This window comes from Cupriavidus phytohabitans, assembly GCF_000426345.1.
Lineage (GTDB): Bacteria > Pseudomonadota > Gammaproteobacteria > Burkholderiales > Burkholderiaceae > Cupriavidus.
Window position 1 is genome coordinate 56,052 of the sequence record NZ_AUFE01000018.1, and the last position, 54,575, is coordinate 110,626.

The window sequence follows — 54,575 nt, forward strand, 5'->3', positions numbered from 1 at the left end:
CGCTGATCGCGTGGAACCGGCTGATCGACCTGCTGGCCTACCATTTCCCCACGTTCCAGCGCTTTGCCGAAGCGAAGAAAATCCTGCTCGTGCGCAACGGCACCAGGCTGCGCGAAAACATGCGGCGCGAATCGATCACCGACGACGAGCTGGAAGCCAAATACCGTGAACAGGGAGTCGAGAAGCTCGAGGAGATCAAGTCGCTGTACCTGGAGGCGGATGGCAAGGTCAGCGTGATCAAGAAGAAGTAGATGCTGCTCCCTGCCCCGCTCGCGGAACAGGGAGCCAGCCTTAGTTCACCTGCCGGCTCATCCCCTCCCAGAACGGCTCGCGCAGCTTGCGCCGCAGCAGCTTGCCGGACGGATTGCGCGGCAGTGCGTCGACGAACTCGATGCTCTTCGGCACCTTGTAGCCGGCCAGCCGCTGGCGCGTCCACGCAATGATGCCGTCGCGGTCGGGCGACTGCCCCGGCTTGAGCACGACGATGGCCTTGACCGCCTCGCCCCACTTCTCGTCCGGCACGCCGATCACCGCCACGTCGGCCACCTGCGGGTGGCCGTAGATCGCGCTTTCGACCTCGGCCGGATAGACGTTCTCGCCACCGCTGATGATCATGTCCTTGACGCGGTCGTGGATGTACAGGTAGCCCTGCGCATCCATGTAGCCCGCGTCGCCGGTGCGCAGCCAGCCATCGGCGTCGATGGTGCGCGCGGTCTCCTCGGGCTGCTTCCAGTAGCCGGCCATGTTGTGCTGCGAGCGCACCACGATCTCGCCGACTTCATCCGGCCCGAGCGCGCGCCCTTCATAGTCCACTATCTTGATTTCCACGCCCGGCAGCGGCTTGCCTGCGGCACGCATGCGCGGCACCTCTTCGGTGGTGTGGTCCTCGGGCGGCAGTGCGACGATGGTGCCGGTGGTCTCTGTCATGCCGTACTGCTGCACGAAGCCGCAGCCGAACACCTCGATACCCTCGCGCAACAGCGCCGCCGGAATCGGCGCGGCACCGTACAGCAGGTACTTCAGCCGCGAGTAGTCCACCTGGCGCGCGCGCGGGTCGCGCAGCACGATCTGCATGGCCGCCGGCACCATGAACAGCTTGCTGACGCGCTCGTGCTCGATGAAATCCAGCACCGCGCGCGGGTCGAATTCGCGCGCGACCACGCCCTTGGCGCCCGAGAGCAGATTGCGCAGTCCCCAGCCCGAGCCGCCGATATGCGCCACCGGCATCGCCACCAGCGAGATATCGTCGGCAGTCCAGTGCGACCAGGGAATGCCTTCGCGCTCGCTGACCTCGGTGCCGATGGTCAGGTTGCGGTGCGTCAGCATCGCGCCCTTGGGCCGCCCGGTGGTGCCCGAGGTGTACAGCTGCAGCACCACATCATGCGGCGCCGGCCGGTGTGCCGGCGGGGTGGCCGGCTGCGCGTCGCGCCAGTCGGTGTAGCAAGGGGCATCGCCGCCGTCGGCGCACGGTTCCATCAGCACCACCTTGCGCACCATCGGCAACGCCGGCAGCAGCGACTTCGCCATCGCCGCCGATTCCGGCCCGACGAACAGCACCACCGCATCGCAATGGCCGACGATGAATTCGATCTCCGGCGGCGCCAGGCGCCAGCTGGCCGGCGTGGTGACGACGCCGGCCTTGGCCGCGCCGAGCAGCAGTTCGAAGTAGTGGTCGCTGTTCTTGCCGATATAGGCAATGCGGTCGCCCGCGTGGATACCCTCGGCCAGCAGCGCCTGCGCGACCCGGTCGGTATTGCGCTCGAAGCCGGCGTAGGTGGTCTGGCGGCCCTCGAACGCATACGCCACCGCGTCGGGCCGCAGCCCGGCGAAATGGCGCACGGCATCAGGCAGCGTGCTCAGGTAGCTGAAATCCATCCGCGTCTCCGTGTTGATTGGATCCAGGCCGCTTCGCTCAGCGCGGCGCCATCCGGATGGCGCCGTCCAGCCGCACGGATTCGCCGTTGAAATAGCCGTTGCGGCACATCTCGACGGCCAGCGAGGCGAACTCTTCCGGCTGGCCCAGGCGCTTGGGGAACGGCACCGAAGCAGCCAGCGCGGCCTTGACGTTCTCGGCGGCGCCCTGCAGCAGCGGCGTATTGAAGATGCCTGGCAGGATGGTATTGACGCGGATGCCCTCGCCCGCCAGGTCGCGCGCGATCGGCAGCGTCATGCCGACCACGCCGGCCTTGGACGCCGAGTACGCGGCCTGCCCCATCTGGCCATCCTGCGCCGCCACCGATGCGGTGTTGATGATCACGCCGCGCTCGCCGCCCGCGGTGTCCAGCGTCAGCATGCCTGCCGCCGAGCGCGCGATGCAGCGGAAGGTGCCGATCAGGTTGATCTGGACGATGCGCTCGAAGGCATCGGACGGGAAGAACTTGATCTGGTCCGGCGCCTCCTTGGAACGCGACGCGGTCTTGATGGCGTTGCCGGTGCCGGCGCAGTTGACCAGGATGCGCTCCTGGCCGATAGCGGCGCGCGCCTTGGCGAAGCCGGCTTCGACCTCGGCCTCGGAAGTCACGTTGACCTGGCAGAACACACCGCCCAGCTCGCGCGCCAGCGCTTCGCCCTTCTCGACGTTGAGGTCGAACAGCGCCACGCGCACGCCTTGCGCCGCCAGCGCCCGCGCCGTCGCCGCGCCCAGGCCCGAGGCGCCGCCCGTTACCACTGCCGATACCGATGCATTGAGTTCCATGCCGTCTTTCCTTTGTGCTTTGTGTCTTGTGTCTGGCCGGGCGGGCGACCGGCTCCGGTGCGCGCGCCCGTGCTCTGTCCGCGATCCGTGAAGGCCGGCGGGTGCGGAAATGCCCACGCCGGAGTGGGTTCGAGATTCGTGGATCGGCGCAAGCCACGCATCGTCCGAAGCGACGAATGGTGCGGCGGGGCCCGGCAGGCCGGATGCCGCGGTGCGGCACCCGGCACCGCCGATGCGCTACAGTGGCGCGATCGACGGTCATTTCCGCGCGCCCCCGCCAGCAACGTCACGCCGGACCGGACACGGACATCCAGCCATGTGCAAACCCGATCGCAACGCCCACTCCCGATCGATGTGGCCACGCCGGCTCGCACCATGTGCCAGCCTGACCGCGCATGTCGTGCCGCTTATGCCGGCGCCGCTTATGCCGGCGCTGCTGGTGCTGGCGCTGTGGTTTGCGCTGCTGGCGCCGGCCACGGCTGCAGGCCCGCTTGCCACGCTGCTGGCGCCAGCCAAGCCCGCGCCCGCGAGCGCGCCGGCGGCCCCGGCCAGCGTGCCGCTGGCGCAGTCGCTCGACCAGGTCATCGCCACGCTGCAGGACGACCGCGAGCGGCGCGCGCTGGTCGGCCAGCTGCAGGCCCTGCGGCGCGGCCTGGACGCTTCCGGCGCGGTGCCGGCGCCGGCGTCCGCCGCGGCGGCCGGCGCTTCGGCACCGGGGCTGATCGGCGCCGTGGCCGAGGTGCTCGACGAAGTCGACACGCACCTGCGCGAGGACCGCGGGCCGTGGCAATACTGGGGCTGGCGCTCGCGCTTTGCCGGCGACGAATGGCGCGCCGCGCTTACCCATCACGGCACCCGCCCGGCACTGGACTCGCTGCGCGAATTCGCGCTGGTGCTGGCGGTATGGGCCGCAAGCGGCTGGGGCCTGTGGGAGATCGGCCACCGCATCCGGCGCCGCCGCGCGCCGCCCCGTCCGCGTACCGAGCGCTCCAGGCTGCCCGAGGTGCCATCCTGGGTGGATGTCGGCATTTTCATGCTGCGCCATATCGGGCCCTGGGTGGTCGCCTTCGGCATCACGCTGCTGATGGCGACGCGCACCTTCACGCATTCGCCAGCCGCCCTGGCGGCGGTACTGGTCGCATACGCCATCGTGGCGGGTGCCATCGCCGCCGCGATGTGCCAGGTCATCTTCGTCCTGTTCCGCACCGCCCACCGCCAGCTTGCGGTGCGACAGCTACTGGCGCGCTCGCCGTGGTTGCTGTTCGCCATCGGCGCACTGGCGGCCCTGGGCGACAGCGCCACGGACAGCCGCGTCATCGCCGTGATCGGCACCAACCTCGCCGCGCTGGTGTCGACCACGGCAAATATCGCCGCGGCGCTGGGCATCGGCGTGTTCGCCCTTTGCTTCCGGCGCCAGATCGGCCAGCTGATCAGCCAGCGGCCGCTGGCCTTCCGCCAGTCGCACCCGGGCATGACCGACCTGCTGCGGCTGATCGGACAGGCCTGGCATTTGCCGGTGCTGGCGGTGGTGGTCACCTCGGTGATCGGCACGCTGCTCGCCGCCGGCCACGCCGATGTGTTCCTGCGCCGCACCGTCGCCTCGGTCGCACTGTTCGTCGCGGCGCTGCTGCTGACCATGGTCGCCAGGCGCTCGCCCAAGGCAACGTCGCAGCCGCCGCGCTTCCGCGACCGCCGCCGCTCGGCCTACGTGCAGCGCTTCGGCCGCTTCGGGATCGCGCTGGTGCGGGTGCTGGTCTGGATGGTCTTTGTCGCCATGGTGATGCGCGTGTGGGGCACGTCGCCGGTGCGGCTTGCGGAGTCGTCGGCGGCCGGCCGCCATATCACCGAGACGGTGTTCAGCGTGACCAGCACCGTGCTGCTCGCCTGGCTGGTCTGGCTGCTGATCGACACCGCCGTCACGCAGTCGCTGTCGCCGGCGCATGGACGCGGCGCTCAGCCCAGCCTGCGTGCCAAGACCATCCTGCCGCTGGTGCGCAATGCCTCGTTCATCGCCCTGCTGGTGATCGCAGTGATTGCCGTGCTGGCCAACCTGGGCGTCAACGTGACACCGCTGCTGGCGGGCGCGGGGGTGGTCGGGCTGGCGATCGGCTTCGGGGCGCAGAGCCTGGTGCAGGACCTGATCACGGGGCTGTTCATCGTGGTCGAGGATTCGATTGCCATTGGCGACTCGATCGAGCTGCCTGACCATGCCGGCGTGGTCGAAGGCATGACCATCCGCACGGTCAAGCTGCGCGACGGCCGCGGTGCGCTGCATACGCTGCCGTACAGCCAGATCAAGGCAGTCAAGAACCTGTCGCGCGGCTATGGCTATGCCGTGTTCAGCATCGGCATCAGCTACCACAGCGACCTCGACCGGGCGCTCGAGCTGATCCGCACCACCGGCACGGAAATCGCGCGCGATCACCGCTACGCACGCAACCTGATGTCGGGGCTGGACATCCTCGGGCTGGACCGCTTCGACCCCAGCGGGCCAGTCGTGATGGCACAGTTCAAGACCCGGCCGCTGACGCAGTCGGAAATCACGCGCGCGTTCAATGCACGTCTGAAACGTAACTTCGACGCCAACGGCATCCACATGGCTTCGCCCAGCCTGACCATCCAGGTCGATGGCAAGGGGTTGCAGCTGGCGGGCGACGAGCAAGGGAACCCGGCGGCACCATAGCAGCCGGGTTCTTCACCCCCGTTCGCAGAAACGGGTACGGAGTACGGCAACCCCGATTGTCCGTATTGCCATCGGGGTCTTTATGCCCCAAGAATTTCGGACACATGTGGCGTCTGTGAAACGCCCGGGACTAATTCCGTGCTGAAAATTTGACGTTCTCGTCACGTGCATTGCCATACGCCCGCCATGTCGAGGCTGTGATTGCCCCGCGTTCGCTGCAAAGCAGCAATTGGCGCGGCCTCCAGCCATGCGCTACATCTGCAATCCGTGTTTTCCCTCCCGACACGGGGGACAAAACAAACAACATTGTTTGGCATGATTGCCTTAGCGCAGCCATGAGACATCGCGGGACAGCTGCAACAGCCGCATCAGCGCATGTACAGAACGCCAGAGCGGCACCGATAACACAAAAGGAAGTGGCCATTTGCCGTGGCACGAAGCAAGAGGCGTTTGCCACCGGGGGAAATGTGAACATGGGCGAACACCCGACTGTGGACGAGGATTTCCATCGTCTGGTCGACTCGATCTACGAGTCCGCGCTGGACGTTGCGGCAATGCCCGCGGCCCTGGACCTCTTTTCCCGGTACACCTCCACCGGCAGCCCGCGCTACCTGATCTGGGACAAGCTCGCCCGCCATGCGCGCCTGGGCGTCACGCCCCACGGCTGCTTCACCAACGGCGCCAGCGTTCCCGAATGGCTGCCCAGTCCGCTCGACCTGCCCCACGCCGACGCCCCCTGCTGCGCGCAGGCCGACACGCCTGACAGTGCCGGCTGCACGCCCATGCATGCCGCCTCGCACGATGGCGCCGTGGCCGCGAGTCCGGCGGCCACGCTGGCCTGCAGCGGACTCGAACAAGGCATCCGCCTGATCGAGAACGCCGAAGTCTGCGTGCTGATGAGCGGCACCAGCGCGGGCACCATCAGCGCCGGCCAGCGCGAGCGGCGCCTGGCCCACGTCATGCCGCATTGGGTACGCGCCGCGCGCATGCAACAACGCAATTTCGAGCTGAGCGGGCTGGCCAGCCTTGGCCTGGCCGGCCTCGATACCCTGGACTTTGGCGTGATGGTGCTGCAGGCCGATCTGCGCGTGCGCTACGCCAACAGCTGGGCCGAGGCGCTGGTTCAGGCTGACAGCCACCTCTCGCTGCAGGACGGCGTGCTGCGCGCCCACAGCGACACGCTGCAGGCAGTGCTGCGCAAGCTGCTCGACGGCGCGGTGCGCGGCCGCGGCGCCGAAGCCGCCTCGGGCTCCTGGATGCACATCACCTCCGGCGGGCAGCCGGTGCCGATCATCGTCACGCCGCTGGTTTCGCGCCAGCCGGTGGAAGGCCCGTGGCAATTGCCGGCCGCGATGATGCTGTTCGGCAATTCGGAATCGCGTTCGGTGCTCGACGCGGGCGTGCTGACCTCGCTGTTCGGGCTGTCGCGCAAGGAAAGCATCATCGCCATCCGGCTCGCGGCCGGCGAGACGCTGAATGAAATCGCCGAGCGCGAGTTCCTGTCGCCACATACAGTGCGCGTGCATATTCGCGATACGCTGCGCAAGACCGGCACGCATCGCCAGTCCGAGCTGGTGCGCCTGCTGCACCTGCTGCCGGGTGTCAATCTCGACCGCGGCGGCGTGACCTCGGCGGCCCGGCCGCGTGCGCCGCGATCGGGAACGGCCTGAAGCCCTGGCAGCGATCCCGGGCGCCCCGGGGCGGCGGCACCTCCATATCGAATCGGTATCGCTTCCCAATAAATCAATATTGGACTGGCGCTCGACGCGTGAACTACGCTGTGGCCCACCCTGAGCCATCCGGAATGCAAGGCAATCGCCGCCGCGTTCCGCCGGGGCTCGCGTGCCACAGCTACCGGACTTCACCGTGACCGCCTTGCTTTCCACCTTCGACCTGACGCCCCTGCCGCCGCACGCGCTCGCGTTCCGCGCCGAGGTACGCGCCTTTCTTGACGAGCACCTGCCCGCCCTTCCGCCGGAAACCCGCGCGCGCTCGTGGATGGGGTTCGATGCGGCGTTCAGCCGCGCACTGGCGGCGCGCGGCTGGGTCGGCATCACGCTGCCGGCGCAATTTGGCGGCGCCGGCCTCGATCCTTACTCACGCTTCGTGCTGGTGGAGGAGCTGCTGGCCCGGGGGGCGCCGGTGTCGGCGCACTGGATCGCCGACCGCCAGAGCGGCCCGCTGATCCTGCGCTACGGCAACGACGCGCAGAAAGCGCGCTACCTGCCCGCGATCTGCCGCGGTGAAGCGTTCTTCTGCATCGGCATGAGCGAGCCGAACTCCGGCTCCGACCTCGCCAGCGTGACGACACGCGCCATGCGTCAGCCTGATGGCACCTGGCGCCTGGGCGGCCGCAAGATCTGGACGACCAACGCCGACCGCTGCCATTTCATGATCGCGCTGGTGCGCACCTCCGGCACGCCGCAGGACCGCCAGTCGGGCCTGTCGCAGTTCATCGTCGACCTGCACGCGCCCGGCGTCTCGGTGCGGCCGATCCACGACCTGGCGGGCGACGCGCACTTCTCCGAGGTCACCTTCGACGACGTCGTGCTGGCCCAGGATGCGCTGGTTGGGCAGGAAGGCAGCGGCTGGGAGCAGGTCAACGCCGAACTCGCGTTCGAGCGCAGCGGCCCCGAGCGGCTGTACTCCAGCGTGGTGCTGCTCGACACCTGGCTTGATGCCATGCGCCGCCTGCCGCCGGCGCGGCGCGACACGGTGACCGCGGGCCGCCTCGCCGGGCACCTGGCGGTGCTGCGCGCGATGTCGCTGGCGGTGACCGCGCGCCTGGCGGCCGGTGAAAGCCCGGTGGTCGAGGCCGCGCTGGTCAAGGACCTGGGCACGACCTTCGAGCAATCGGTGCCGGCGCTGGTGGAAGCGGCGCTGGGCGACGAACCGGCACTGGCCGCCGACGGCGCGCTGTACCGCACGCTGGCCTACGTCACGCAGATCGCCCCGTCGTATTCGCTGCGCGGCGGCACGCGCGAGATCCTGCGCGGCATGATCGCGCGCGGCCTCGGCCTGCGCTGAAGCGCTGCCGCACCGTCCCGACGCCCTGCACCCCGACGAGACCCATCATGCATAACGCTTACTCCGACGCCCTCGACGCGCTGCTGCGCGATTGCTGCACGCCCGCCACGGTCCGCGCGCTGGAACGGCAGGCCGATCCCTGTCCTTTGTGGCAAACGCTGCGCGACAGCGGCTTTGCCGACTGCCTGCTGCCCGAGGCCGCCGGCGGCGCCGCGCTGCCGCTGCCTGAACTGGCGCCGGTGCTGTTCCTCACCGGCCGCCATGTCCTGCCGCTGCCGCTGGCGCAAACCATCTTCGCCCGCGCCGTGCTGCACGCGCATGGTATCGACCTGCCCGACGGACCCGTCGCCCTGGCGGGATTCGAGGAGGGCGCGCCCGCGGCGCTCGTCGCCGACGCGCGCCATGCCCAGTGGTTCCTGGTGCAGGACGGCGAGCGTTGCCTGCTGCTGCCTGCGGCCGACGCGCGCGCCGAGCCCACCGGCGCGCACGCCGACCTGACCCTGCGGCTGCCACGCCCGGACGCGGCCACGCCGGCTGCGTTCCGGCTGGCGCCGGGCACGCTGCGCTCCCTTGGCGCCTGCCTGCACGCGGTCCAGCTGGCCGGGGCGCTGTCGCGGGTGCTCGACCTGACGCTGCAGTACGCCAACGACCGCCAGCAGTTCGGCCGCGCCATCGGCAAGTTCCAGGCGATCCAGCACCAGGTCAGCGAGATGGCCGAGCACGTGGCGGCAGCGCGCGTGGCGGCGCAGCTCGCCTGCGACAGCAGCACCGGGCAGCCCGACCGCCTGCGCGCCGCGATCGGCAAGCTGCGCGCCAGCGATGCCGTCACGCCGGTGGCGGCCATCGCCCATGCGGTGCACGGCGCGATCGGGATCACGGAGGAATACGACCTGCAGCTCTACACGCGCCGGCTGCATGCCTGGCGCGTGGCGGACGGGTCGGAGCGCTGGTGGAGCCGCGTGCTGGGCGAGGCGGCGTTCGCCGACACGGACAGCCGCGCAGTCGAACTGGTGCGCGGATGGTGCGAGTGCGAGTAAAAGTGCAAGCGCGCGCGTTGCCTGAGTCAGGCAACGCGCGCGCTTGCTCGGCGGATGAGGCGCTCAGGCGGCCAGGCTCAGGCCGCCGTGCGGCTTGCGATGCCGGCGCTCCGGCTTGCACTCGTACTTGAGTTCGGTGCGCCCGTCTTCATAGGCCACTTCCAGCCGCACGGTAAAGCCCCACAGCCGCGTCAGGTGCCGCACCACTTCGTCGAAGTTGTGCGCCAGCGGCCGGCGGTCATTCTGCAGGTGGCGCAGCGTCAGTGAGCGGTCGCCGCCGATATCGACATTGGTGACCTGGATATTGGGCTCCATGGTCGACAGGTCATACTGCGCCGCCATCAGCTGGCGGATCGCGCGATAGCCCTCGTCGTCGTGGATGGCGGTGACGCGCAGCTTGCCCTCGCGGTCGTCGTCAAGCACCGAGAAAAGCTTCAGTTCGCGGATCACGCGCGGCGACAGGAACTGCAGCAGGAAGCTCTCGTCCTTGAAGTTGCGCATCGCAAAGTCCAGCGTCGTGCGCCAGTCGCTGCCCGCAATCTCCGGCGCCCAGCGGTAGTCCTCGTCGGTCGGGTTCTCGCACATGCGGCGCAGGTCCTGGAAGATCAGGAAGCCCACCGTGTATGGATTCAGCCCGCTGTAGTAGGGGCTGTGGTACGGCGGCTGGTAAATCACGTTGGTATGGGCCTGCAGCAGCTCCATCATGAACGCGTCGTTGACCAGCTTTTCTTCGTAGAGCTGGTGGATGATGGTGTAGTGCCAGAACGTTGCCCACCCTTCGTTCATCACCTTGGTCTGGCGCTGCGGGTAGAAGTACTGTGCGATCTTGCGCACGATGCGCACGATCTCGCGCTGCCACGGCGCCAGCTTGGGCGCGTTCTTCTCGATGAAGTACAGCAGGTTCTCCTGCGGCTCCGGCGGGAACGTCATTTCCGGCGTTTCGTCCTCGGCCGTCAGCGCATGCGGGCGGTGCTTGGGCAGCGTGCGCCACAGGTCGTTGACCTGCATCTGCAGGTAGTTCTCGCGATCGGCCTGGCGCGCCTTCTCTTCGGTGATGGAGAGCTTCTTGGGCCGCTTGTAGCGGTCCACGCCGTAGTTCTGCAAGGCGTGGCAGGAGTCGAGCAGCAACTCCACTTCCTGTTCGCCGTAGCGCTGCTCGCACTCGGCCACGTAGTTCTTGGCAAACAGCAGGTAATCGACGATGGCGTCCGCGTTGGTCCAGGTGCGGAACAGGTAGTTGCCCTTGAAGAAGGAATTGTGGCCGTAGCAGGCATGCGCGATCGTCAGCGCCTGCATCGGCATGGTGTTCTCCTCCATCAGGTAGGCGATGCAGGGATTGGAGTTGATGACGATCTCGTAGGCCAGGCCCATGTGGCCGCGCTGGTAGCTGCGCTCCGACGCCAGGAAGTGCTTGCCGTAGGACCAGTGGTTGTAGCCCACCGGCAGGCCCGCCGACGCGTAGGCGTCCAGCATCTGCTCGGCCGTGATGATCTCGATCTGGTTGGGGTAGGTATCCAGCCCGAATTCGCCGGCGATGCGGGCGATCTCGCGGTCATACCGGTTGACCAGCTCGAAGGTCCATTCCGAACCCGTGGACAGATAAGCCATCTTTGCCCCTTGTTGCGGGCAAGGCCGCCGACCGCGCAGGCGCGCACTGGCGCGCCCGCGTGGTCCGCGTTGCCTTGCCACCAGACTTCACTGCGGCCTTCGCTGCCGGTTGCCGCGGCAGCAGGCCCCAACTAAGCCGCCCGCTTCTGGAACAGGTCGTGCAGCACCGGGTAGATCTCGTCCGCGCCGATGATGCGCTGCATCGCAAAGTGCTCGAACTGGCTCTTGACCGTCAGATACTCTTCCCAAAGGTTCTGCGGCTCCTCGGACGCCACTTCCACGTATGCATAGTACTGCACCAGCGGCAGGATCGACTCGCGCAGCAGGCGGCCGCACAGCTCGGAATCGCCGGCCCAGTTGTCGCCGTCGGAGGCCTGCGCGCAGTAGATGTTCCACTGGCTTGGCGGATAACGGTCATGGACCACTTCCACCATCAGCTTCAGCGCGCTCGACACCACGGTACCACCGGACTCGCGCGAGTGGAAGAAGTCTTCCTCTTCGACCTCCTTGGCCACCGTGTGATGCCGGATGAACACCACGTCGATACGCTCGTAGTTGCGCTTCAGGAACAGGTACAGGAGCATGAAGAAGCGCTTGGCCAGGTCCTTGCGGCTCTCGTCCATCGAGCCGGACACGTCCATCAGGCAGAACATCACCGCCTGGGCCTGCGGGCGCTTCTTGAGCACGCGGTTGTTGTAGCGCAGGTCGAGCTTCTCGATAAAAGGCACGCGGTCGATGCAGGCACGCAGGTGCCGCATCTTCTCCATCAGTTCAAGCGTGCCTTCGGCGTAGGGGCCGTCCTTGTCCAGCGCCTCGGCATACTCCAGCTCCAGGTCGCGCAGGCGCTTCTGGTAAGGGCTGGACAAGGCGATGCGCCGCCCGATCGAGCTGCGCATGGTGCGCAGGATCGACAGGTTGGACGGTGTGCCGTCGATGGAATAGCCGGCGCGCACCTTGCGCACTTCGGCGATCTTGGCCAGGTGGCGCTTGGCCAGGTCCGGCAGCGCCATGTCCTCGAAGAAGAAATTGAGGAAATCCTCGCGCGACAGCGTGAAGACGAAATCGTCCTCGCCTTCGCCGCTGTCGCTGGCCCGCGAACCGCTCCCGCCACCGCCCTGCTGCTGGCGGTCGAAGGAATCACCCTTGACGAACTTCTTGTTGCCAGGGTGAATCCACTCGCGCCGGCCGCCCGGGCCGTGGTGGAAGATCGGTTCGGTGATGTCCTTGACCGGAATGGACACCTGGCCGCTCTGCTCGATGTCCATGATCTTCCGGCCGGACACCGCCTTTGCCACCGCCTGCCGTATCTGTTCGCGGTAGCGCTTGATGAAGCGTTGCTGGTTGACGGCACTCTTGTTGCCGCCGTTCTCGCGCCGATCGATGACCGTAGCCATATGTTGCCCTCGTTGAGAGACTGCTTCCGCGGCGCCGTTACGATGATTTTCTTACGCGCAGATACCACTCCACCAAAAGTCTCACTTGCTTGGGCGTGTACCCCTTCTCGACCATGCGGTTGACGAAGTTCTCGTGCTTGTCCTGGTCTTCGCGAGAAGACTTGGCGTTGAACGAGATCACCGGCAGCAGATCCTCCGTGGTGGAGAACATGCGCTTTTCGATCACCATCCGCAGCTTTTCATAGCTGGTCCAGACCGGGTTCTTGCCCGCGTTGTTGGCCCGCGCCCGCAGCACGAAGTTGACGATCTCGTTGCGGAAGTCCTTCGGGTTCGAGATACCCGCCGGCTTCTCCACTTTCTCCAGCTCGTCGTTCAGCGCGTTGCGGTCGAGGATTTCGCCGGTGTTGGGATCGCGATATTCCTGGTCCTGGATCCACAGGTCGGCAAATACCACATAGCGGTCGAAGATGTTCTGGCCATATTCGGAGTACGACTCCAGGTAAGCGGTCTGGATCTCCTTGCCGATGAACTCCACGAACGGCGTGGTCAGGTACTCCTTGATGTACGAAAGCAGCTTGGCTTCCTGCTCCGGCGGGAACTGCTCGCGCTCGATCTGCTGCTCGAGCACGTATAGCAGGTGCACCGGGTTGGCCGCCACTTCGGTGTTGTCGAAGTTGAAGACCTTGGACAGGACCTTGAACGCGAAGCGCGTCGACAGCCCGTTCATGCCCTCGTCGATGCCGGCGTAGTCGCGGTATTCCTGGTACGACTTCGCTTTCGGGTCCACGTCCTTCAGGCTCTCGCCGTCATAGACGCGCATCTTCGAGAAGATGTTGGAATTCTCGGGCTCCTTGATGCGCGTGAGCACCGCGAACTGCGCCATCATCTTCAGCGTGTTCGGCGCGCACGGCGCCGCCGACAGCGAACTGCAGCGCAGCAGCTTGTCGTAGATCTTGACCTCGTCGGACACACGCAGCACGTACGGCACCTTGACGATGTAGATACGGTCCAGGAATGCCTCGTTGTTCTTGTCCGACTTGAAGGTGGTCCACTCCGCCTCGTTCGAGTGCGCCAGGATGATGCCGTCGAACGGGATCGCGCCGAAGCCTTCCGTGCCCTTGTAGTTGCCTTCCTGGGTCGCGGTCAGCAGCGGGTGCAGCACCTTGATCGGCGCCTTGAACATTTCGACGAACTCGAGCAGGCCGCGGTTGGCCAGGCACAGGCCGCCGGAATACGAGTACGCATCCGGATCGTCCTGCGGGAAGTCCTCGAGCTTGCGGATGTCCACCTTGCCCACCAGCGACGAGATGTCCTGGTTGTTCTCGTCGCCCGGCTCGGTCTTCGAGATCGCGATCTGGGACAGCACCGACGGGCGCAGCTTCACCACCTTGAACCTGGTGATGTCGCCGTTGAACTCGTGCAGGCGCTTGACTGCCCATGGCGAGGCAATCGTGTTCAGGTAGCGGATCGGGATACCGTAGTCCTCTTCCAGAATCTTGCCGTCTTCTTCCGGCGAGAACAGACCCAGGGGCGACTCGTGGATCGGCGAACCTTTCAGCGCGTAGATGGGGATCTGTTCCATCAACGCCTTGAGCTTCTCCGCGAGCGAGGACTTGCCGCCGCCGGGAGGCCCGAGCAGATACAGGATCTGCTTGCGTTCTTCCAGGCCCTGCGCGGCGTGCTTGAAGAACGAGACGATCTGCTCGATCGTGTCCTCCATGCCGTAGAAATCGCGGAAGGCCGGATAGATCCGGATGACCTTGTTGAAGAACAGCCGGGACAGCCTCGGATCGTGGTGGGTATCCACCAGTTCAGGCTGGCCGATCGCGGCGAGCATGCGTTCGGCAGCGGTCGCGTAGGCAGTGGGATCCTTCTTGCAGATCTCCAGGTACTCCTGGATGCTGTATTCCTCTTCCTTGCGGGCTTCGAAGCGCGTAGCGTAATGGCCGAAAATGTCCATACCTCACTCCCGTCAGAGTTCACATCCGAGGCGAAGGTAGTTCTACCCTTCAAGACTTCGCAATTTCCGCGGTTCGCCACCCCGGCTTGACGACCGGTGAATGTTGCGAAGACTTTACTTCATCATAGTCAAATAACGGCGATGGTGGAGTCCGAGTTGACGAATCTTGCATCGACGCAACGCTTGATTCCACGCTGCATTTATCGCCTGATTCCGCTGGTGGCGCTGTCAGCTTTTGGCTGATATTTCCACTCGGTGCCACACCCCGCGCGCGACGGGCCATTGACCATGCTTGTGACACACCTTACACCTTTCCGCAGATCCGTGCACAGCCGGTTTTGTAACCGGAAACACAAAAGCCGGCACAGGTGCCGGCCTTTATGTTGGTGGCAGAATCAGCTCGGACGCGCATCAGCATACGCACAGTGCTGATGCCAGCAAGCACTGCGCACGGCCATCAGAGCGTGCGTGCCACCAGCTCTTTCATGATCTCGTTGGAGCCGCCGTAGATCTTGCCGACGCGTGCGTTGGCGTACATGCGTGCGATCGGATATTCCAGCATGTAGCCGTAGCCGCCGTGCAACTGCAGGCACTCGTCGATGATCTCGCAATTCTTTTGCGTGCACCACCACTTGGCCATCGCGGCGGTCGCGGCATCCAGCGTACCCGCCATCAGGCGCATCATGCAGTCGTCGACGAAGGTGGCGGCGATGGTCGCCTCGGTCTTGCACTCGGCCAGGCGGAAGCGGGTGTTCTGCAGGTCGGCCAGCGCCTGGCCGAAGACCTTGCGCTCGCGCACATATTCGGTGGTGAGCTCGATCGCGCGCTGCATCGATGCGGTCGCGCCCAGCGCGATGATCATCCGCTCCTGCGGCAGCTGCTGCATCAGTTGGTAAAAACCCTGCCCTTCCTGCTCGCCGAGCAGGTTCTCGCACGGCACCAGCACGTCGTCGAAGAAAAGTTCGGCGGTGTCCTGGCCCTTCTGCCCGATCTTCTCCAGGATGCGGCCGCGGCGGAATCCCTCGAGGTCGCGCGTCTCGATCATGATCAGCGAGACGCCGCGCGAGCCGGCTTCCGGATCGGTCTTGGCGACCAGGCACACGAGGTCGGCGTGGTAACCGTTCGTAATAAACGTCTTTGCACCGTTTATGCGATAGCAATCTCCATTGGCGGTCTTTTCGCGCACCGCGCGGGTGCGTACCGATTTGAGGTCCGAGCCGGCGCCAGGTTCCGACATGGCGATGGCCGCGACCATCTCGCCGCTGGCCATCTGCGGCAGCCATTTCTTCTTCTGCGCTTCGGTGCCGTAGTTGAGCAGGTAATGTGCCACGATGCCGCTGTGCACGTTGTTGCCCAGGCTGGTGAAGATGGCGCGCGCCATCTCGCGCGTGATCACGGCTTCATGCGCGAAGTTGCCCCCGCCGCCGCCGTATTCTTCCGGGATGCTGGCACACAGCAGGCCGGCCTGGCCGGCGCGGCGCCACACTTCGCGGTCGATGTAGCCTTGCGCGGCCCAGCGCGCTTCGTTAGGCGCCAGCTCGCGCTCGATAAAGCGGCGTACGGTGTCCTGGAACATTTCCAGGTCTTCGGTCATCCAGGGAGTCTGGCGTGCGGCGGGCGCCGCATGTTGGTGTTGGGATGCCATAGGTGTGCGGATACGAGGGTAGACGGGTGATCGACAGTGGCAAGCGACGCCTGGCGTGGCCTGCCTGTATACGTAAACAATGGGTCGCCATGCTGCAAAGCAGCATGGCAGCGACGCTCAGCCAGGCCAGCGGTAGCGCAGCGGCTGCTTGGCCATGAAGCGGTCGGCCGCCTCGCGGCGGTAGCCGGTGGAGAAGGCGATGCCCTGTCCGTCCGCTTCCATCGCCAGCATGGTGTGCAGGTCCTGGTTGAGCGATGCGTTCAGCGCCTGCTTGGTCAGGCCCACCGCAACCGGCGAGGCCTCGGTGAAGGCGCGCGCCAGCGCCTGCGCGCGGCCGGCCAGGCTTTCCTCCGGCACGATTTCCATGACAATGCCAAGGTCTTGGGCGGCCTCGGCATCGAGTTCGCGCATCGAGAACATCAGCGCCTTGGCACGTTGCAGGCCGATCATCCGCGGCAAGGTGTAGAAAACACCACAATCGGGAATCAGGCCCATGCGCAGGAACGGCAGCCCGAAGCGCGCCCGCGGCGTGGCCAGGATGATGTCGGCGGTCAGCGCCAGGCTGAAGCCGGCACCGTAGGCCGCCCCGTTGACAGCGGCAATGACCGGCACGTCGAGCTGGATCAGGTCTTCCAGCCAGCCGTGCGCCTGCTGGAGCCGGCGGCGGCCTTGCGGCGCGTCGATCTCCACCTGCATCGAGCTGATGTCGCCGCCCGAGCAGAAGTCGGTGCCGGCGCCGGTCAGGATCATCGCGCGCACGCTCTCGTCGGCACGCACCTGGCGGATGGCTTCGCCGATTTCGCCGCGCATCGGGATCGACAGCGCGTTCTTGCGCTCGGGGTAGTTCAGGGTCAGGGTGGCGATGCCGTCTTCGATGGCAAAGCGGATGGTTTCCATGGATAGACTCCGGTATGCGATGCCGTGGCCGGCAGTGCCGCTCAGTCGAGCTGGATGTTGGCGTCGCGCACGATCTTTGCCCACTTGGGCATGTCGCCGCTGACCACCTCGGCCAGCTCCTGCGGGGTCGAGCCGACCGGCTGCAGGCCCATGCCGGCGAGCTTCTGCGAGACCTCGGGCAGTTTCACGATGCGTGCGGTCTCGGCCGCCAGCCTGGCGGTCACGTCCTTCGGCGCGCCGGCGGGCAGGAACAGCGCGAACCAGCCGTTGGGTTCAAACCCTTTCAGGCCCAGCTCGGCGAAGGTCGGCACATTGGGCAGCGCCTTGTAACGCTGGCTGCCGGTGATGCCGAGGATCCTGAACTTGTTGCTGCCCAGGTAGGGATTGGCCGAGGTCACGTCGACAAAGGCCGAATCCACCTGCCCGCCGAGCACGTCGCTCATCAGCGGCGCGGCGCCCTTGTACGGGATATGGGCCAGGTCGATGCCGGCCTGCTGGCGCAGCAGCTCGCCATGCAGGTGCGACGAGGTGCCGTTGCCGTAGGAGCCGTAGCTGAGCTTGCCGGACTTGGCCAGCGCCAGGAACTCTCGCATGTTGCTGGCCGGCACGCGGTTGGGCACGACGAACAGGTCCGAGGACTTGGCGATCAGCGACACCGGCGTGAAGTCCCTGGCCGCGTCGTACGGCATGCGCTTGTACAGGCTGGGCGACTGGATCATCGCGGTGATCGCCAGCAGCAGCGTGTAGCCGTCGGCCGGCGCCTTGGCGACGGTGTCGTTGCCGAGCATGCCGCTGGCACCGGGCTTGTTCTCCACCACCACCGGCTGGCCCAGGATCTCGGCCAGGCGCTGGCCGACCAGGCGGCCGACGGTATCGGTGCCGCCGCCGGCGGGATACGGCACGATCAGGCGGATCGGCTTGCTCGGATAGGGTTGCTGGGCGAAGGCCTGGCCGGGGGTGCCGAGGATGGCCGCACCGGCCAGGGTGCCGGCCTGCGCCAGCCAGTTGCGTCTGCTTTGCTGCATGCTGTGTCTCTCTGTTCCGTGTTTCGCTGCGCGCTCAGTCGCGCGGGGCTTCGGCCTGCATCTCGCGTTCCTGCAGGGCGCGCCACTGGATCTTGCCGGTGCCCGACTTGGGCAGCGCCTCGACGAACTCGACGATGCGCGGCACCTTGTAGGCGGCCAGCCGCTCACGGCACCAGGCCATGATGCGTTCGGGATCGGCCTCGGCAGTGCCGCGCGCCTCGGGGCGCAGCGCGATCACCGCCTTGACGGTCTCGCCGCGGCGCTCGTCGCGGGCGGCGATCACGCAGGCCTCGTGGATGGCCGGGTGGCCATACAGCAGGTTCTCCACCTCGGCGGGCCAGACCTTGAAGCCGGAGGCGTTGATCATGCGCTTGAGGCGGTCGCGCATGAAGAAGTAGCCCTCTTCGTCCATGAAGCCCAGGTCGCCGGTGCGCAGGAAGCGCTTGCCGTCGAGCTCGACGAACGAGGCCTCGTTGGCTTCGGGGTTGCGCCAGTAGCCCTGCATCACCTGGCCGCCATGCGCGACGATCTCGCCGGTCTGGCCTTGCGGCAGCTCTGCCAGCGTCTGCGGGTCGATCACGCGCGCGTCGACGCCGAAGGTGGCGATGCCCAGGCATTCGCGCTTGGGCTTGTGGCGCGGGTTGGACAGCAGGAACGAGGCGGTCTCGGTCATGCCATAGGCCTCGACGTAAGGCAGGCCGAAGCGCTCCTGCAACATGTTGGCGACCGCGTCGGGCATGGCGGCGCCGCCGCCGCCGAGGAAGGCCAGGCTCGACAGGTCGCGCTGCGCGATGCCGGGCTGGGAGAAGAAGTCCACCATCATGGCCGGCGGCGCGCCCCATACCGAGGCGCGGTAGCGCTCGATCAGGTCGGCGGCCAGCGCCCGGTCCCAGCGCGGCATCAGCACCACGGTGGCGCCGAGGTAGATCGGCGAATTCATGCAGTTCTGCATGCCGAGCAGGTGGAACATCGGCGCCACCGCCAGCACCACCGATTCGGGCGTGCTGCTGCGCCAGATCTGCGAGCCGACCGCGGCGGTCATCATGGTGCCGTGCGTATGCATGCAGCCCTTGGGGTTGCCGGTGGTGCCCGAGGTGTAGGCCAGCATGCACAGCGTGTCGAAGCCGGCCTGGTGCGGCAGCGCGCGATGCCCGGCCGCGCTGGCGGCATCCCATGCCACCGGCATCGCGCCGGATGGCGCCGCCCGCAGCACCGGCGCGGGCTCGCGCAGCCATGCCGGCACCGGCAGGCCGCCGTCGTCGCGCAGCATGCCGGCATAGTCGTGCACGATCACGTGGCGCAGGGCCGGGCCATGCAGCGGCGACAGGCACTGGTACAGCTCGCTGCCGGCGAAGGCGGCGACCGCGCCGCTGTCGGAGACCACGTGCGCCAGCTCGGCCTCCAGCCACATCGGGTTGGCCGGCACCACCACGCCTTCGGCGCGCAGGATCGCGTAGTAGGCCATGATGAACTGCGGGCAGTTCTGGCTGAACAGCAGCACACGGTCGCCGGGCTGGATGCCGCAGGCCTGCTGCAGGTAGCCGGCCATGCGCTCGATCTCGTCCTGCAGCTGCGCGTACGAGATCGAGGTGCCGAAGTACTGGATCGCGGTCTTGTCCGGATAGCGGCGCGCGGCGGCCTCGACGTTGTAGTACAGGCTGGTGCGCGGCGTGTGCAGCGTGGCGGGCAAGCCTGGCGGCCAGGCCGGCGACCGGGCCAGGGATTGGAACGGCAGGTTGGTACTTGTAGCAGGCTTCATTTGCAGCAGGTCAGCGGTTCAATTCGGAATATGGGAAATCAGTCCAGCCGGATGTTGTTGACGCGGATCACCTTGCCCCAGCGGGCGTAGTCGGTCCGCACGGTCTGCGCGAAGGCGTCGGGCGTGCTGCCGGTCAGCACGATCCCCATTTCGCCCATGCGCTTGCGCAGCTCGGGCTGGGCCAGCACGCGGTTGACCTCGGCGGCATACTTGTCGACCACCGCGCGCGGCGTCGCCGCCGGCAGGAACAGGCCGAACCAGCCCTGGCCGTCCATGCCGGCCACGCCGGCTTCACGGAAGGTCGGCACGTCCGGCAGTTGCGGCGAGCGCGCCGCGCCGGTCACGGCAAGCGCGCGCAGGCGGCCCGAGGCGTTGTGCGGCTTGGCCCCCATCACGGAAATAATGGCGGCCGGCACCTGGCCACCGAGCAGGTCGTTCAGCTCCGGCGCCTCGCCCTTGTACGAGACGTGCACCATGTCGAGCTTGGCCGACTCCTTGAAGATCTCGCCGTACAGGTGGCCGCTCGAGCCGGTGCCGTACGAGCCGTAGGAGAACTGCTTCGGCTTGGCGCGGACCAGCTCGATGAATTCCTTGATGTTGTTGGCAGGCACGGCGCTGTGCACGGCAAAGACCAGGTTGGTGGTGCCAAGCTCCGACACCGGCACGAAATCCTTGACCGGGTCGAACGGCGGCTTGGCGTAGAGGCTGGGCGCCTGCACCAGCGTGGTGATCGTCAGCAGCGCGGTATGGCCGTCGGCCTCGGCGCGGGCCACGGCTTCGGAGCCGATCATGCTGCTGGCGCCCGGGCGGTTCTCCACCACCACGGGGCGCTTCCAGGCCTTGCCCAGGCCGTCCGCCACCGCGCGCCCCAGCACGTCGGTGGCACCGCCGGCCGGGTATGGCACCACCAGCCGCACGGTCTTGTTCGGGAAGGCTGCCTCGGCCCAGGCCGTGCCCGAGGTCAGCAGCCCCACGCCCGCCGCCGCCAGCAATCCTGCCCCGAAGCGCCTCAATGCATCGCGAAGATCCGCACTACGACGATTTGCCTGCATCTGTTGTCTCCTTTGGTTTTTTTGCCGGGGCGGCTGGGGCCACTGGCCCCGGCTCACCCGGTACTGGCCGCCTTGGCGGGCCGGTTCTTGTATTAGCCGGAGAGTGCGCGATGCTGCGGTGCGTGGACAATGACCAGACGGGCCAAAATGATTGGCCGAATCGTTCAGGCAAAAGGCAGGCTTTGGCAAATCCCGATTGTGCGGTGCAGCCCGCGCTTGATAAGGTGGCGCAAAGACCGGAAATGCCCGCGCCGGCGCGTCACCTGACGAGGAGACCCATGCACACCGCTGTCCTGCCATCGCTGCGCCCGCCAGTACCGGGCAAGCTGCACATTGCCGGCGCCCTGACGCAGGGTCCGGTGCCCGCCAGCGCGCGCCTGCCCGGCTCGGCACAAGCCGGGGGAGCCGTGGCAGCCGTGACTGCGCAGGCCCCGGCACGCCACACGGTCGCCATCCAGCACGTGCACCGCATCCTTCAGGGTGCGCGCCGCCTCGGCCACGACGTCGACGCATTGCTGCGCCGCGCCGGCGTTTCGCCGGCACTGCTGGCCTCCCCCAGCGCGCGCGTGACCCAGGGGCAGTATGCGGCGCTGATCCGCACACTGCGCCGCGTCATGCGCGACGAGCTGTGGGGGCTGCTGGAGCGGCCGGTCCCGCCGGGCACGTTTGCCCAGACAGCCCGCGCCATGATCCATTGCGCCACGCTGGAAGACGCGATCCACGCGGCCATGCGCCTGTACCGGCTGCATCTCGATGCCTTTACACCGCGCCTGCATGTCAGCGCCGACGGCAGGGTTGCCTCGATCCGGCTGCAGCGGCGCGCGCCAACCTCCGCATGCCGCAGCTTCGCGGAATCGACCTTTGTGTTCCAGGGCTATGCGCTGGTGAGCTGGCTGGTGGCGCAGCATATCCCGCTGCTGCGCGTCGACCTGGCCAACGAACGCCCGCAGGGCTGCAGCGACACCGAACGCGTGTTCAAGACCGCCGTGCACTACGGCCAGCCGGTCACGGCGCTGCATTTCGATGCCGCCTGCCTGCGCCTGCCGGTGATGCAGGACGGCGACAGCCTGCGCGCCTTCCTGCAGGAAGCGCCGCGCAACCTGCTGATCCGCTACCGCGACAGCTGCTGCCTGGCCGAACGCATCCGCCAGCACCTGCGCTCGCACCTGAACGACGAACTGCCCTCGCTCGAGCAGATGGCGCGGATGCTGCGCCTGACGCCGCAGACGCTGCGCCGCCGGCTGCGCGACGAGGGCCGCGGCTACCAGAGCATCAAGGACAGCCTGCGCCGCGATGTCGCCATCGGCATGCTGGAGCACCCCGGCATGACGCTGCAGGAAGTGGCGCTGCGGCTCGGCTTCTCGGAGCCGAGCACATTCCACCGCGCGTTCAAGAAGTGGACCGGCGTGGCGCCGGGCGAGTACCGGTTGCGGGGGCTGCGCGGCGAGCTGGAGCCGGCCTGAGCCGCGCTATTCAAGCTGGATCTCGCCGTCGAATTTCGCCTTGAGCTTTGCCGCCGGCAGTTCCAGGGTCATCGTCACCGGAAAGCGTCCGGTGGCAGAGATGGCGCCGTCGGCGATGGCCTGGGCGATCGCCTGCTCGATCTCGCGCTGTGAACTGACGCCGACGACCTTGAGGAATTTGCGGATGCTGAGGTTGAAGGTTTCCTCATCCATGTGCTGTCTCCGGAAGCTGGGCGCGCGGTGCGCCCTGGAAACAGCCTAGGCGATGCGGGGGCTTTGTGCAGGCGCCCCCGGGACCTGTGCTTCAGATGACGCCCTGCTCCCGCAGCGCGGCAATGCGTGCGGCGGACAAACCCAGCACGCCTTCCAGCACGCGCTCGGTATGTTGTCCCAGTCGCGGCGGCGGCGCATCGTACTGCACCGGCGTCGCCGACAGCCGCAACGGGCTCTTGACGGTCGGGCAAAGGCTGCCGTCGTCGCGCACCAGGTCGACCTGCAGCTCGCGGTGCCGCACCTGCGGGTCTTCCAGCACCTGGCCGTAGTCGTTGATCGGCCCGCACGGGATGCCCTGCGCTTCCAGCGCCTGGACCCAGTGGGCGGTCTCCCGCGTGCGCATGTGCGCCTCCAGCATCGGCACCAGCGTCTCGCGGTGGACGATGCGGCCGGGACCGGTGGCAAAGCGCTCGTCGGCGGCCAGGTCGGCACGTTCGATGCCGCGGCAGTAGGCCTGCCACTGCCCGTCGTTGCCCGCCGCCACGATCATGTAGCCGTCGGCGGTGGCGAACACATGGTAGGGCACCATGTTGGCGTGCGCGTTGCCATAGCGCGGCATGGCCTGGCCGGTCACACGCTGGGCGATGATCGGCGTGGCACCGACCGCCACCACCGCGTCGAGCAGCGCCATGTCGATATGCTGGCCCTCGCCGGTGCGTTCGGCATGGCGCAGCGCGGCCAGCACGGCCACCGTGGCATACATCCCGGTCAGCATGTCGACCACCGCGACGCCGACCTTCTGCGGCCCGCCGCCGGGCAGGTCGTCGCGCTCGCCGGTGACGCTCATCAGGCCGCCGAGGCCCTGGAAGATGAAGTCGTAGCCGGGCTTGTGCGCGCTCGGCCCGGCCTGGCCGTAGCCCGTGATCGAGCAATAGACGATGGCCGGGTTGACCGCCTTCAGGCTTTCATAGTCCAGCCCGTAACGCTTCAGGTCGCCGACCTTGTAGTTCTCCAGCACGATCTGCGACTTCGCCGCCAGTTCGCGCACGATCGCCTGCCCTTCCGGGCTGGCGATATCCAGCGTCACCGACTGCTTGCCGCGGTTGGCGCCGGCAAAGTAGGTGGCGTCGCGCGACGGCTGGCCGTTCGCATCGGGCAGCCAGGGCGGCCCCCACGATCGCGTGTCGTCGCCGGCGCCGGGGCGCTCCACCTTGATGACCTCGGCCCCCAGGTCGACCAGGTTCTGCGCGCACCACGGTCCCGCCAGGATGCGCGACAGGTCGAGCACCCGCACGCCCTCGAGGGCGCCGCGGGTACCGGGCAGGGATTGCGCCCCCGCCATCTCAGATCGGATCCCAGCCGATCACGTCGGGCGAGCGCTCCAGCTTGAAGAAGCTGTTGCGCATCGCCGGCATGGCGATCTCGGCCACGCTTTCCGGGGTCCAGCCTTCGCTCATGTGCACCGAGCGCACGGGGCGCGGCTGGCTCATCAGCATGATCTCGTTGGCGCGCACCGCGAAGATCTGGGCGTTGACTTCAGACGCAGCGTCGCTGGCCAGGTACACCGCCACCGGGGCGATCTTGCCGGCTTCCATCTTCTGCAGCTTGGCGACGCGGGCCTTTTCTTCCGGCGTTTCAGCCGGGATCGAGCTGGTCATGCGGCTCCACGCGAACGGCGCGATGCAGTTCGAGCGCACGTTGAAACGCTGCATGTCCAGCGCGATCGACTTGGACAGCGCGGCGATGCCCAGCTTGGCCGCCGAGTAGTTGGCCTGGCCCAGGTTGCCGATCAGGCCCGAGGTCGAGGTCATGTGCACGTAGGCACCGCTCTCCTGGTCCTTGAAGTAATTGGCCGCCGCGCGGCTGACGAAGAAGGTGCCGTGCAGGTGCACGTCGATCACCGAGCGCCATTCTTCTTCATTCATCTTGAAGAACATGCGGTCGCGCAGGTTGCCCGCGTTGTTGACCACCGCGTCGATGCGGCCGAAATTGTCCAGCGCGCACTGCACGATGGCGTTGGCGCCGTTCCAGGTGGAGACGCTGTCGGTGTTGGCCACGGCCTCGCCGCCGGCGGCGCGGATTTCTTCCACCACGCGCTGCGCGGGGCCGGTGTCGGCGCCTTCCCCGGTCATCGACACGCCCAGGTCATTAACCACCACCTTGGCCCCGGCGGCGGCCATTGCCAGCGCGATGCCGCGCCCGATTCCGCCACCCGCGCCCGTCACCAGCGCGACCTTGCCTGCCATCAAACCGCTCATTGCCTTGCTCCTCTCAAATTCCCTGAAATCCTGTCGTCCGGTCACCGCTGCCATCGGTAGGGTGATCACGATGCGTACGGCGACATCGGTGTGTACGGCGCGATGATCGTCCGGATTCGCCGTTCGCATGCCGGTCCGGCCCCAATTCCGGTGCGATTATCGGCACGCCGCCTGAGGGGCGACGCCCGAGTGCTGTCATTCCGGATGTCATTGCCGCGTCGGATACGATAAATTGGCACCCGCGTCTTTGGAATTCACGAATCACAAAAGTGGCCTTTGGCCTGACGGAAGCCCATGCATTACGACCTGACCGATCTGCGCCTTTTCCTGAACGTCGGCGAGACGGAAAACCTGACCCGCGCCGCCGAGCGCAGCTTCCTGTCGCTGCCGGCGGCCAGCACCCGGATCAAGCAGCTGGAAGAGGCTTTCCAGACACAATTGCTGATCCGCCAGGTCAAGGGCGTGCGCCTTACTCCGGCTGGCGACGCGCTGCTGCGCCATGCGCGGGAGGTCTTCCGGGAGTTGGAATGCCTGCATGCCGACCTGCGTCCCTATGCCAAGGGCATCAAGGGGCGCGTGCGGTTGCTGGCCAACACCACCGCCACCAATTCCTTCCTCGCCACCGGCGTGTCGCGTTTCCTGACCGAGAATCCCGACATCGATATCGAACTGGAAGAGCATCTGTCGCAGGAAATCGTGTCTGCCATCAGCGCGGGCGCGGCCGACCTCGGCATCGTGGCGGGTGAAGTCGCGACCCAGGACCTGGACGTGATGCACCTGTGCAGCGACGAGCTGATCGTGATCGCGCCGGTGAACCACCCGCTGCCGGCGTTCAAGCGGCTGCATTTCGCCGACCTGCTCGATACCTGCCGCTTCGTCGGGTTGAACCAGTTCAGTGCGATCCAGTCGTTCCTGGACCGCATCGCCAGCGGCATGGGCAAGCGCATCAGCCTGCGCATCCAGGTCGGCAGCTTCGACGCGGTCTGCCGCATGGTGGAGGCCGGTGCCGGCATCGCTATCGTGCCCAACAGCTGCGCGCGGCGCTACGCCAGCCGCAAGGTGCTGCGCTTCATCCAGCTGGAAGACGAATGGGCCAAGCGCGAGCTGCGCCTGGTCCGCCGCCCCGGGCGCGAGTTGCCCCAGTTCGCCGAAACCCTGATCCAGTACCTGGTCGACGCGTCCCGCGAGCCGGTGTAAGTGCTGGTGTAAGTGCTGGTAAAAGCGCGGCGCCCTAGCCGGCGACCAGCCCCGTGGAGTGCGCCACCAGCCCGGCCAACGGGCGCAGCGACACCGCCATGACCACCAGCAGCAGCCCCATGGCGAATACTCCCGGCCAGCTGGTGCGGCCGCAGCGCGCCAGCGAATCGTGGATCAGTTCCGGCGACCAGTGGTACTCGCGCAGGCGCCGGATGGTGGACTCGGCATGCCAGCGGTACAGCTGGTTGCCATACATGCCCAGCAGCAGCGCCAGCGCATAAAGCAGCGGCCGGGACAGCGCCAGCGGCATGTCGACGCGGAACAGCGCATGCAGCACCGGCTCCGTGCAGACGATCAGCGCATAGACGCCCACTTGCCAGTACATGCGCCGGTAGGCCATCCAGAACGGGCCCAACAGGCACGCCGCCCAGTTCCACGACATGCCGCCGCGCACCTCGGCCAGAGCCCAGCGGCCGCTGTAGTACGCGTAGCGCGGGCCCACGAAAGCGGCCAGCGCCGCATCGTCACGGATCGATGATTTCATGCCACCCCCCTGCCTGCTGCCTGCCCCGTCATCGCGGAACAGCGTCTGCACAGCATAGGCCGGTGCGCGCCGGCGCTGCGTGCGCTGGCGCGCATTGAAAGCAGATTGGCGCAAGCCGGGGGCAAGGCTCGCGTATTGTGACCCGTAGCGCTATTTCAGGCGCAGCAGGATCTGCAGGATGACCAGCGTAAAAATCGTGGCGATCACCGCCGTGGTGTCGCGCCCGAGGCCGGCCGCCACGCCGATTGCCGCCACCATCCAGATGCTGGCTGCCGTGGTCAGGCCCTTGATGTCGGCTTCGCTGTTGTGTTTCAGGATCGCACCCGCGCCCAGGAAGCCGATCCCGGCGGTCAGCCCCTGCAGCACGCGGCTGATGTCCGACAGCGGCACGCCCGCCTCCAGCGGCACCAGCACGAACAGCGCCGACCCCAGCGCCACCAGCATATGGGTGCGCAGCCCGGCGGCCTTGCCCGAGGCCTCCCGCTCATAGCCGATCAGGCCGCCCAGCACCACCGCCACGGTCAGCCGCAGCAGGATGCGGGTGGCGTCACCGGCGTCGGACACATCGCTGAACTCGGCGCGGATGGCGCTGTAGATTTCCGACCAGACCCCGTCCATCGCTCGCCTCCAGGTGCTGTGGTACAGACCTGAGCGTAGCACGCGTCGCGGGTCCCTGGCGCTGGCCGCGCGCTCGATGCGGCGGCGCCTTACCGGTCCGTGCGGCGGCGTCCTACACGGCAAGCGGAACCTCCCCGACAGTCCCGCCGCGGGCCCGACCCTATATTGGAATCACCACGACTAGTGCAAAACAGGAGCTACACCATGCCCTACATCCTCGCCTGGCTACTTGGTGTCCCGGCCTTTGTCCTGATCCTGATCTGGCTGTTCGTACACTGACACCAACCAACCCGCGGGGCCGCGCGCCCTGCCATTCAAAGACCCGTGGAATACCGCGGAAACGCCCGGCACAGCCGGGCGTCTTGCATTACGCGACCCGCTGCGCAACCAGGTGCATAGCGCGCCGCAAGCGCTTCCGGCGGCCCTAAGCCGCTCTTTCGCAAATCCGAATTTCGGCGAGCCGGGGGGTCGGGAATAATGGTCCCATTCGAAATAGACGGGGCCTCCCCATGCTTGCAGAACAGGATCCGGAACTGCTGTATCCCGAAATCCGCGAGGCCGTGCGCGACCTTTGCGCCGGCTTCGATTCGGCATACTGGCAGCGCGTGGAAGAGCAGGAAGCCTTTCCCGAGCGCTTCGTGCAGGCGCTGACCCAGGCCGGCTGGCTGTCGGCCCTGATTCCCGAGACCTATGGCGGCTCGGGCCTGTCGCTGACCGCGGCCTCGGTCATCATGGAAGAAATCAACCGCAGCGGCGGCAATTCCGGCGCCTGCCACGGCCAGATGTACGTGATGGGCTGCCTGCTGCGCCACGGCTCCGAGGAACAGAAGCAGCGCTGGCTGCCCGGCATCGCCTCGGGCGAGCTGCGCATGCAGTCGATGGCCGTCACCGAGCCCACCACCGGCACCGACACCACCAAGCTCAAGACCACCGCGGTACGCCAGGGCGACAAGTACGTCGTCAATGGCCAGAAAGTATGGATTTCGCGCGTGCAGCACTCCGACCTGATGCTGCTGCTGGCGCGCACCACGCCGCTGGACCAGGTCAAGCGCAAGTCCGAGGGGCTGTCGGTGTTCGTGGTCGACCTGCGCGATGCCATCGGCAAGGGCCTGACGGTCAAGCCGATCCGCAACATGGTCAACCACGAGACCAACGAGCTGTTCTTCGACAACCTCGAAGTGCCGGCCGCGAACCTGATCGGCGAGGAAGGCAAGGGCCTGAAATACATCCTCGACGGGCTCAACGCCGAGCGCATCCTGATCGCCGCCGAGTGCGTGGGCGACGGCTACTGGTTCGTGGAGCGCGCCAGCAACTATGCGCGCGACCGCATCGTGTTCGACCGCCCGATCGGCCAGAACCAGGCCGTGCAGTTCCCGATCGCGCGCTCGTATATCAACGTCGAAGCCGCCAGCATGATGCGCTACAAGGCCGCGCAGCTGTTCGATGCCGGCAGGCCGTGCGGCAAGGAGGCCAATATCGCCAAGCTGCTGGCCGCCGATGCTTCATGGGAAGCGGCCAACGTCTGCCTGCAGACGCACGGCGGCTTCGGCTTTGCCGCCGAGTACGACATCGAGCGCAAGTTCCGCGAAACGCGCCTGTACCAGGTCGCGCCGATCTCCACCAACCTGATCCTGTCCTACGTGGCCGAGCACGTGCTCGAACTGCCGCGTTCGTTCTGAGGCTTTTTGCATGTCCCCTGACAACTCCAAAGGCATCCGCCCGCTTGACGGCATCCGCGTGGTTTCGCTGGAGCACGCGGTTGCGGCCCCCTTCGCCACTCGCCAGCTTGCCGACCTTGGTGCCCGCGTCATCAAGATCGAGCGTCCCGGCGTGGGCGACTTCGCGCGCGGCTATGACCAGTCCGTGCACGGCCAGGCCTCGTACTTTGTGTGGCTCAACCGGGGCAAGGAAAGCCTGACCCTGGATCTGAAGGATCAAGAGGCGCAGACCATCCTGCACCGGCTGCTGGCTGATGCCGATGTGCTGGTGCAGAACCTCGCCCCCGGCGCGGCCGCGCGCATGGGCCTGGACTTCGACAGCCTGCACGGCAAGTACGACAAGCTCATCGTCTGCGACATCTCGGGCTATGGCGACTCCGGTCCCTATCGGGACAAGAAGGCCTACGACCTGCTGATCCAGGCCGCCGCCGGCCTGGTGGGCCTCACCGGCGGCCCGAACGAGCCGTCGCGCGCCGGCGTTTCGATCGCCGACATCTCGGCCGGCATGTACGCCTACAGCGGCATCCTTTCGGCCCTGCTGCAGCGTGGCCGCACCGGCAAGGGCCTGCGCGTGCAGGTGACCATGCTCGAGGCGATGGCCGAGTGGATGAACCAGGTCCTCTACTTTGGCCACTACGGCGGCAAGCCGCCGGCGCGCTTCGGTGCTTCGCATCCGACCATCGCACCGTATGGCGTGCATCGCACCGGCAATGGCAGCGTGATCTTCAGCGTGCAGAACGAACGCGAGTTCGCCAATTTCTGCGAGATCGTGCTCGGCAACCGGGAACTGGCGCAGGACGAACGCTTCTCCAGCAATACGGCCCGCGTGCGCAATCGCCCCGAACTCACCGCCATCATCGAAGCGCGCTTCGCGTCGATGACGGTGGCGCAGGCCGAGGCACTGCTGGACGCGGCGCAGATCGCCAATGCCCCGATGAACGACATCGAGGGCGTATGGAACCATCCGCAGTTGCAGGCACGCCAGCGCTGGCGCGAAGTGGCCACCCCGGGCGGTCCGATCGGCGCGCTGCTGCCGCCCGCCAACCTGTCGGGCGTGGAGCCTGTCATGGGCGACGTACCGGCACTGGGCGCGCATAGCCGGCAGATCCTGGCCGAACTCGGCTACGCCGACGGCGACATCGCCGCGCTTGCCGACAAGCAGACCATTTGAACGCAAGACGCCCGGCTGTCCCGCACAGACCACCGGGCTTCACTCCATTTCCACGCAACCAATTCCGCACCGGAGCCTGCATGAGCCAAGCCGCAGACACCAACTACCCGACCCGCCAGCTGTGCCAGTTCCTGGCCGACTTCAAGCTCGCGGACGTGCCCGCGCCCGTGATCGAGCGCACCAAGGACCTGTTCCTTGACTGGATCGCCTCGGCCATCGCCGGCAAGGACGCTCCCGCCGTGCGCCGCCTGCAGGAATTCGCTGCGGCCATGGGCCCCGCTCAGGCAGAAGGCAAGAACAGCGCCGAAGTGCTGGTCGACCGCCGCCGCACCTCGCCCTACTTCGCCGCGCTGATCAACGGCGCCTCGTCGCACGTGGTCGAGCAGGACGACGTGCACAACGGCTCGGTGCTGCACCCGGCCGCGGTGGTGTTCCCGGCCGTGGTTGCCGCGGCGCAGGCCGAAGGCAAGACCGGCGCCGAGGTGCTGCTGGCGTCGATCGCCGGCTATGAGGCCGGCATCCGCATCGGCGAGTTCATGGGCCGCTCGCACTACACCGTGTTCCACACCACCGGCACCGTCGGCACGCTCGCCGCCGCTGCCGCCGTCGCCAAGCTCTACAACCTGGATGCCGAAGGCATCAACCAGGCGCTGGGCTCGGCCGGCACGCAGGCCGCAGGCCTGTGGGAGTTCCTGCGCGACGCCGCCGATTCCAAGCAGCTGCACACCGCCAAGGCCGCGGCCGATGGCCTGCAATCGGCCTGGCTGGCGCGCGCGGGCTTCACCGGCGCGAAGCAGATCCTTGAAGGCAAGCAGGGCATGGCCGCCGGCATGTCGAGCGACGCCAATCCCGCCGCGCTGACCGACGGCCTGGGCACCCGCTGGGCCACCGCCGAGACCTCGTTCAAGTTCTTCGCCTCGTGCCGCCACACGCACCCGGCCGCCGACGCGCTCAAGGTGCTGATGCAGCGCGAAGGCATCGGCGCGGACCAGATCGCCAGCGTCACCACCCACGTGCACCAGGGCGCGATCGACGTGCTCGGCCCGGTGGTCAACCCGGCCACCATCCATCAGGCCAAGTTTTCGATGGGCACGGTGCTGGGCCTGGTTGCCGTGCATGGCCACGCCGGCCTGGCGGAATTCGAGCAGTACGCGCTGCCCGACGCGAAAGTCGTCGACTTCCGCGGCAAGGTCACGATGGAACTCGACCAGGAGATCAACGCCGCCTACCCGCGCCAGTGGATCGGCCGCGTCACGGTGAAGACCACCGACGGCCGCACGCTCGCCGCGCGTGTGGACGTGCCCAAGGGCGACCCGGACAACACCCTGTCGCGCCCCGAACTGGAAGCCAAGGCGCTGCAGCTGGGCGCGTTCCGCAACGGTGCCAGCGAGGCCGAGATGCGCGCCATCATCGCGCGCGTGTGGGCACTGGAGCAGGCTCCCAACGTCAACGACTGGCTGCCCGCCGCACGCTGAGGAACGCTGCATGACCACTGCCGTCACTTACCTGTTCGTCCCCGGCGACCGGCCGGAGCGCTTTGATAAGGCCGCCGCCGCGGGCCCCGACGTGATGATCCTCGACCTCGAGGACGCCGTGCATCCGGACGCCAAGGCCGCCGCGCGCGAGGCGATCGGCGCCTGGCTGGCTGGCAAACCCGCCGCGCGCGCCATGGTCCGCATCAACGACAGCGCCTCGCCCGCGTTTGCCGCCGACCTGGCCTGGCTGCGCGCGCTGCCGGCCGGCAGCGCGCTGGCCGGGCTGATGGTGCCCAAGGCCGAGGACGCCGCCGCGCTGGCGCAGATCGCGCAGGCACTGCACGCCATCAATCCGCAGGGCGAGCTGGTTGCCATCATCGAAACGGCGCTCGGCCTGCACCAGGTCGATACCGTGGCCACGGCCAGCGGCGTGGCGCGGCTGGCATTCGGCTCGCTCGACTATGCCGTCGACCTGGGCTGCAGCCACACCCGCGACGCACTGGCGTTTGCCCGCGCCCGCATCGTGCTGGCTTCACGCGTGGCCGGACTGCCGCCGCCGGTAGACGGCGTCACCACCGCGCTGAAGGATGAAGCCGTGCTGGCCAGCGACGTCGCCTACGCGCGCGAGCTGGGCTTTGCCGGCAAGCTGTGCATCCACCCGGCGCAGCTTGGCGCGGTGCGTGCCGGCTTCCTGCCCAGCGCAGAACAGCTGGACTGGGCCCGCCGCGTGCTCGACGCCACCGCCAGCGGCAGCCATGCCGTGCAGGTCGATGGCAAGATGGTCGACCGGCCTGTGATCGAGCAGGCCAAACGCCTGCTGGCGCTGGCGCAATAGCACCCCGCCTTCCTGTCTAACCCGAACCTGCAAGCCCATGACTGACGCCACTTCCGAACTCGAACGCCTGCGCGGCTGGATCGGCCGCAGCGAATCACGCACCGAAACGCTGTCGCCCGAACCGGTGACCGGCCTGGCCGCCACCTTCGACCTCGACCCCGAGGCCATCGCCGCGGGCCCGCTGCCTCCGCTGTGGCACTGGCTGTATTTCCTGCCGCGCGCCCAGCAGCGCGACATCGGCCGCGACGGCCACCCGCACCTCGGCGGCTTCATGCCGCCGGTGCCGCTGCCCCGGCGCATGTGGGCCGGCAGCGAGCTGACCTTTAGCCATCCGCTGCATATCGGCGATACCGTCACGCGCACCTCCACCATCGCGGACGTGCAGTACAAGACCGGCCGCAGCGGCGAACTGTGGTTCGTCGCGGTCGACCATGAACTGACGGTGAACGGCAAGACCGCGATCAACGAGCGCCACGACATCGTCTACCGCGCCATGCCGGACCCGTCCAAACCGCAGCCGCCGCGCCCGCGCCTGGAACACACCGCCCAGTGGCAGCGCACGCTGCAGGCCGACCCGGTCATGCTGTTCCGCTATTCGGCGCTGACCTTCAACGGCCACCGCATCCACTACGACCGCAGCTATACCCGCGACGTGGAAGGCTATCCCGGCCTGGTGGTGCACGGCCCGATGCAGGCCATGCTGATGCTGGACCTGGTGGCACGCGAGCTGCCACAGACGCGCGTGAAGCGCTTTGGGTTCCGGGGGCTGGCGCCGTTGTTTGATCAGGACATCATCACCGTTGGCGGCGCGGCCGATCCGGCGCAGGCTGGCAGGCTGGTGCTTTGGACGGGCGATGATGCTGGCGGGCAGGCGATGCAGGGGTGGGCGGAAGTGGAAGGTTAAGAGCCTGAAGCCTTATCCGCACCGCTGGTTTGCTCCCCTCTCCCGCTTGCGGGAGAGGGGCAGGGGGTGAGGGGCATACCGCAGGCCTTACTTCGTCAGACACGCCCGCCCTCACCCAAACTCAGCGCCCAACCTCGATTGGTTACCCGACCATCGCGTCCTCAATTCCCTCCGCGACGTCTTCTACCCTGTCGGCCAGCAATCCAAGGGACGCCTGACACAGCCCTCGCAACGCATCCAACGTAGCCGCCTGCAAGGCTACGCTTCCCTCTTCCTGTGCATCGCATTCGCTGTGGGTCACCAACGTCAGCACGCATGCAGTCCCTCGCGCAACCGCATCGGCCTGGTCCAACAGATTCAACAACAAGAGTTGCCGGGGAACAGGCAGCGCGTCCTTACGCGCTGCACGGCGGGTTTCGGGACTGAACCGGGAGAGGGAATCATCAAGTCGAGGCGGGATAAAGGCTTCGGATTCGATGTTGGGCTGATGCATTGCTGACCTCCATATCGTAGATGTGAAGGCCCGCCGCTCATTCTCACCTGAGGTGGCGGGCCAGACGACGGGGGTGAGAAAACCGGACGATACGGAAACCGGCCCAGCCGAAGCTGGCCCCGCCCGGCCCGCCGTAAAGTGAAGGCGCACACAAGCGCAACGGACTCGAAAATTGCCGCTTGCGCGACCGTCCGTGTATCGTAAACCGGGTTCTCACACCCGACTCCTGTTGATCAGGAGCCCAGCCAGTCTAGAGAACCCTGCCGTTCACAATCAAGGCGCAGATTGTGAAGGATTGATACGCTAAGTCAAGCGCCAATGCAGGCGATGCCTGGAGGGCTTGGGGTACTGATGACATGCTGCGGCCGTTGAACCGCCTGGTTCCGCCCTCCTGGGCGGGTCACTTTTTGGCCGAGCGCCAAAAAGTAACCAAAAAGCGCGTCGCCTGAGCGGCTGGCTGGGCCAATTTGGCGCTTCTGGTGATATGGGCGGCTTTGGTCTCAGTGAAGCGCAGTCGCGGTTCCAACCTGCTACGCCAGGTGAGTGAGTGTGGGTGCCTGGCGAATACCCACTTTTGAACAATCCCCAGGACGGGTGTAGGCCGCCTGCTACCTGCGGCATCGCATCATCGCCTACGGCTGCGCTGCGCGCCGCTCAGTCTCGCCGGTGAGGTGCCCTGGCACGGGCCCGCATCGCTTCGCTCGCTAGGCGGCAACGGCAATGGCCAGGGGAGATCGGCCGCGCTGCCATGTTAGGGCACGCGCGCAGCGCAGCCGAAGGCGTCCCACCGATAATGCACTCAGCAGGCGGCAACAACAGACCACAGCGAAAGTAATCATGCGACAGGCTTCAGTACTGGTAAGCCACCTGCACCCCGCCCGTCACGCCTGCCGTATGGAATGCGGTGGGCTTGTAGATCGGAACCCCGACAAACAGGTCATAGGACAGCCGGCCGAAGCCGGAGCCGAAGCCGCCGCGCGCGCCGATCACAGCGCCAGCCAGTTGCCTGCCAACTAGCACGGCGGTAGATGGCCCGAATACGTGGCCGTAATCGACGCCTGCATAGACGGCCTGTCCGGTGGTCCCAATCGGCGCCTGCAGTTCATTACGCCAGTAGAAGCCGCTGTCGCCGGCCAGCAGGTTCTCGCCGTCGAAGCCACGCACGGTGTAGCGGCTGCCGATGGTCATCATGTCCAGCGCATAGAGGCGGTCGCCGGTGTACTGGCCTCGGAAGGTGGTCACGTAGCGCAGCGGCTGGCTGCCCAGCTTGAGCGGCACCGAGAGATTGGTATCAGCAACCACCATGCGGTAGCGCCAGGTCGGGCCACCATCGGCCGCCAGCGTGTCGGCTTGCGAACCGAGGCCGCCGATGCCCTGGCGGTACACCATGCTGCCGTCGAACTGCGCCGCGCCGAAGTAATGGCGGTCGGTGAAACCAGCCTCCAGCACCGTGTTGTTGCGGTGCTGCTGCTCAATCTCCGTGTCCTCGATGAAGCTCTTGCCAAAGCGGCGCGACAGCCGGAACTGCACACCCAACACGTCGTCCTGGCTGCGGCGGATCACCCGGTGCAGCGTGAGGTCGGCGGTTTGCGATCTGCCGCTGGAGATAAACGTCTGGTTGACGCCCGCGATCTGCTGGTAGTAGTTGTTTGAGTAGGCGGAGACCGTGGCGGTCCAGTAGCCCCACGGCACCGAATAGAAGCCGTTCCAGCCCTTGGTGCCATGCTGCTTGTCGCTGAACTCCACGTCCTGCATGTAGCCGACGTTGAACAGGTCGTTCAGGCCCAGCGGGTTGTCAATGCCGACGCTCAGGTTGCCCACCCACTTGCCGGTGGCGCGCGTGCCCGAATTGTCGACAGATGCCACCACGGTCCACGGCTTGGCGCGCTTGACCGTGATGACCACGTCGCTGACGCCAGGCACATTGGTGGGCACGACCTGCATGTCCGCGTCCTGGCTGGCAACGCGCTTCATCTGCTCCAGCCCTTGCTCCAGATCACGCAGGTTCAGCAGATCGCCCGCGCGGGCCGGGAACGCCGATTTCCACGTGCCGCGCGTGTCCGGGTCGGCGAAGCGCAGCTCACCGATCACGCCGGGAATCAGCGACAGGCGCAGCGCGCCGGTGCTGATGTCCTGCTGCGGCAGCAGCACGCGCGTGGTCACGTAGCCCCGGCTCAGGATGGCCTGCGACGCCCCTTTGGTCAGCACATCCAGTCCCTGCTTGCCGACGCACGCGCCCTGGTAGTGCTCCAGCCAGGCGCGGGCGAAGGCGAACGGATCTTGCGGCAGCGCCCAGGCGCTTCGTGCTTGCGATGCGGCGGGCAGGTCGGGCGGCACTTCCAGTACGAAGCGGTCGATGCGGAAGCACGGCGTCTCGGTCGGCAGTGGAGGGTATTCGACGGGCGCCATGTCTTGCGCGCGCACGCCCGGCGCCTGCACGGCCTGGGCACGTTCGCGGACTTCCTGCTGTTGGCGGGTGCGCTGCTCTTGCTCGGCTGCGGTGGTGGCCGCTTGGCCGGGCAATGCTTGGGCGAGAGCAAGCGAGGGCAGCGATAGCAGAAACGAGACAAAGGGGGTGACGCCGCGTGCCTTGCTGCCCGCGCCAGTTTGACAATATGACATGTGATCTACGCGTTACGATTTGCGGTCGTCAGGTTCTGGCCCATTCGTTTCAGATGTCCCTTCCGACGACTCCTCGTAGCTCTTTTTGGCTTCACGCCAAGCGGATTTTTCGAACGGTCTAAGACCTAGCATCTTTGCCTTGCTTGAGTATCCACCAACAGCGGCAAGAGCTAGACCGAAAGACATGAGCAAAATGGACTCAACCTTAGAGAGGCTTATAAAAACGATGCCCGCGCCCACGATGACAAGCGTCCATCTAGCTCCCGTAGAGAGCCCACCATCCTCAATAATTTTGATTTTCATTTCCCTGGCGACTTATAGGGTTTTGCCCATTCTGAGCCTTTGACAGATTCTGCAACTTCATTGAATACAGGACTGCCCATTGGATATCGTTCGGAGACTGTGAAGTTAATTAGATCGACAGTGCTATCAAAGCCAAAGGCTTTGGCATTGGGGCGAGCAATTTGCTCTATCGCACTAGCGGTAAGACCAAATGCCGTTGCACCCAGGGCTGTGACAACCGCACTGGGTTGATGAATACCTGGAACCGCTGCTGCCGCGCCTGCAGCAGCCGATACTCGGCCAGCTTGTTGGGATAGCGACGATGCCACATCAGCAACATTGGTGCGCCGATCAGCAATTTCCTGCGGTGAATAGTCCTTTGGCAGTCCCGCGGCACAAGCAGCCTGGCCCGCACCGCACTTGGCGGTCGGCAACTGCCCGGAGGAATTGCTGTACTTCACCACATTGCTGTAGTCCTGTTTGCTGGAATATGGAACGTCGCCTTGCATTGCCTTCTGTTGCGACTGGATGTAGGCGATGATCTCAGCATTACCCTGGGCTTGTACCTCCCGGATTTGCGTTGTGCCAGCTACCGATGCCCATTGCGCGCCGCCATCGTAAGGCTTGGTTGTGGCTGCATCGATTTGATCTGGGCGACCTGACTCCAGTACCTTGCCATTCATATCAACTACATCCGACAGGCGCATTTGGGCCTCGATCTGCTCTACGGTGTACTTGCCTTGACTGTTGGCAGCCATCTTCTTGGCTAATTGCCTTTCATCAGGATGCAACTGACGATTGTAGCGGTCCACGTTTGCTGCTGTCGCAGCACCCGAGGCACCTCCCACAATCGCACCGATGCCGCCCGCCGCGATGTTCGCCGCAACATTGCCCAGCGTCTCGTTCAATGCGGCATTGCCGGTGTCAGCGCCGGTTGCCACGGCGTTGCTGAGTTTGTTCAGCTTGTCGCCGGCCAACGAGGCGACGCCGGCACCCGCAGCACCCGCCAACGCGTTGCCGCCGCCCAATCCGGCTACGAGCGCCCCACCTGCGGCGTGCAGCGCAGCCCGGTAGCTGCCACCGTCCTCCCAATTCTTGGCTTCGGCATCGTACTTCGCGGCCAGTTCGAGATCGCCTGCTTCGCGTGCCTGCTTCGCGTTGGCTTGCGCCTCCTTCAGCTTTGCGCCGGCAACGTCGCCCACTGTCTTGGCAACGGATTCGCCGGCCGCCTGCGCGGCCGCCATCATGTCAGCCTGCTTGCTCAACAGGTTGTCCAGGTCCGGGTTGCTGCCCACCTGCGTATTGGTGTTCGACGTGTCACGCTGCAGCGTTGCCAGATCCTGCTTCTGGTTGGCGCCATCGGTGATCCTGATAGTCCCTTCGGCCACTGCCGCCTGCGCCACGCCATCCTCGCTGCCGCTCTTGTGCTGCGGGATCATCGGATTGATGCCGCCGGTGTTCTTGCCCGAAGTCGGGCCGCTATTGCTCTGACCGCTCGGGGCGCCCATCGCGCCACCTGCGGAGACACCCATCGACGTTGCGCTGTAGTCCGAATGGTTCTTGATGTCGCTCCAGGTGAGCGTACCGGTGGTCAGGCTGTTCTTGTCCTTGCCCGCCTCGCTGGCGATCACGGCGGCCTTGAGATCCGTGTTCCCCTTCACGTTGATATCGAAGCCACCTTCGCCAGCGTAGATGCCGGACTGCTCGGACACGTTCGCATAGCTGCCATCCGCCTTGCCCTTGGAGGCGGAGACACTGGCCGAGCCGCCGCCCTGGCTGATGCTGAAGCCACCTCCCATGCTCTGCTGCCCGGCGTGCGATTCCTCGGTGTCCTGCCGGCTGGCGATATTCAGGTTGCCGCCCACATCGCCGACGACCTTGCCACCGCTGACCGTCGCGCCCAGGAGGTTGGTGTCATTGCCCGACACGAAGGTGACCGATTCCTTGCCAGTCACGTGGCTGTTGACCTGCGTCGTGTCGTGGCTGTCGGCATTGCCCTTGGCCTTGGATGCCGAGGCGGACACCCCAAAGCCCTGCGCACCATAGGACACGCCCACGCTCGCGCTGCTGGACTTGTTGGCGCTGTGGCTCTCGTCGGTATCGGTGGCCGATACGACATTGATGTCATGCTTCGCACCCAGCGCCACCTTGTTGGCGTCGATGCTGGAGCCTACGATGCTTAGGTCACCCTTGGTCTGGTTGCCGTTGGCATCCACCCCGGTCGCCACAAATGCGGCAGTGCCGCCTGCCTTAACGCGCGAGCCGTCGTGGCTGGTGCTGTCCTCGGTGAGCGTCTGCTTGCTCTGACTGGAGCCCCAGGAGAGCGTCAGCGCCGCACCGGCGGTCGGGCTGGCGCCGCCAGCCAGCGCACTACCTGCGTCGAAGGCATCGCGCCCAGCGGCGATGCCCCACAGCGCCGAGGCCCGTCCGTCCTCGCTCTTACCGGCGGCATTGAGCTTGTTGCCGGCATTGATGGCAGCGCCAATCGCGCCGCCCGACATCCCCAACGTGAAGCCGCTTTGCTTGACTTCGTGCGTCTCGTCATGGTGCTGCGTACCCTTGGCGGCTTCGATTGTCACGTCGGCACCAACGCCGGTCACGTCCTTGGCAGCGATCAGGTCGCTGCCGCTCACCTTGAGGGCATTACCGGCGTTCAGATGCACGCTGCCATCGGTCGATCCCACCAGGCTGCCGGTTTGGGTCACGGCGCTGTCGTTGATAGTGTCTTTCTGGTCGCGCTTGCCAAAGGAAATGCCCGAGCCGGTCGCGCCCAATCCGGATTTGGTCGTGTGCTCGTAGTCATGTGAGGAACTGGTGTTCTGCGCGCTGCCGATGGTCAGGTCGCGACCCGCGTCCAGGTTCACATCCTTGGTCGCCACCACGGTGGAGCCGGAGACCGTGAGGTCGCGCCCGGCCCTGGCGGTCACACTGTCGGCCGACACCAGCGATCCCACCGCGATGGTCTGCTGCTGGCTACTTTCCTTGGTCGTCTGCTCCTTGGACATGAAGCCGGAATGCTTGGTCTCCGACCATTCCTGCACACTGTGTTTCTCATTGACGGTGCCGACAGTGACATCCCCGGTTGCGATCAGGTTGGCGGCGCCCTTGTCGGTGGTGACCGACGATCCGAGCACCGCCAGGTTGCCGGTACCGTTGCTGTCCGTCGATGCTGCAATGCCATTGGCCTGCAGCACCGCGTTCACAGTGGCCGACTGGCCCGCGGCGAGATTGGCATTGTTGCCAGCGTGCACCGAACTGCCGCTCACGGTCTCGTCAGATGACGATTTCGTGTACTCCGCCCCCTTGCCGCCGAGCGAGCCTTCGCTGTGCGTATGCGTGTCGACGGCGGCGGTGACGGTGGTGTCGCGTCCCGCTACCAGCGAGGCATTGCCCCCCGCTTCGATGGCCGAGCCGGTGAGCGTGGCATCGCGTCCGGCCACCGCCACCACATTGTTGCCAGCCTGCACCGAACTGCCCACGGTGACCGTGGTCTGGTCGTGGTAGTAGCTCTGGCCGCCGCGCGAGCTGGAATCCTGCGTGGTGCTAGTCGCTACGGTGCCAAGGTTCACGTCGCGGCCCGCGCCCAGCAGGGCATTGTTGCCCGCGCCGACCACGCCGCCGGCCATGTTGATGTCGCGACCGGCGAGCACGCCCACATTGTTGGTGGCGGTGATAGCCGCCACCGCGCCAATGCCTGTTGCACCGGCGCTGTGGCTGCCCATCGTGACCTGGTTTGAGATCGTCTGCGTCTCGTTGATCACGTCGCGGCCTGCCGATACCAGCGTATCGGTGCCGGTGATGCGCCCGCCCAGGTTGCGCACGTCCTGCTGGGCCTTGACCACAGTGGTGCCGGCGTTGCCGATTTGCCCCCGGTTCACGATGTTGTTGCCCACGACCTGCGTCGCCACATCGCCGACGACCCTGCCGCTGTTGGCGAGGTCGCCGGTGGCGTTCAGGTTCACCTGATTGCCGGTCACCAGCGCCCCGGTGTGCTGCAGGTCGACCGAGTTGGACTGCGCCAGGTACAGCTTGGGCACCAGCACAGTCTGGTGGCTGCCATCGGGCAGGGTCAGGTCCTGGCTCACCAGCCACACCATGTCGGTGGTGAGCTGAGCCATTTGGTCCTCGGACAGGCCGATGCCCGGCGCCAGGTTGAAGGCCTTGGCGTACATCAGGCCGCTGTCCATCAGTGCCTGGTACTCGGCCAACTGGTCGCTGTAGCCCACTAGGTAAGTGCGCCCGGTCAGCTGGGTCACCTGGTCGCGGATCAGTTTTTGCTCGTAGAAGCCGTCGCCCAGGCGCTTCTGCGTCATGGGCGGGTCCAGGCCAAGCTGGCCCAGCATGTAGTCGCTAGAGATGAACTTGGTGAACTGGGTAAAACGCGGGTCGGTGGCGATCAGGTAGGTGGCGCCCGGCGCGGTCTGATAGCGGTACAGCCCGTTGGTCGGCAGCGTCAGGTTCGGGATCCCGCCGCTGGCGGTGCCCAGCGTTTGCGGGGCCTTGCCCGCGCCTCCCGCCGCGCCGGCCACCTGCGTGCCGCTGGCGCCGCCACCAGACAGGTTGCCACCGCTGCCGGTGACGGTCTGACCCTCCCGATTCACCGTGGCCACGGTGATGGTCTGCGCCGTGGTCTGGACTGTCTGGTTGGCCGAGGCGACCGCTGGCAGCGCCATGACCGTGGTCGGTGCCTGCGGGTTGGTTGGATTCACCACCACCTGCGTATCGCTGTTTCCGCCCGTCTTTTGATGCCAATAGAAGGTCGAGGTATCGGTGGTGCTGACGGACGCCTGCAGCGCTGTGCCTATGTCCTGCACGCCGCCATCGGGCGCCACGCGGATCAGGTCGCCGCCGGCGGCCATGATCGAGGACTGATTCAGGATCGCGCCACCGGCGCTGTTGATGCGAATCGAGCCTCCCGCCTGCAGCTTGGCCGGGTCGGTGGCACTTACCAGTTGGTCGGTAGTGGTGGTGGTCGTGGTCGTGCGCGCGATCTCGCTGTAGTCGTGGCTGTCCGGGCCGAGGTCGTAGCGCATCCGCACCTGATCGGGACGGATCTGGGTAGCCGGGTCGTAGTCCGGCCAGAAGGTGATGGTGTAGGTGCTGCCGTTGTCGGTGATGGACTGGTAGTACTGGGTGGGGTTGCTGGTCAGGTTGCGTGCCAAAGACGTCGGCGGCGGGCAATCCGAACAGATCACCCGCGAACTCGCATCGAAGTACTCCTCCACCGGCGACTGGGCAAAGGCGAAGGTCTGCGTCGAGGCGTTGAGATTCGAAACCGTGGACTTGTCCACTGTCACCGTGACCGGCTGCATCAGCGCAAGGGTGCGGCTGGCGCTGACCGGCGCACTCTCGCCACTCCACCGCCAGCTAGGGAAGGTCACGCTTTCGTGAAAGTTCAGATCCGCGCCGGACATGCCCGCATTCCACATCGTCAGCGTCTGGCTAGCGCTGGTCACCGGCGTGCCGGGTGCCGTGACGATACTGGTGCGGGTGTTGCTGAACTGGTTGGCGGCGATGTCGATGTCGCGCTCGGCCTCGATGTTCGCCGAGCGGTTGATCAGCGTCGTGACCTGGTTGGCCAGCAGTCCGGTCAGCAGGTCGCGCGTGCCGTCGCGGGCGATCTGCATGTTGCCCGCGCTGTATAGCGTCGCGCCGTCCAGGTTGCGCACCGAGTTGGTGGCGTAGACGTTCAGATTTTGCACAGCGGCCATCAGCGCCGCCACGCCGGTGTTGGTGATGTCCGTGGCCTTGACCGTCACATTGTTGCCGATGACGGTGCCGGTGTTGTTCAGCGTCGGGCTGTTGGTCTGAACCGTGTCGCCCTCGATGCGCCCGGCGTTGTCGATCGACTCGGTGGCCGTCACCGTGGTGTCGGACGAATTGATCGTCGCGTCGGCGGCGTTCACGACCTTGGCAGCGGAAGCAGTCAAGACGCCCGCAGCGGCCAGCGTCGCGGTATTGGTAAGGGTGCCGGTGGCGGATACCCGCATGTCGCCATCTGCGCGCAGGCGGTTGGCCGCGTCGTTCGTGTAGTCGCCCGTCACATCCAGCGCCAGGTTGCGCCCGGCGATCATGTCACCGCTGCCCGACACCGCGCCTTGCACCGCGATGTCCTGGTTGGCCTTGATCGCGCCGTTGGCGTTGGTGAGGGACGCCACCTTTAGGCTGACATCGGTCCTGCCCAGCACCTGGCCACCGTCGTTGACGAAGGTGGCATTCTGGCTGTCCAGCGTCAGGCCATTGCCGCCGTAGAGCGTGCCCTGGCGGTTGTCGACCTAGTGCGTGATGTTCAGGTTCAGCCCGCCGCCCGCCGCCACGAACCCGCCCGCCGTGCCGTCACTGGTATTCGTCAGCGTCTGCGTGTTGAGGGTCACATCGCCATTGCCGCCGACCTGGCCCGCCGTATTGGTCAGCGCCGTGGTGCCCGTCACCGTGGTGGCGCCGTCGCCGGCATTGGCGATATCGCCGCGCGTGTTGTCGACGCTCGCTGCTGCCACGGTCGCCTGGCCGTGTTCGCCGTTGGCGGCAATGGTGCCGTCGACGTTGGTCAGCGCCCCGGCTGCCGTGGCTGACAGGTTCCCGCCGGATTGCGCCGAGCCCGCCGTGTTGTCCAAACCGCCGCCGCTGGTGACCGTGAGGCCGGTCTTGCCGTACAGCGCGCCTTGCCGGTTAAGCAGGTCACCGGTAGCCTGGATCGTTGCCAGGCGCTGCGCCGACATCACGCCCTGAGCATTATTCAGCGTGAAGGCTTGCGCCTGGAGATCGCCATTGGTCTGGATTGCGCCCTCGGCATTGCTGGCCGCGCCCTGGCTGGTGATGGCCAGCGCGCCCGAGCCGGCGTGCGAGATGCTGCCGCTGTCGTTGACCAGCGTGCCGGCCTGCACGGTCAGGTTCCGGCCGTTCGTCATGACCTCGCCGCCGGTGTTATCCAGCGTGCCGCCTGCGGCAATCGTCGCGTCCGTCTCGCCGTATTGGCGGATGGCACCACCCCGGTTGATCAGGTCGCCGGTGGTGCGAATCGCAAGCTGGTCGCCTTCGACACTGCCAGCGGTATTGTCCAGCGACTGCGCCGACAAGCTGGTGTTGGCCGCCGATACCGTGCCCTGGCGGTTGCTCATGGCGCCGGCCACCATGGTGGCGAGCGCGCCGCCCGCTGTCAGCCTGCCGGTGTCATTGTTGAGCGATGCGGCATTGATGTCCGCATCGACCGCGGCGCTGACCTGGCCGCTATTGGTCATCATCCCGGCGGCAAGCTGCACATCGCCGTTGCCGCCAATCACGCCGCCTTGGGCACCACTGGCGGTGGTGCCCAAGGCGTTGACCAGCGCACCGCTGACCTGGATCGACAGGCCCTCACCGTTCAGCGAGGTGATACGGCCGGCGGTGTTGTCCAGCGACACACCGCTGGCGTTCAGCGCGCCACCGGCCTGTACGACGCCCTGCATGTTGTTGATGGCGCCTGTTGTCTGAAGCTTGGTCGCACCCTGCGAGACGATCTGGCCAGTCTGATTCGACAGGCTTGCGGCGGTCAGAGTGGTAGCGGCTCCGCTGGACAGGTTGCCCCGGTCGTTGATCAGCGCGCCCGCAGCGGCGGCAACCAGCCCAGCGCCTGCGCTGGTGGTGGCGCCGGTCAGGTCCAGATCGCCAGTGCTGGCACCGAGGTTCAGGTTGCCGCCCGCCGAGGTCTGGCTGCCCGCCAGGTTGGTGCTGGTGGCCTGGATAGTGGCGTTGCCGCTGGCAATATTCCGGCCCGTGGCCGACACTACACCGGGCGTGGCGACCACAGCGAGGTCGGCAGGGCTCGCCGCCGTGCCATCGTCGTTCAAACCTGCCGCCAACGTGCCGGTGGAACTGACGGTGCAGCCATAGGCGTTGAGCCACTGCTGCGCGGCCAGCGTGCCGCTGTTGGATAGGGTGCCATCGGTGTTGATCGAGGCGGCGCCCTTCGCGTAGGTCGTGCCGCTGTTGTCGATGCCATCGCGCGCATAGGCGACGATGTTGCCGCTGGCATTGGTCTGGCCGGCCAGGATCAACTGGCCCTGCGCCGTCAGGGTCAGGTCGCCGGCCTGGGCCGCCTGCACGCCGCGCAAGGACACGCCGACGCCGTTCTCGGTCGAGGCGAGAATGATCTTGCTCGCATACATGCCTCCCAGCTGACCGACGTCAATCCCGAGTGCTGGAGCCGGGCCCGCCCCTGCAATTGGGATCGCCGCCAAAGTTTGTCGGTCCACTTGGTTGGCGCCCGCGATGACGTTCAACTGGTTCGCGTAGAGCGCCGCATTCGCCTGCACCGCGCGCGCGATCAGGTCCACCTGATCCACATTCGCCGCGTTCAGGCCATCCCCCTGCACGGTGATCTGGCCGCCGGTCACGCGGTAGGCGTCGAGGCTGCCGCTGCCACCAAAGACGGGTGACCCCGTCGAGAGGGTCGCGCGGGTTGTGTTGATGAAGCCGAGTCCATCCACCAGCAACCCGTTGGGGTTGGCCACCACGACCTCGGCGCCGGGGCCGGCCACCTCGATATAGCCGCGCAGCTGGCTCGGGCTCGCGGTTGGGCTGTTGACGTTGTTGATGATGATCCGGGCCGAGCCGCCAGGCAGCAGGTTCGGGTTGCCGTTCACATACCCTCCCTGCTGGGTGTTTGAGACGGCCGGCGAGTTGTTCAGGATCACGCCAGCCTTCGGTACATCGAATTGCGTGTAGCCGTTGGTCGATACCCCAGCGGCGGAGGGCCGGGTGATATTCACCTGCTGGATGCCGTTCGCGGTCTGCACCACCAGGGCCGGTTGGCGCCGGCGTTGGGGTCGGCGACCACTTGGGCGGTACTCGCCATCGGCACACCCAGTGCCATCCAGGCACCCAGCGTCAGCGCGGGTACTGCGAAGCGCGTCACTATCGTTCTCGCCGCCGGAATGCCGCTGCTGCCAAGCCATCCTTTGCCGCAGCCATTGGCACTCTCTTGCACGGGGACCAGCATCCCGCGCGCGGAATTGAAGACGATACGATAGAGATTCTTGTTCATGGATCGACGACTGGACAATCAGCTGACAGCGGCGGCAGAATGCGCCGGAAACGCAGATAACCCCAAGCGCCTGACGGCGCAAGGGGCCGTTCCGTACGGCTGCGGTCAGTGCGGCAGGCGCACGACGTAGACGCCAGCACCGGGGGCCGAGGCGGTCACCGTCACATTGGTGCCGTTGACCGTGCCGCTGCTGCCAGGCGCGGCGGCATAGGTCACGCCATTGGCGGTGCTCTGAGCGGTTTCAATCGTCGGTGCCGCGGTCAAGGTGCTTGCCGTGGTGAAAGTCAGCGTGAGCTGCGGATTGATGAGGCTCGCGTATGCGCCATCGGTCTTCAGTTCGTAGACATGGTCGGCGCTGACCCCGGCGGGTACGGGATTCGGCTTGCCCAGGCAAATGGTCACGTTCGTGAGCCCGGTTGCCGGCGTCTTGACGGTCAAGTTGGCGACATTGTCGTCCGTGACGATCGACATGGAGGCATTGGGCACCGAGCTGTTCGCTAGTGTCAGCTTGCGATAGCTGTCCGGGCACGAGAAGGCGGCCGGTGCTGGGGTGGGAGCCGGCGTTGAAGCGCCCCCGTTTGCGCCAGTGTTGCTTTGTGGCGTGCTGGAGCCGCTGTTGTCATCGCCGCCACCACCGCAAGCGGTGAGCAGCACTGCTGTGGAAACGATACCTGCCAGGACTGCGAGCTTATTCATTCTTCTTGCCTCTGGTTCACTGATAATCGTTGCCCCAACTGCCGAAAAAACCAGAACCGCATGGACAAGCGGTTCGGGAAGGCAATTGCGGACCGCATGTGGTCCACTCAGGTGGTGCACTGTGAGCCACAATGTCAGAGGGGAGGCTAGGGGCGCACAACTACGGAAACCATCGGATAATTCCGAAAATGACTCGGATTTTCATTTGTTTGCAATCGATGGAAAGAGCGCGAGCGGGGCCGCGATAGCGAAGACAACGCTATCTGGAATATGGAAGGAAGAACATAAGCGAAAGCTTGACGGGGCCTGCGGCGCGGTCAAGGCATTAATGCGCCGGGCACTCATAGAGGTAGGTCAGCACATCCCAGTATTCGAGGCTGACTTCTCGGGGTGGCAACAAAAAACCCGCCACGCGGGCGGGTCGGTCAATGCGGTCGTGCGTGAATCAGGCGGCGACCGCGCGCCGCAGCGGCAGCACTACCGCCCGACGGTGTCGCGCGACACGCGCCCGCGCAGAAGGCATCCCACGCGGCCATCAGGAGCCGCCCAGGAGGGCGGAACAGGCGGTTCAACCAGCGACAACATCTCACCAGCACCACAAATCCGCGAGCAACCCCAAAAAGCAACAAGGCCGGCATCTCGCCGACCCCATCGCACAAATTAGCAGATCCCCCTCAATCCGCCTGAATCCCCGCCTTCTTCACCACCCCGCCCCACAGCGCAAGCTCCCGCTGGATGCGATCGCCCAGCTGCTTCGGCGTGCTGACATTAACGTCATACCCACCCGCGGCCATGCGCTGCCGATAAGCCGGATCGTCGCCAATCGCCTTCTGCGCCTTGACCAGCTTGTCCACCACATCCGCCGGCAGCTTCTGCGGTCCGACCAGCGCATACCACCCGGTCAGGTCATAGTCCTTCTGCCCGGACTCGATCATGGTCGGCACCGTGGGCAGCGCGGGATTGCGCGTCTTCGACGTGACCGCCAGCGCGCGCACCTTGCCGCCGTTGATGTGGCCGATGGCGGTGCCGGTGATATCGAACATGAAGGTCACCTTGCCGCTCATCACATCCGCCATCGCCGGCGAGTTGCCCTTGTACGGCACGTGCAGCATCTTCACGCCATTCATCTGCGCCAGCAGTTCCGCCGACAGGTGGTTCGAAGCGCCCACGCCAGCCGAGCCGAACGAGACGTCCTGTGGGTGCTTGCGCGCGTAGTCGACCAGTTCGCCGACGTTCTTGGCCGGGAAGTCCTTGTTGACCAGCAGCACGTTGGTGTAGTCGGTGATCAGGCCGATGTAGGTGTAGTCCTTGACTGGGTTGAAGTTGACCGAACGCTGGATCAGCGGGGTCATGGTCATGGTGGGACTCGCGACGAAGTACAGCGTGTAGCCGTCCGGCGTTGCCTTGGCGGTCATGTCCGCGGCGATCGCGCCGCTGGCGCCGGCGCGGTTGTCCACCACCACCGGCTGCTTGAGCACGCGGCCCAGTTGCTCGGCGTAGATGCGCGCGGCGGTGTCGACCGGGCCGCCGGGGGCATAGCCCACCAGCAGCTTGACCGGCCGCGACGGGTAGGCGTCCGTCGCCCAGGCCGCGCCCTGCAGCAGCAGGGTCGTAGTCAGGGCCGCCAGTGTGGTCCAGGATTTCATTGTTGTCTCCTCCAGGTAGGGCTGAAATGCCCGGGCCGGCATATCACGCCAGCCCGGTAAAGGGATTCGGGGATTCGGGGATTCGGGTTCAGTCCAGCAGCGCGCGCAGCGGCTGCTTGAGCAGCTTGCCGCTGGCAGTCGTGGGAATGACGTCTACGGTGCGGATTTCCGCCGGGCGCTTGTAGGGGGCCAGGCTTTCGCGCAAATAGGCATCGAGCGCCTTGGGATCGACGCTGGCTCCCTCCTGCGTCTCGATAAAGGCCACCACTTCCTCGTTGCCGTCGCTGGCGGGGCGTCCCACCACCGCCGACTGGCGCACGCCGGGAAAGGCGTTGATCACCGACTCGACTTCAATGGGATAGACGTTGAAGCCCGAGCGGATGATCAGGTCCTTGGAGCGACCCGAGATGTAGAGCGCCCCGTCGGCATCCAGGTAGCCCAGGTCGCCCGTATTGAGCCAGCCACCGGGCAGCAGCGCCTCGGCGGTCTGCTCGGGGTTGCGGTAGTAGCCAAGCATCACGCCCGGGCCACGCACGCGGATCTGGCCGCGCTCGCCTGCCGGCAGCGGCGCGCCGGCATCGTCGGTGATCTCGATCTCGACGCCTTCGACGATATGTCCGGCCGAGCAGTCTGCGCGCGGCGCCTCCATGCGCGTGATGAAGAGCGAACCGGCGTATTCCGTGATGCCGTAGCCGTGGTGCAGCGGCTGGCCGAACAGCGTCTCGACGTCGCGCTTGAGCGTGGGATCGAGCGGCGCGCCACCGGTGTACAGGTAGCGCAGGCGCGGATACTTGCCCGGGCCGGCACCGTGCGCCGCCGCAACCGCCAGGATGCGCGTGAACATGGTCGGCACGCCCTGCAGGATGGTGACACCGGGCGACGCCAGCGCTTCGAACACGTCGTTGCCGTCGAAGCGCGGGCGCATGAACAGGCTGGCGCCGGCGTACAGCGTGGCCATCAGCACGGTGGCGATGCCGAAGATATGCGACATCGGCAGTGCCCCGTAGGCCACGTCCGCCTGCCCCATGTCGCGCGAGGTGGCGGAGATGCGGGCGAAGTGCGTCAGGCCGACGTGCGGCACCATCACGCCCTTGGGCGCGCCGGTGGTGCCGGAGGTATAGATCAGCGTGGCAACCTGGCGCGCCTGTGCGCTGGCCACGCGTTCCGGCGCGCTGGCAGCGCGCAGTGCGAGCACGCCGTCGGCAAAGACGGGGCAGCCGCTGGCTTGCGCGCCGAGCCGCGCACCGTGCGCGGCGGCCACGTCGGACACATGGCCGGTAAACAGCACCAGCGCTGGCTGGGCGTGGTCCCGGATATTGTCGATCTCGCGCGCGGACAGGCGCGCGTTCACCTGGATCGGCCACGCATGCAGCAGGCTGCTGGCGAACAGCGTGACCACCATCTCGTTGCAGTTCTCGCCGACCACCATGACCCGGTCGCCCTCGCCCACGCCCTGCGCCGCCAGCCAGTCGCGCGCCGCTTCGATGCGCTGCCACAGTTCGCCATAGGTGATCACGGTGCCGCCCTCGAACAGGCAGGGGGCGGCGGGCGTCTGCGCGGCCCAGTGGCGGGGGATGTCGTGGATATATTCGGGGCGGAAGGAAGACATGCGGCTGGCTCGTTCGGGATACGGCTGGAGTACGGCTGGTTAGCGATGCTTGCCGGCAAATGCGCGGGAATGCACCCCGGTGCACTTGAACAGGCCGCGCCAGTTTGCGCCAAGGCCGGCCGCCGCGGTATTTGGAATTTGCTAAGGCCGTGTTCGTCCCCGCCACCACCCGGCTCAGGTGGTTCCGCCGGCACGAAGGGCGACTTTATGATTGAGAAAGCAATGGAGGACGCCCGCGCCCTACAATCGGCCGGCACACCTAGGGCTGCAACCGGTTGCTTGCCGGCAACGGGCCGCCCGCGTAACAAGGGGACATTCAGATGGATTTGCGTTTCACCGCCGAGGAACAGGCCTTCCGCGAGGAAGTCCGCGCTTTCGTGCAGGCCAACTTGCCGGAAGACATCCGCAACAAGGTGCTCAACCACCAGCGCGTGGAAAAGGACGACTACGTCCGCTGGCACCGCATCCTGCAGGCCCACGGCTGGGGCGCCCCCACCTGGCCCACGCAATGGGGCGGCACCGGCTGGACCGCGCTGCAGCGCCTGATCTTTGAAATCGAGACCTTCCGCGCCGGCGCGCCGCGCCTGCTGCCGTTCGGCCTGACCATGATCGGCCCGGTGCTGATGAAATATGCCAGCCCCGAGATGCAGCAGCGCTTCCTGCCGCGCATCCCGGGCGTGGAAGATTTCTGGTGCCAGGGCTACTCCGAGCCGGGCTCGGGCTCCGACCTGGCCTCGCTGAAGACCCGCGCCGTGCGCCGCGGCGACAAGTACATCGTCAATGGCCAGAAGACCTGGACCACGATGGCGCACTTCGCCGACTGGATCTTCTGCCTGGTACGCACCGATCCCGATGCCAAGGCGCAGGAAGGCATCTCGATGCTGCTGATCGACATGAAGTCGCCCGGCGTGACGGTGCGCCCGATCAAGACGCTCGACGGCGGCCACGACGTCAACGAGACCTGGTTCGAAGACGTGGAAGTGCCGGTCGAGAACCTGGTCGGCGAAGAGAACCGCGCCTGGACCTACGCCAAGTACCTGCTCGGCCATGAGCGCACCGGCATCGCCGGCATCGGCCACTGCCACCGCGAACTGCGCCAGCTCAAGCACTACGCCAGCCAGGCCACCGACGGCGCCGGCCGCCCGCTGATCGAGGACGTGCGCATGCGCGACAAGATCGCGCGCGTGGAGATGGACATCATGGCGCTGGAAATGCTGCTGCTGCGCGTGGCCACGCAGGCCGCCGGCACGCCGGGGCCGGAAGCGTCGATCGTCAAGATCCGCGGCTCGGAAGTGCAGCAGGACCTGGGCATGCTGATGATGGAAGTGGCCGGCCCCAACGCCTGGCCATATTCGCCGGACTGGCTCGAGCCCGGCGCCACGCAGCCGGTGTCCGGCCCCGAGTGGGCCGCCCCCGCGGCCTCCACGTACTACGACATGCGCAAGACCTCGATCTACGGCGGCGCGACCGAAGTGCAGAAGAACATCATCTCCAAGATGATCCTGGGTTTCTGAAGGGATAGCTGACATGGACTTCACCTACAGCGAAGAGCAACAGATGCTGGCGGACAGCCTGCGTCGCTTCATCGATACCGAATACACCTTCGAGGCCCGCCGCAAGAGCGCGCGCCAGGGCGAGAGCCTGGATCGCGGCGTGTGGAACAAGCTGGCCGAGATGGGCGTGCTGGGCCTGACCGTGCCGGCAGATTTCGGCGGCTTCGGCGAAGGCCCCGCCAGCCAGCTGGTGGTGCAGCGCGAACTGGGCCGCGGCCTGGTGCTGGAGCCGGTCACGCCCAGCGGCGTGATGGCCGCCGCCGTCCTCAACGCCTACGGCAGCGACGCGCAGAAACAGGAATGGCTGCCCACGATCGCCTCGGGCGAACGCATCGTCACGCTGGCCTACGTGGAGCCGACCACGCGCTACCGCCCGGAATCGGCCCGCGCCAGCGCCGAGCGCAGCGGCGATGGCTACGTGATCAGCGGCACCAAGAGCGTGGTCTGGCATGGCGCCGCCGCCGACGCCTACCTGCTGACCGCACGTGTATCCGGCAGCAACGAGATCGCACTGTTCCTGGTGCCGCGCGACAGCAAGGGCCTCGCCGTGACCGCCTATCCCACCATCGACGGCCTGCGCGCCGCCGACCTGTCGCTGCAGAACGTCGCGGTGCCGGCCAGCGCACTGGTGGGCCAGGCCGCCGACGGCATGGCAGCGCTGGGCGTCGGCCTGGAGCACGGCATCGCGGCGCTGTGCGCCGAGGGTGCGGGCGCCATGGAAAAGCTGATCCAGATCACCGGCGAATACCTGGGCACGCGCCAGCAGTTCGGCAAGCCGCTGGCCAGCTTCCAGGCACTGCAGCACCGCATGGCCGACATGCTGGTGCAGAAGGAACTGGCGCTGTCGATGGCCTACGTGGCGGCGCAGGCGCTGGATGAAACCGATCCTGCCGCGCGCCGCCGCATGCTGTCGGCCGCCAAGGTGACGGTTGCGCGCGCCGGGCGCTTTGTCGGCCAGCAGGCGGTGCAGCTGCACGGCGGCATGGGCATGACCGACGAGCTGTCGGTGGGCGACTACTTCAAGCGCCTGACCATGCTGGACCAGCTGCTGGGCGACAGTGACTACCACCTGCAGCGCTTCGGCGAAGTGATGGAAGCCTGATCCTGACGAAGGCCGCTTACAAAGCCAAGCCTGCGATTGTTGTCTCCCCTCTTCCGCATGCGGGAGAGGGGGGCAAACCGGCGACATAGATAATCGGTCAGAAGGCTGAAGACCGGGCACTTGCCCGGCCGTTTTTCTTTTCTCCGCCCAGCTTTCTCCATCTCCCTCGTTGCTTGCCGGCACTGCACTTCCTCCTCGCTCCGGACGCTAGGGAAATCCACTAGTCCGTTCCAACGATTCCCGGCCAGTGCGCCATCACTACCCTGTGACCACAGGCACAGGCGTCGCCGGCCATTCCCTAAAAGGAGCGAGACTGCAATGACATCCACTACACATCGACTGCTGCGCGGCAGCCTGCTGGTGACCAGCATGGCACTGGCCGCGGCATCGTGGGCGAAGGTCACCCCCGAAGACCTCAAGCAGCTTGACGGCAACCTGACGCCGATGGGCGCGGAGCGGGCCGCCAGCAAGGATGGCGATGTGCCCGCATGGTCCGGCAAGTGGCTGGGCACGCCGCCAAACGTCAAATACCAGCGCGGCGAACGCTATCCCGATCCGTACGCCGACGAAAAACCGCTGTTCGTCATCACCGCGCAGAACGTGGCGCAGTATGCCGAACGCCTGACCGACGGCCAGAAGGCACTGTTCAAGAAGTACCCCGATACCTTCAAGATGCCGGTGTATCCGAGCCATCGCGACTTCCGCTACGAAGACGCGGTCTACAAGGATATCCGCACCTTCGCCACCACCGTCAAGATGACGGGCGATGCCAACGGCCTGAAGGACGCCGGGCCGCAGGTGCCCTACCCGATGCCGAAGACGGCCATGGAACTGCTGTGGAACCAGCGCTTCTCGTCAGCCGTAGGCACCGAAAAGGCGCAGTATGACCAGGCGGTGGTCTATCCCAACGGCTCGATCGCATGGGGCCGCGTGTCGTACAGCATCCTGTCGCCGCGCAATAACGGCAAGTTCGATCCGCACAACGCGCTCAACGAGCGCTCCTTCTTCCGCACGGCGACCGACCTGCCGCTGCGTGACCGTGGCCAGGTGATCGTGGGTTATGCCGTGTGGGACCAGGAAGGCTCGGACACCAACCGCACCTGGATCTACAACCCGGGCACGCGGCGCGTGCGCCAGGCGCCGGAATTCGGCTTCGACCAGCCGCAGGGCCCCGGCGGCTTCCGCACCGTCGATGACGATCGCCTCTTCAATGGCTCCGGCGAACGCTACAACTGGAAGATCGTCGGCAAGAAGGAGATCTATGTCCCGTACCACAACTACAAGCTGCTGAGCACGTCGATCAAGTACAAGGACCTGCTGGCCAACGGCCACGCCAGCCCTGATGTCATGCGCTATGAGCTGCATCGCGTATGGATCCTGGAAGCAACGCTCAAGTCAGGCTTCCGTCACCAGTATGCGAAGCGCGTGCTGTATCTCGACGAAGACACCTGGCAAGCGCTCGCCGCCGACAACTACGATGGCCGCGGCCAGCTGTGGCGCACCAACCTGCAGGCCTCGGTCTACGCCTACGATGCGCGTCGCTATCATCCGACGGCGGTGTTCTACCATGACCTGATTTCCGGTGCTTACTTCGCGGACCGACTGACCAACGAAGGCCCGATGTTCCAGCTGAACAACAGCCCCGAGTTCACCGAAGCGTTCTTCTCCCCGGACGCCGCGCGCGGGTCTGGTACCTGATCGCATCGCTAATGCCAGCCGGGTGCGCAATCGTTGTGCCCGGCGCCGTCCCAAAGGGCCCACGGGCCCTTCCGTGCTTTTCCGCCGCGCCTCAGGGGCGCACCCACCCGCCGCATCACCTCACTCTCTCCCGCCATTCTCGCTGCATCGTTGCCCGCACCGTTCCATTCGATGTCAAAGCCCGGCAGCTCCGACTGGCCAGGGCAGACATGTGCTGCGGGCTGGTCCGCTCGGGCAAGCCTACGCCGCCTCCTCATCGCCGTTGTGACAGGATCGTGGTGGTGGCATCGCCACGCCGGGCGTGGATGAACCAAACGAAAACAGATATTTCTGTCCCGCTTTGAGAATCTACTGACCGCATTTCTGTGCGTTGTTGTACAGGATGAATCTCAGAAAGGCATGACAAACAGCTTTCCGCCTTCGATGCGACCGGGAGAATACCTCATGAAGCCATCCAGAAAATGTATGCTCACGCCAGGAATAAATCCATCCAACTTACAATCCAACAAATTACTGGAACAAGCACATCATTATTTATCATTTTTTCCAGATGAGGCCAATCGCATTGCCCCACTGATGTCCCAAATCACGGCTGTGAAATTATACAGCCGCAAAACGCTTCCAGGTCATGTAACGCATTGCATTACACACAAGTTGTGACGACGGGGTTGTAA

At 66.2% G+C, this 54,575-nt stretch carries 36 protein-coding genes and 1 pseudogene (1 of these 37 only partly in view); 15 read left to right on the forward strand and 22 right to left on the reverse strand.

The window, feature by feature from the left end; translation table 11 throughout:
• Nucleotides 1-251 carry the 3' portion of a DUF421 domain-containing protein gene (locus K309_RS0115425; RefSeq protein WP_029047267.1) on the forward strand. 241 nt of this gene lie to the left of the window's left edge, so the window shows 251 of its 492 coding nt (coding positions 242-492); its start codon lies beyond the left edge, outside the window; its stop codon occupies nucleotides 249-251.
• Between the two features lie 40 nt (nucleotides 252-291).
• On the opposite strand, the gene K309_RS0115430 is transcribed toward K309_RS0115425, so the two are convergent.
• Both K309_RS0115430 and K309_RS0115435 read right to left on the reverse strand, forming a co-directional pair.
• Entirely contained in the window at nucleotides 292-1,875 is a 1,584-nt protein-coding gene (locus tag K309_RS0115430) for a fatty acid--CoA ligase (RefSeq protein WP_029047268.1), read from the reverse strand.
• 37 nt (nucleotides 1,876-1,912) lie between these two features.
• Nucleotides 1,913-2,695: an SDR family NAD(P)-dependent oxidoreductase gene (locus K309_RS0115435; protein ID WP_029047269.1), complete on the reverse strand. Its 783-nt coding sequence runs from the start codon at nucleotides 2,693-2,695 to the stop codon at nucleotides 1,913-1,915.
• A 409-nt stretch (nucleotides 2,696-3,104) separates the two neighbouring features.
• On the opposite strand from K309_RS0115435, the gene K309_RS36640 reads away from it, so the two are divergent.
• The 4 genes from K309_RS36640 to K309_RS0115455 all read left to right on the forward strand — a co-directional run bounded on the left by K309_RS36640 (nucleotide 3,105) and on the right by K309_RS0115455 (nucleotide 9,442).
• Nucleotides 3,105-5,378, forward strand: a complete 2,274-nt coding sequence (locus K309_RS36640) for a mechanosensitive ion channel family protein (protein ID WP_051320480.1) — start codon at nucleotides 3,105-3,107, stop codon at nucleotides 5,376-5,378.
• Between the two features lie 473 nt (nucleotides 5,379-5,851).
• The gene (locus tag K309_RS0115445) at nucleotides 5,852-7,048 is read left to right on the forward strand and encodes a helix-turn-helix transcriptional regulator (protein ID WP_029047270.1); all 1,197 of its coding nucleotides are present in this window, start codon (nucleotides 5,852-5,854) and stop codon (nucleotides 7,046-7,048) included.
• A 196-nt stretch (nucleotides 7,049-7,244) separates the two neighbouring features.
• Nucleotides 7,245-8,405 carry an acyl-CoA dehydrogenase family protein gene (locus K309_RS0115450; RefSeq protein WP_029047271.1) on the forward strand — a complete coding sequence of 387 codons (1,161 nt, stop codon included), beginning with the start codon at nucleotides 7,245-7,247 and terminating at the stop codon, nucleotides 8,403-8,405.
• Nucleotides 8,406-8,452: 47 nt separating this feature from the next.
• On the forward strand, nucleotides 8,453-9,442 hold the full coding sequence (locus K309_RS0115455; RefSeq protein WP_029047272.1) for an acyl-CoA dehydrogenase family protein: 990 nt from the start codon (nucleotides 8,453-8,455) through the stop codon (nucleotides 9,440-9,442).
• Between the two features lie 63 nt (nucleotides 9,443-9,505).
• Here K309_RS0115455 and K309_RS0115460 read toward each other — a convergent pair whose 3' ends face one another.
• The 8 genes from K309_RS0115460 to K309_RS0115495 form a co-directional block, all read right to left on the reverse strand.
• A complete protein-coding gene (locus K309_RS0115460; RefSeq protein ID WP_029047273.1) occupies nucleotides 9,506-11,050 on the reverse strand; it encodes a SpoVR family protein in 1,545 nt (514 codons plus the stop codon).
• A 131-nt stretch (nucleotides 11,051-11,181) separates the two neighbouring features.
• Nucleotides 11,182-12,444, reverse strand: a complete 1,263-nt coding sequence (locus K309_RS0115465) for a YeaH/YhbH family protein (RefSeq protein ID WP_029047274.1) — start codon at nucleotides 12,442-12,444, stop codon at nucleotides 11,182-11,184.
• Between the two features lie 37 nt (nucleotides 12,445-12,481).
• Entirely contained in the window at nucleotides 12,482-14,404 is a 1,923-nt protein-coding gene (locus K309_RS0115470) for a PrkA family serine protein kinase (protein WP_029047275.1), read from the reverse strand.
• A gap of 457 nt (nucleotides 14,405-14,861) precedes the next feature.
• Nucleotides 14,862-16,049 carry an acyl-CoA dehydrogenase family protein gene (locus tag K309_RS0115475; RefSeq protein WP_029047276.1) on the reverse strand — a complete coding sequence of 396 codons (1,188 nt, stop codon included), beginning with the start codon at nucleotides 16,047-16,049 and terminating at the stop codon, nucleotides 14,862-14,864.
• A gap of 117 nt (nucleotides 16,050-16,166) precedes the next feature.
• Nucleotides 16,167-16,946 (reverse strand): enoyl-CoA hydratase/isomerase family protein, encoded by a 780-nt coding sequence (locus tag K309_RS0115480; protein WP_029047277.1) that lies wholly within the window; start codon nucleotides 16,944-16,946, stop codon nucleotides 16,167-16,169.
• 41 nt (nucleotides 16,947-16,987) lie between these two features.
• Entirely contained in the window at nucleotides 16,988-17,971 is a 984-nt protein-coding gene (locus K309_RS0115485) for a Bug family tripartite tricarboxylate transporter substrate binding protein (protein ID WP_029047278.1), read from the reverse strand.
• A 34-nt stretch (nucleotides 17,972-18,005) separates the two neighbouring features.
• Nucleotides 18,006-19,730 carry a long-chain fatty acid--CoA ligase gene (locus tag K309_RS0115490; protein WP_029047279.1) on the reverse strand — a complete coding sequence of 575 codons (1,725 nt, stop codon included), beginning with the start codon at nucleotides 19,728-19,730 and terminating at the stop codon, nucleotides 18,006-18,008.
• 38 nt (nucleotides 19,731-19,768) lie between these two features.
• Nucleotides 19,769-20,782, reverse strand: coding sequence for a Bug family tripartite tricarboxylate transporter substrate binding protein (locus K309_RS0115495; protein WP_029047280.1), 1,014 nt, complete (start codon nucleotides 20,780-20,782; stop codon nucleotides 19,769-19,771).
• A gap of 278 nt (nucleotides 20,783-21,060) precedes the next feature.
• Between K309_RS0115495 and K309_RS0115500 the strand changes: the two genes are divergently transcribed.
• Complete coding sequence (locus tag K309_RS0115500) at nucleotides 21,061-22,245, forward strand: AraC family transcriptional regulator (protein ID WP_029047281.1); 1,185 nt, start codon at nucleotides 21,061-21,063, stop codon at nucleotides 22,243-22,245.
• A 6-nt stretch (nucleotides 22,246-22,251) separates the two neighbouring features.
• Here K309_RS0115500 and K309_RS0115505 read toward each other — a convergent pair whose 3' ends face one another.
• The 3 genes from K309_RS0115505 to K309_RS0115515 all read right to left on the reverse strand — a co-directional run bounded on the left by K309_RS0115505 (nucleotide 22,252) and on the right by K309_RS0115515 (nucleotide 24,716).
• The gene (locus K309_RS0115505; protein WP_029047282.1) at nucleotides 22,252-22,458 is read right to left on the reverse strand and encodes a DUF6494 family protein; all 207 of its coding nucleotides are present in this window, start codon (nucleotides 22,456-22,458) and stop codon (nucleotides 22,252-22,254) included.
• A 91-nt stretch (nucleotides 22,459-22,549) separates the two neighbouring features.
• On the reverse strand, nucleotides 22,550-23,800 hold the full coding sequence (locus K309_RS0115510) for a CaiB/BaiF CoA transferase family protein (RefSeq protein WP_029047283.1): 1,251 nt from the start codon (nucleotides 23,798-23,800) through the stop codon (nucleotides 22,550-22,552).
• A gap of 1 nt (nucleotide 23,801) precedes the next feature.
• Entirely contained in the window at nucleotides 23,802-24,716 is a 915-nt protein-coding gene (locus tag K309_RS0115515) for an SDR family NAD(P)-dependent oxidoreductase (protein ID WP_029047284.1), read from the reverse strand.
• 294 nt (nucleotides 24,717-25,010) lie between these two features.
• Here K309_RS0115515 and K309_RS0115520 point away from each other — a divergent pair, with 294 nt between their 5' ends.
• Nucleotides 25,011-25,913 (forward strand): LysR family transcriptional regulator, encoded by a 903-nt coding sequence (locus tag K309_RS0115520; protein ID WP_029047285.1) that lies wholly within the window; start codon nucleotides 25,011-25,013, stop codon nucleotides 25,911-25,913.
• A gap of 34 nt (nucleotides 25,914-25,947) precedes the next feature.
• Here K309_RS0115520 and K309_RS0115525 read toward each other — a convergent pair whose 3' ends face one another.
• Both K309_RS0115525 and K309_RS0115530 read right to left on the reverse strand, forming a co-directional pair.
• Nucleotides 25,948-26,457 (reverse strand): DUF2628 domain-containing protein, encoded by a 510-nt coding sequence (locus tag K309_RS0115525; protein ID WP_029047286.1) that lies wholly within the window; start codon nucleotides 26,455-26,457, stop codon nucleotides 25,948-25,950.
• A 150-nt stretch (nucleotides 26,458-26,607) separates the two neighbouring features.
• Complete coding sequence (locus K309_RS0115530) at nucleotides 26,608-27,075, reverse strand: MgtC/SapB family protein (RefSeq protein WP_029047287.1); 468 nt, start codon at nucleotides 27,073-27,075, stop codon at nucleotides 26,608-26,610.
• Between the two features lie 509 nt (nucleotides 27,076-27,584).
• Between K309_RS0115530 and K309_RS0115540 the strand changes: the two genes are divergently transcribed.
• From K309_RS0115540 to K309_RS0115560, 5 genes are all read left to right on the forward strand, one after another.
• A complete protein-coding gene (locus K309_RS0115540) occupies nucleotides 27,585-28,754 on the forward strand; it encodes an acyl-CoA dehydrogenase family protein (RefSeq protein WP_029047288.1) in 1,170 nt (389 codons plus the stop codon).
• A gap of 10 nt (nucleotides 28,755-28,764) precedes the next feature.
• Nucleotides 28,765-29,964: a CaiB/BaiF CoA transferase family protein gene (locus K309_RS0115545; RefSeq protein ID WP_029047289.1), complete on the forward strand. Its 1,200-nt coding sequence runs from the start codon at nucleotides 28,765-28,767 to the stop codon at nucleotides 29,962-29,964.
• Between the two features lie 80 nt (nucleotides 29,965-30,044).
• Complete coding sequence (locus K309_RS0115550; protein ID WP_029047290.1) at nucleotides 30,045-31,439, forward strand: MmgE/PrpD family protein; 1,395 nt, start codon at nucleotides 30,045-30,047, stop codon at nucleotides 31,437-31,439.
• 10 nt (nucleotides 31,440-31,449) lie between these two features.
• Nucleotides 31,450-32,274, forward strand: a complete 825-nt coding sequence (locus K309_RS0115555) for an HpcH/HpaI aldolase/citrate lyase family protein (protein WP_029047291.1) — start codon at nucleotides 31,450-31,452, stop codon at nucleotides 32,272-32,274.
• A 37-nt stretch (nucleotides 32,275-32,311) separates the two neighbouring features.
• Nucleotides 32,312-33,178, forward strand: coding sequence for an HTD2 family dehydratase (locus K309_RS0115560; RefSeq protein ID WP_029047292.1), 867 nt, complete (start codon nucleotides 32,312-32,314; stop codon nucleotides 33,176-33,178).
• A 142-nt stretch (nucleotides 33,179-33,320) separates the two neighbouring features.
• Here K309_RS0115560 and K309_RS0115565 read toward each other — a convergent pair whose 3' ends face one another.
• The 7 genes and pseudogenes from K309_RS0115565 to K309_RS0115590 form a co-directional block, all read right to left on the reverse strand.
• The gene (locus tag K309_RS0115565; RefSeq protein WP_029047293.1) at nucleotides 33,321-33,671 is read right to left on the reverse strand and encodes a hypothetical protein; all 351 of its coding nucleotides are present in this window, start codon (nucleotides 33,669-33,671) and stop codon (nucleotides 33,321-33,323) included.
• 849 nt (nucleotides 33,672-34,520) lie between these two features.
• The gene (locus K309_RS0115570) at nucleotides 34,521-36,293 is read right to left on the reverse strand and encodes a ShlB/FhaC/HecB family hemolysin secretion/activation protein (RefSeq protein WP_029047294.1); all 1,773 of its coding nucleotides are present in this window, start codon (nucleotides 36,291-36,293) and stop codon (nucleotides 34,521-34,523) included.
• A 12-nt stretch (nucleotides 36,294-36,305) separates the two neighbouring features.
• On the reverse strand, nucleotides 36,306-36,596 hold the full coding sequence (locus K309_RS41725; protein WP_156914375.1) for a hypothetical protein: 291 nt from the start codon (nucleotides 36,594-36,596) through the stop codon (nucleotides 36,306-36,308).
• 1,013 nt (nucleotides 36,597-37,609) lie between these two features.
• Nucleotides 37,610-45,597 (reverse strand): annotated as a pseudogene (locus K309_RS36645) (hemagglutinin repeat-containing protein); the annotation flags it as partial.
• Between the two features lie 105 nt (nucleotides 45,598-45,702).
• Entirely contained in the window at nucleotides 45,703-46,293 is a 591-nt protein-coding gene (locus K309_RS0115580; RefSeq protein ID WP_029047295.1) for a hypothetical protein, read from the reverse strand.
• A gap of 674 nt (nucleotides 46,294-46,967) precedes the next feature.
• The gene (locus K309_RS0115585) at nucleotides 46,968-47,939 is read right to left on the reverse strand and encodes a Bug family tripartite tricarboxylate transporter substrate binding protein (protein WP_029047296.1); all 972 of its coding nucleotides are present in this window, start codon (nucleotides 47,937-47,939) and stop codon (nucleotides 46,968-46,970) included.
• 88 nt (nucleotides 47,940-48,027) lie between these two features.
• Nucleotides 48,028-49,548, reverse strand: a complete 1,521-nt coding sequence (locus K309_RS0115590; protein WP_029047297.1) for a class I adenylate-forming enzyme family protein — start codon at nucleotides 49,546-49,548, stop codon at nucleotides 48,028-48,030.
• A 320-nt stretch (nucleotides 49,549-49,868) separates the two neighbouring features.
• Between K309_RS0115590 and K309_RS0115595 the strand changes: the two genes are divergently transcribed.
• The 3 genes from K309_RS0115595 to K309_RS0115605 all read left to right on the forward strand — a co-directional run bounded on the left by K309_RS0115595 (nucleotide 49,869) and on the right by K309_RS0115605 (nucleotide 53,901).
• Nucleotides 49,869-51,062: an acyl-CoA dehydrogenase family protein gene (locus K309_RS0115595; RefSeq protein WP_029047298.1), complete on the forward strand. Its 1,194-nt coding sequence runs from the start codon at nucleotides 49,869-49,871 to the stop codon at nucleotides 51,060-51,062.
• Between the two features lie 13 nt (nucleotides 51,063-51,075).
• Nucleotides 51,076-52,203 carry an acyl-CoA dehydrogenase family protein gene (locus K309_RS0115600; RefSeq protein WP_029047299.1) on the forward strand — a complete coding sequence of 376 codons (1,128 nt, stop codon included), beginning with the start codon at nucleotides 51,076-51,078 and terminating at the stop codon, nucleotides 52,201-52,203.
• A gap of 318 nt (nucleotides 52,204-52,521) precedes the next feature.
• The gene (locus tag K309_RS0115605) at nucleotides 52,522-53,901 is read left to right on the forward strand and encodes a DUF1329 domain-containing protein (protein WP_029047300.1); all 1,380 of its coding nucleotides are present in this window, start codon (nucleotides 52,522-52,524) and stop codon (nucleotides 53,899-53,901) included.
• Nucleotides 53,902-54,575: the final 674 nt, after the last annotated feature.

Excerpts from the sequence above, each read along its gene's own strand:
- K309_RS0115430 (WP_029047268.1), bottom strand. The coding sequence starts at position 1,875 with ATGGATTTCAGCTACCTGAGCACGCTGCCTGATGCCGTGCGCCATTTC.
- K309_RS0115435 (WP_029047269.1), bottom strand. The coding sequence starts at position 2,695 with ATGGAACTCAATGCATCGGTATCGGCAGTGGTAACGGGCGGCGCCTCG.
- K309_RS36640 (WP_051320480.1), top strand. The coding sequence starts at position 3,105 with ATGCCGGCGCCGCTTATGCCGGCGCTGCTGGTGCTGGCGCTGTGGTTT.
- K309_RS0115445 (WP_029047270.1), top strand. The coding sequence starts at position 5,852 with ATGGGCGAACACCCGACTGTGGACGAGGATTTCCATCGTCTGGTCGAC.
- K309_RS0115455 (WP_029047272.1), top strand. The coding sequence starts at position 8,453 with ATGCATAACGCTTACTCCGACGCCCTCGACGCGCTGCTGCGCGATTGC.
- K309_RS0115460 (WP_029047273.1), bottom strand. The coding sequence starts at position 11,050 with ATGGCTTATCTGTCCACGGGTTCGGAATGGACCTTCGAGCTGGTCAAC.
- K309_RS0115465 (WP_029047274.1), bottom strand. The coding sequence starts at position 12,444 with ATGGCTACGGTCATCGATCGGCGCGAGAACGGCGGCAACAAGAGTGCC.
- K309_RS0115470 (WP_029047275.1), bottom strand. The coding sequence starts at position 14,404 with ATGGACATTTTCGGCCATTACGCTACGCGCTTCGAAGCCCGCAAGGAA.
- K309_RS0115475 (WP_029047276.1), bottom strand. The coding sequence starts at position 16,049 with ATGGCATCCCAACACCAACATGCGGCGCCCGCCGCACGCCAGACTCCC.
- K309_RS0115480 (WP_029047277.1), bottom strand. The coding sequence starts at position 16,946 with ATGGAAACCATCCGCTTTGCCATCGAAGACGGCATCGCCACCCTGACC.
- K309_RS0115485 (WP_029047278.1), bottom strand. The coding sequence starts at position 17,971 with ATGCAGCAAAGCAGACGCAACTGGCTGGCGCAGGCCGGCACCCTGGCC.
- K309_RS0115490 (WP_029047279.1), bottom strand. The coding sequence starts at position 19,730 with ATGAAGCCTGCTACAAGTACCAACCTGCCGTTCCAATCCCTGGCCCGG.
- K309_RS0115495 (WP_029047280.1), bottom strand. The coding sequence starts at position 20,782 with ATGCAGGCAAATCGTCGTAGTGCGGATCTTCGCGATGCATTGAGGCGC.
- K309_RS0115500 (WP_029047281.1), top strand. The coding sequence starts at position 21,061 with ATGCACACCGCTGTCCTGCCATCGCTGCGCCCGCCAGTACCGGGCAAG.
- K309_RS0115505 (WP_029047282.1), bottom strand. The coding sequence starts at position 22,458 with ATGGATGAGGAAACCTTCAACCTCAGCATCCGCAAATTCCTCAAGGTC.
- K309_RS0115510 (WP_029047283.1), bottom strand. The coding sequence starts at position 23,800 with ATGGCGGGGGCGCAATCCCTGCCCGGTACCCGCGGCGCCCTCGAGGGC.
- K309_RS0115515 (WP_029047284.1), bottom strand. The coding sequence starts at position 24,716 with ATGAGCGGTTTGATGGCAGGCAAGGTCGCGCTGGTGACGGGCGCGGGT.
- K309_RS0115520 (WP_029047285.1), top strand. The coding sequence starts at position 25,011 with ATGCATTACGACCTGACCGATCTGCGCCTTTTCCTGAACGTCGGCGAG.
- K309_RS0115525 (WP_029047286.1), bottom strand. The coding sequence starts at position 26,457 with ATGAAATCATCGATCCGTGACGATGCGGCGCTGGCCGCTTTCGTGGGC.
- K309_RS0115530 (WP_029047287.1), bottom strand. The coding sequence starts at position 27,075 with ATGGACGGGGTCTGGTCGGAAATCTACAGCGCCATCCGCGCCGAGTTC.
- K309_RS0115540 (WP_029047288.1), top strand. The coding sequence starts at position 27,585 with ATGCTTGCAGAACAGGATCCGGAACTGCTGTATCCCGAAATCCGCGAG.
- K309_RS0115545 (WP_029047289.1), top strand. The coding sequence starts at position 28,765 with ATGTCCCCTGACAACTCCAAAGGCATCCGCCCGCTTGACGGCATCCGC.
- K309_RS0115550 (WP_029047290.1), top strand. The coding sequence starts at position 30,045 with ATGAGCCAAGCCGCAGACACCAACTACCCGACCCGCCAGCTGTGCCAG.
- K309_RS0115555 (WP_029047291.1), top strand. The coding sequence starts at position 31,450 with ATGACCACTGCCGTCACTTACCTGTTCGTCCCCGGCGACCGGCCGGAG.
- K309_RS0115560 (WP_029047292.1), top strand. The coding sequence starts at position 32,312 with ATGACTGACGCCACTTCCGAACTCGAACGCCTGCGCGGCTGGATCGGC.
- K309_RS0115565 (WP_029047293.1), bottom strand. The coding sequence starts at position 33,671 with ATGCATCAGCCCAACATCGAATCCGAAGCCTTTATCCCGCCTCGACTT.
- K309_RS0115570 (WP_029047294.1), bottom strand. The coding sequence starts at position 36,293 with ATGTCATATTGTCAAACTGGCGCGGGCAGCAAGGCACGCGGCGTCACC.
- K309_RS41725 (WP_156914375.1), bottom strand. The coding sequence starts at position 36,596 with ATGAAAATCAAAATTATTGAGGATGGTGGGCTCTCTACGGGAGCTAGA.
- K309_RS0115580 (WP_029047295.1), bottom strand. The coding sequence starts at position 46,293 with ATGAATAAGCTCGCAGTCCTGGCAGGTATCGTTTCCACAGCAGTGCTG.
- K309_RS0115585 (WP_029047296.1), bottom strand. The coding sequence starts at position 47,939 with ATGAAATCCTGGACCACACTGGCGGCCCTGACTACGACCCTGCTGCTG.
- K309_RS0115590 (WP_029047297.1), bottom strand. The coding sequence starts at position 49,548 with ATGTCTTCCTTCCGCCCCGAATATATCCACGACATCCCCCGCCACTGG.
- K309_RS0115595 (WP_029047298.1), top strand. The coding sequence starts at position 49,869 with ATGGATTTGCGTTTCACCGCCGAGGAACAGGCCTTCCGCGAGGAAGTC.
- K309_RS0115600 (WP_029047299.1), top strand. The coding sequence starts at position 51,076 with ATGGACTTCACCTACAGCGAAGAGCAACAGATGCTGGCGGACAGCCTG.
- K309_RS0115605 (WP_029047300.1), top strand. The coding sequence starts at position 52,522 with ATGACATCCACTACACATCGACTGCTGCGCGGCAGCCTGCTGGTGACC.